This is a genomic window from Corynebacterium sp. 212_CJEI (assembly GCF_001055915.1).
GTDB lineage: Bacteria > Actinomycetota > Actinomycetes > Mycobacteriales > Mycobacteriaceae > Corynebacterium > Corynebacterium jeikeium_D.
The window spans coordinates 1-57,671 of the sequence record NZ_JVPT01000048.1; the positions used below are offsets into that span (position 1 = coordinate 1).

50 protein-coding genes and 2 tRNA genes (1 of these 52 running past the window's edge) are annotated in these 57,671 nt (G+C 59.3%); 23 read left to right on the forward strand and 29 right to left on the reverse strand.

The window, feature by feature from the left end; translation table 11 throughout:
• Positions 1–47: 47 nt before the first annotated feature.
• Positions 48–139, reverse strand: a tRNA-Ser gene (locus ADB02_RS04540).
• A gap of 211 nt (positions 140–350) precedes the next feature.
• Between ADB02_RS04540 and ADB02_RS04545 the strand changes: the two genes are divergently transcribed.
• Positions 351–1,490 (forward strand): histidinol-phosphate transaminase, encoded by a 1,140-nt coding sequence (locus ADB02_RS04545; protein ID WP_049189771.1) that lies wholly within the window; start codon positions 351–353, stop codon positions 1,488–1,490.
• Between the two features lie 14 nt (positions 1,491–1,504).
• Here ADB02_RS04545 and ADB02_RS04550 read toward each other — a convergent pair whose 3' ends face one another.
• From ADB02_RS04550 to ADB02_RS04570, 5 genes are all read right to left on the reverse strand, one after another.
• Positions 1,505–2,398, reverse strand: coding sequence for a hypothetical protein (locus ADB02_RS04550; RefSeq protein WP_224784068.1), 894 nt, complete (start codon positions 2,396–2,398; stop codon positions 1,505–1,507).
• The gene (locus tag ADB02_RS04555; RefSeq protein WP_049189773.1) at positions 2,391–3,134 is read right to left on the reverse strand and encodes a hypothetical protein; all 744 of its coding nucleotides are present in this window, start codon (positions 3,132–3,134) and stop codon (positions 2,391–2,393) included. Before ADB02_RS04555 ends, ADB02_RS04550 begins: the two co-directional genes overlap by 8 nt.
• A 286-nt stretch (positions 3,135–3,420) precedes the next feature.
• Positions 3,421–4,149, reverse strand: coding sequence for a hypothetical protein (locus ADB02_RS04560; protein WP_049189774.1), 729 nt, complete (start codon positions 4,147–4,149; stop codon positions 3,421–3,423).
• 62 nt (positions 4,150–4,211) lie between these two features.
• Complete coding sequence (locus tag ADB02_RS04565) at positions 4,212–4,979, reverse strand: DUF11 domain-containing protein (RefSeq protein ID WP_049189775.1); 768 nt, start codon at positions 4,977–4,979, stop codon at positions 4,212–4,214.
• Between the two features lie 540 nt (positions 4,980–5,519).
• Positions 5,520–5,604: transfer RNA gene (locus tag ADB02_RS04570), tRNA-Ser, on the reverse strand.
• Positions 5,605–5,802: 198 nt separating this feature from the next.
• On the opposite strand from ADB02_RS04570, the gene ADB02_RS04575 reads away from it, so the two are divergent.
• Positions 5,803–6,771 carry an NAD(P)H-quinone oxidoreductase gene (locus tag ADB02_RS04575; protein ID WP_049189776.1) on the forward strand — a complete coding sequence of 323 codons (969 nt, stop codon included), beginning with the start codon at positions 5,803–5,805 and terminating at the stop codon, positions 6,769–6,771.
• A 16-nt stretch (positions 6,772–6,787) separates the two neighbouring features.
• Here the strand turns inward: ADB02_RS04575 and ADB02_RS04580 are convergent, their stop codons facing one another.
• Positions 6,788–8,056 (reverse strand): aminotransferase class V-fold PLP-dependent enzyme, encoded by a 1,269-nt coding sequence (locus ADB02_RS04580; RefSeq protein WP_048732056.1) that lies wholly within the window; start codon positions 8,054–8,056, stop codon positions 6,788–6,790.
• 471 nt (positions 8,057–8,527) lie between these two features.
• Between ADB02_RS04580 and ADB02_RS04585 the strand changes: the two genes are divergently transcribed.
• The 3 genes from ADB02_RS04585 (at position 8,528) to ADB02_RS04595 (ending at position 11,597) form a co-directional block, all read left to right on the forward strand.
• Positions 8,528–9,496, forward strand: coding sequence for an ABC transporter permease (locus ADB02_RS04585; RefSeq protein ID WP_080969573.1), 969 nt, complete (start codon positions 8,528–8,530; stop codon positions 9,494–9,496).
• Positions 9,497–9,542: 46 nt separating this feature from the next.
• Complete coding sequence (locus ADB02_RS04590; RefSeq protein ID WP_005510871.1) at positions 9,543–10,325, forward strand: ABC transporter ATP-binding protein; 783 nt, start codon at positions 9,543–9,545, stop codon at positions 10,323–10,325.
• Between the two features lie 165 nt (positions 10,326–10,490).
• Complete coding sequence (locus ADB02_RS04595) at positions 10,491–11,597, forward strand: glycosyltransferase (protein WP_049189777.1); 1,107 nt, start codon at positions 10,491–10,493, stop codon at positions 11,595–11,597.
• Positions 11,598–12,006: 409 nt separating this feature from the next.
• On the opposite strand, the gene ADB02_RS04600 is transcribed toward ADB02_RS04595, so the two are convergent.
• The 6 genes from ADB02_RS04600 to ADB02_RS04625 all read right to left on the reverse strand — a co-directional run bounded on the left by ADB02_RS04600 (position 12,007) and on the right by ADB02_RS04625 (position 18,931).
• Positions 12,007–13,107 carry a hypothetical protein gene (locus tag ADB02_RS04600; RefSeq protein WP_049189778.1) on the reverse strand — a complete coding sequence of 367 codons (1,101 nt, stop codon included), beginning with the start codon at positions 13,105–13,107 and terminating at the stop codon, positions 12,007–12,009.
• Between the two features lie 206 nt (positions 13,108–13,313).
• The gene (locus ADB02_RS04605) at positions 13,314–14,543 is read right to left on the reverse strand and encodes a hypothetical protein (RefSeq protein ID WP_049189779.1); all 1,230 of its coding nucleotides are present in this window, start codon (positions 14,541–14,543) and stop codon (positions 13,314–13,316) included.
• Positions 14,544–14,689: 146 nt separating this feature from the next.
• Positions 14,690–16,612, reverse strand: a complete 1,923-nt coding sequence (locus tag ADB02_RS04610) for a glycosyltransferase (protein ID WP_049189780.1) — start codon at positions 16,610–16,612, stop codon at positions 14,690–14,692.
• A gap of 18 nt (positions 16,613–16,630) precedes the next feature.
• Positions 16,631–17,164 (reverse strand): GtrA family protein, encoded by a 534-nt coding sequence (locus tag ADB02_RS04615; RefSeq protein WP_053087276.1) that lies wholly within the window; start codon positions 17,162–17,164, stop codon positions 16,631–16,633.
• Positions 17,165–17,242: 78 nt separating this feature from the next.
• Positions 17,243–18,226: a hypothetical protein gene (locus ADB02_RS04620; RefSeq protein WP_049189781.1), complete on the reverse strand. Its 984-nt coding sequence runs from the start codon at positions 18,224–18,226 to the stop codon at positions 17,243–17,245.
• A 51-nt stretch (positions 18,227–18,277) separates the two neighbouring features.
• Complete coding sequence (locus tag ADB02_RS04625; RefSeq protein WP_049189782.1) at positions 18,278–18,931, reverse strand: hypothetical protein; 654 nt, start codon at positions 18,929–18,931, stop codon at positions 18,278–18,280.
• Positions 18,932–18,950: 19 nt separating this feature from the next.
• Here ADB02_RS04625 and ADB02_RS04630 point away from each other — a divergent pair, with 19 nt between their 5' ends.
• The 6 genes from ADB02_RS04630 (at position 18,951) to ADB02_RS04655 (ending at position 28,280) form a co-directional block, all read left to right on the forward strand.
• Positions 18,951–19,178, forward strand: coding sequence for a hypothetical protein (locus ADB02_RS04630; protein ID WP_005510976.1), 228 nt, complete (start codon positions 18,951–18,953; stop codon positions 19,176–19,178).
• Between the two features lie 113 nt (positions 19,179–19,291).
• Positions 19,292–20,761, forward strand: coding sequence for an FAD-binding oxidoreductase (locus ADB02_RS04635; RefSeq protein ID WP_016421825.1), 1,470 nt, complete (start codon positions 19,292–19,294; stop codon positions 20,759–20,761).
• Positions 20,762–20,786: 25 nt separating this feature from the next.
• Positions 20,787–21,548, forward strand: coding sequence for a decaprenylphospho-beta-D-erythro-pentofuranosid-2-ulose 2-reductase (locus tag ADB02_RS04640; protein ID WP_049189783.1), 762 nt, complete (start codon positions 20,787–20,789; stop codon positions 21,546–21,548).
• 110 nt (positions 21,549–21,658) lie between these two features.
• Positions 21,659–23,680 (forward strand): galactan 5-O-arabinofuranosyltransferase, encoded by a 2,022-nt coding sequence (locus ADB02_RS04645; protein ID WP_049189784.1) that lies wholly within the window; start codon positions 21,659–21,661, stop codon positions 23,678–23,680.
• 132 nt (positions 23,681–23,812) lie between these two features.
• Entirely contained in the window at positions 23,813–27,211 is a 3,399-nt protein-coding gene (locus ADB02_RS04650) for an arabinosyltransferase domain-containing protein (protein WP_049189785.1), read from the forward strand.
• Positions 27,212–27,251: 40 nt separating this feature from the next.
• Positions 27,252–28,280: a TIGR00730 family Rossman fold protein gene (locus tag ADB02_RS04655; RefSeq protein ID WP_049189786.1), complete on the forward strand. Its 1,029-nt coding sequence runs from the start codon at positions 27,252–27,254 to the stop codon at positions 28,278–28,280.
• A gap of 27 nt (positions 28,281–28,307) precedes the next feature.
• Here the strand turns inward: ADB02_RS04655 and ADB02_RS04660 are convergent, their stop codons facing one another.
• On the reverse strand, positions 28,308–29,258 hold the full coding sequence (locus ADB02_RS04660) for a glycoside hydrolase family 25 protein (protein WP_049189787.1): 951 nt from the start codon (positions 29,256–29,258) through the stop codon (positions 28,308–28,310).
• Between the two features lie 106 nt (positions 29,259–29,364).
• Between ADB02_RS04660 and ADB02_RS04665 the strand changes: the two genes are divergently transcribed.
• From ADB02_RS04665 to ADB02_RS04675, 3 genes are all read left to right on the forward strand, one after another.
• Positions 29,365–31,398, forward strand: a complete 2,034-nt coding sequence (locus ADB02_RS04665) for a M13 family metallopeptidase (RefSeq protein ID WP_049189788.1) — start codon at positions 29,365–29,367, stop codon at positions 31,396–31,398.
• A gap of 258 nt (positions 31,399–31,656) precedes the next feature.
• The gene (locus ADB02_RS04670; RefSeq protein ID WP_049189854.1) at positions 31,657–32,667 is read left to right on the forward strand and encodes a sugar-binding transcriptional regulator; all 1,011 of its coding nucleotides are present in this window, start codon (positions 31,657–31,659) and stop codon (positions 32,665–32,667) included.
• A 143-nt stretch (positions 32,668–32,810) separates the two neighbouring features.
• Positions 32,811–33,959 carry a YihY/virulence factor BrkB family protein gene (locus ADB02_RS04675; protein ID WP_224784067.1) on the forward strand — a complete coding sequence of 383 codons (1,149 nt, stop codon included), beginning with the start codon at positions 32,811–32,813 and terminating at the stop codon, positions 33,957–33,959.
• A gap of 410 nt (positions 33,960–34,369) precedes the next feature.
• On the opposite strand, the gene ADB02_RS04680 is transcribed toward ADB02_RS04675, so the two are convergent.
• The 4 genes from ADB02_RS04680 to ADB02_RS04695 all read right to left on the reverse strand — a co-directional run bounded on the left by ADB02_RS04680 (position 34,370) and on the right by ADB02_RS04695 (position 38,274).
• Positions 34,370–35,746 (reverse strand): hypothetical protein, encoded by a 1,377-nt coding sequence (locus tag ADB02_RS04680; protein ID WP_049189789.1) that lies wholly within the window; start codon positions 35,744–35,746, stop codon positions 34,370–34,372.
• Entirely contained in the window at positions 35,739–36,398 is a 660-nt protein-coding gene (locus tag ADB02_RS11270; RefSeq protein WP_080969574.1) for an ABC transporter ATP-binding protein, read from the reverse strand. Before ADB02_RS11270 ends, ADB02_RS04680 begins: the two co-directional genes overlap by 8 nt.
• Before the next feature lie 193 nt (positions 36,399–36,591).
• Entirely contained in the window at positions 36,592–37,809 is a 1,218-nt protein-coding gene (locus tag ADB02_RS04690) for a NupC/NupG family nucleoside CNT transporter (protein ID WP_049189791.1), read from the reverse strand.
• Positions 37,810–37,854: 45 nt separating this feature from the next.
• Positions 37,855–38,274: a cytidine deaminase gene (locus tag ADB02_RS04695; protein WP_049189792.1), complete on the reverse strand. Its 420-nt coding sequence runs from the start codon at positions 38,272–38,274 to the stop codon at positions 37,855–37,857.
• A gap of 169 nt (positions 38,275–38,443) precedes the next feature.
• On the opposite strand from ADB02_RS04695, the gene ADB02_RS04700 reads away from it, so the two are divergent.
• From ADB02_RS04700 to ADB02_RS04715, 4 genes are all read left to right on the forward strand, one after another.
• Complete coding sequence (locus ADB02_RS04700; protein ID WP_016421814.1) at positions 38,444–39,730, forward strand: thymidine phosphorylase; 1,287 nt, start codon at positions 38,444–38,446, stop codon at positions 39,728–39,730.
• Positions 39,731–39,835: 105 nt separating this feature from the next.
• Positions 39,836–40,486 (forward strand): deoxyribose-phosphate aldolase, encoded by a 651-nt coding sequence (gene deoC / locus ADB02_RS04705; RefSeq protein WP_016421813.1) that lies wholly within the window; start codon positions 39,836–39,838, stop codon positions 40,484–40,486.
• 10 nt (positions 40,487–40,496) lie between these two features.
• A complete protein-coding gene (locus ADB02_RS04710) occupies positions 40,497–42,260 on the forward strand; it encodes a phospho-sugar mutase (RefSeq protein WP_049189793.1) in 1,764 nt (587 codons plus the stop codon).
• 428 nt (positions 42,261–42,688) lie between these two features.
• Positions 42,689–43,384, forward strand: coding sequence for a hypothetical protein (locus ADB02_RS04715; RefSeq protein WP_241482404.1), 696 nt, complete (start codon positions 42,689–42,691; stop codon positions 43,382–43,384).
• Positions 43,385–43,428: 44 nt separating this feature from the next.
• Here the strand turns inward: ADB02_RS04715 and ADB02_RS04720 are convergent, their stop codons facing one another.
• From ADB02_RS04720 to ADB02_RS04735, 4 genes are read right to left on the reverse strand one after another with little or no spacing between them, the layout of a single operon-like run.
• Entirely contained in the window at positions 43,429–44,115 is a 687-nt protein-coding gene (locus ADB02_RS04720; protein WP_049189795.1) for a heme oxygenase (biliverdin-producing), read from the reverse strand.
• Positions 44,108–44,932 (reverse strand): heme ABC transporter ATP-binding protein, encoded by an 825-nt coding sequence (locus ADB02_RS04725; protein WP_049189796.1) that lies wholly within the window; start codon positions 44,930–44,932, stop codon positions 44,108–44,110. Before ADB02_RS04725 ends, ADB02_RS04720 begins: the two co-directional genes overlap by 8 nt.
• Entirely contained in the window at positions 44,932–46,011 is a 1,080-nt protein-coding gene (locus ADB02_RS04730; RefSeq protein ID WP_049172506.1) for a FecCD family ABC transporter permease, read from the reverse strand. Before ADB02_RS04730 ends, ADB02_RS04725 begins: the two co-directional genes overlap by 1 nt.
• Positions 46,012–46,022: 11 nt before the next feature.
• On the reverse strand, positions 46,023–47,096 hold the full coding sequence (locus tag ADB02_RS04735; RefSeq protein WP_049189797.1) for a heme/hemin ABC transporter substrate-binding protein: 1,074 nt from the start codon (positions 47,094–47,096) through the stop codon (positions 46,023–46,025).
• 203 nt (positions 47,097–47,299) lie between these two features.
• Between ADB02_RS04735 and ADB02_RS04740 the strand changes: the two genes are divergently transcribed.
• The 3 genes from ADB02_RS04740 to ADB02_RS04750 all read left to right on the forward strand — a co-directional run bounded on the left by ADB02_RS04740 (position 47,300) and on the right by ADB02_RS04750 (position 49,587).
• Positions 47,300–47,848, forward strand: coding sequence for a neocarzinostatin apoprotein domain-containing protein (locus ADB02_RS04740; protein ID WP_049189798.1), 549 nt, complete (start codon positions 47,300–47,302; stop codon positions 47,846–47,848).
• Between the two features lie 44 nt (positions 47,849–47,892).
• Positions 47,893–49,077, forward strand: a complete 1,185-nt coding sequence (locus tag ADB02_RS04745) for an isocitrate/isopropylmalate family dehydrogenase (protein ID WP_049189799.1) — start codon at positions 47,893–47,895, stop codon at positions 49,075–49,077.
• A gap of 117 nt (positions 49,078–49,194) precedes the next feature.
• On the forward strand, positions 49,195–49,587 hold the full coding sequence (locus ADB02_RS04750; RefSeq protein ID WP_241482405.1) for a hypothetical protein: 393 nt from the start codon (positions 49,195–49,197) through the stop codon (positions 49,585–49,587).
• A 3-nt stretch (positions 49,588–49,590) separates the two neighbouring features.
• Here ADB02_RS04750 and ADB02_RS04755 read toward each other — a convergent pair whose 3' ends face one another.
• The gene (locus tag ADB02_RS04755) at positions 49,591–50,472 is read right to left on the reverse strand and encodes a VOC family protein (protein WP_049189800.1); all 882 of its coding nucleotides are present in this window, start codon (positions 50,470–50,472) and stop codon (positions 49,591–49,593) included.
• Positions 50,473–50,475: 3 nt separating this feature from the next.
• A complete protein-coding gene (locus tag ADB02_RS04760; protein ID WP_005510922.1) occupies positions 50,476–50,769 on the reverse strand; it encodes an RNA-binding S4 domain-containing protein in 294 nt (97 codons plus the stop codon).
• Between the two features lie 164 nt (positions 50,770–50,933).
• Here ADB02_RS04760 and ADB02_RS04765 point away from each other — a divergent pair, with 164 nt between their 5' ends.
• Positions 50,934–51,461, forward strand: a complete 528-nt coding sequence (locus ADB02_RS04765) for an HPP family protein (protein ID WP_049189801.1) — start codon at positions 50,934–50,936, stop codon at positions 51,459–51,461.
• A gap of 58 nt (positions 51,462–51,519) precedes the next feature.
• Complete coding sequence (locus ADB02_RS04770) at positions 51,520–52,215, forward strand: acetyltransferase (protein WP_049189859.1); 696 nt, start codon at positions 51,520–51,522, stop codon at positions 52,213–52,215.
• Here the strand turns inward: ADB02_RS04770 and ADB02_RS04775 are convergent.
• The 5 genes in view from ADB02_RS04775 to ADB02_RS04795 are tightly spaced (at most 10 nt apart) and all read right to left on the reverse strand, a layout consistent with a single transcriptional unit that may run on beyond the window.
• The gene (locus ADB02_RS04775) at positions 52,199–52,849 is read right to left on the reverse strand and encodes a sugar transferase (RefSeq protein WP_049189802.1); all 651 of its coding nucleotides are present in this window, start codon (positions 52,847–52,849) and stop codon (positions 52,199–52,201) included. The genes ADB02_RS04770 and ADB02_RS04775 overlap by 17 nt on opposite strands.
• 10 nt (positions 52,850–52,859) lie before the next feature.
• Positions 52,860–54,563 (reverse strand): hypothetical protein, encoded by a 1,704-nt coding sequence (locus ADB02_RS04780; RefSeq protein WP_049189803.1) that lies wholly within the window; start codon positions 54,561–54,563, stop codon positions 52,860–52,862.
• Entirely contained in the window at positions 54,560–55,738 is a 1,179-nt protein-coding gene (locus tag ADB02_RS04785; RefSeq protein ID WP_049189804.1) for a DegT/DnrJ/EryC1/StrS family aminotransferase, read from the reverse strand. The genes ADB02_RS04780 and ADB02_RS04785 overlap by 4 nt, the downstream gene beginning before the upstream one ends.
• Entirely contained in the window at positions 55,738–56,928 is a 1,191-nt protein-coding gene (locus tag ADB02_RS04790) for a glycosyltransferase family 4 protein (RefSeq protein ID WP_049189805.1), read from the reverse strand. The genes ADB02_RS04785 and ADB02_RS04790 overlap by 1 nt, the downstream gene beginning before the upstream one ends.
• Positions 56,929–56,931: 3 nt before the next feature.
• Positions 56,932–57,671 carry the 3' portion of a lipopolysaccharide biosynthesis protein gene (locus tag ADB02_RS04795; protein WP_049189806.1) on the reverse strand. 505 nt of this gene lie beyond the right edge of the window, so the window shows 740 of its 1,245 coding nt (coding positions 506–1,245); its start codon lies beyond the right edge, outside the window; its stop codon occupies positions 56,932–56,934.

Consider the following 57,671-nt stretch of genomic DNA (forward strand, 5'->3'; position numbering starts at 1 on the left):
TTCTGATCCGTAGTCAGATGCTCTATCCGTTGAGCTACGGGCGCGTGTGGCGGAGGCGAGAGGATTCGAACCTCCGGCCCGTCGCAAGACAGGCAACTCCTTAGCAGGGAGCCCCATTCGGCCGCTCTGGCACGCCTCCAAAACCACTGGCATCGATCCCGCTTCAGCAAAGCTGTTCGCCATTGCGTGGACGAGACCAAATAACCGCAGCCAATCCTACAGAACACAAGAATTGAAAAGCAAAACACCCGCGGAGCCACCAAATACGGCGCCACAAATAGCGACCACACCTTGGGATTTTGCGGGGATTCTGTACTGCCCAATCCGGGCCATGTTCTACAGTTAGGCCTATGACCAACGATGCATCTTCAGTTCAGCCCAAAACCCGCGCCGACCTCGAGCAGGTTCCGGCCTATGTCCCGGGCAAGGCTGTGCCCGGCGCGCTGAAGATCGCGTCCAATGAAATGACCCAACCGCCACTGCCCTCGGTGGTGGAGGCCATCTCACAGACCATCGCTGACCCAACCACCAGCCCGAACCGCTACCCGGACATGGGCGCGGTTGACCTGCGCATTAAGCTCGGCGAGCACCTGGGTCTGCCCATGGAGCAGGTCGCGGTCGGCTGCGGCTCCTCCGCTCTGTGCCTGCAGCTCGTGCAGGCCACCTGTGAGGATGGGGATGAGGTCGTGTTCCCGTGGCGCAGCTTCGAGGCCTACCCCATTCTCGCTCGCGTCGCCGGGGCTACTCCGGTGCCGGTGCCGCTGGATGCGCAGGGTCGCAATGATCTTTCGGCAATGGCTGCCGCTATCACCGGCCGCACACGCCTGGTTTTCGTCTGTAATCCCAATAACCCGACGGGCACGACCATCACTCTCGCGGCTTTCGCGGAGTTTATGGCGCAGGTTCCGGGCGATGTTGTGGTCGCTCTCGACGAGGCGTACATCGAGCTGGTGGACGAGGCCACTCATGCCGCTACCCCGTTGGCGCATGAGCTGCTGGATACCTACCCCAACCTGGTCGGTTTGCGCACATTCTCCAAGGTCTACGGTTTGGCCGGGCTTCGTGTGGGCTACATGTTCGGCCCGGAGAAGCTTGTGGAGGCCGTGAATAAGGTCGCTATCCCCTTCTCCGTAAACACTCTCGCGCAGATTGCCGCGCTCACCTCGCTCGACGCACAGGAAGAGCTCACCGCCCGCATTGCTGAGGTCCGCGCACAGCGCGTCGCCGTCACAGAGGCCATCAACGCCGCCACCGGCCGCGAGACGGTGCTGCCGAACTCGCAGGCCAACTTCATTTGGATTGACGAGGGGCGGATCGCGAATCTCTCTTTGCTTGACGACGTCTCGGTGGCCACCACCACGGATCTCGGTGACTTCCTGGCGCAGCGCAACATTCTCATCCGCTGCTTTGCCGGCGAAGGTGCTCGCATCACCATCACTACTGAGGAAGAGACCTCGCAGCTGCTGGCTGCGCTAGGAATTGAGCGCTAACAGCTATCGCTCAGCTAGCAGCTACCGGCGCGGCCGGTGGTCGCGCCACCGCTGCGCTCAATCGCCTTTGCGATGCGGTCAAGCATTTGCTGGCCGGTCTCATAGGTGCCGTCGTCAGGCTGGGCTGCTATAGCGACACCAACGAAGGTGCCCGGCTTCTTGCCCGGCAGATAGCCGAACTGCCGCACAAGGTAGACGCCTTCATCATCGGGACCCCAACCGCCCTTGAAGTGGGCGCCGCGGATGCGTCCGAGGCCGTAGGACTGCTCGTCGGCAATCTGTCCCATGAGGTCAGCGACCTTTGGGCCCGCCTCGATGCACTGCAAATTGGCGCCGAAAATAGCCTGGTCGCGCAAATCCCACTGCGTCTGCCCGAAGACGGTGTATTCCGCACGGATGCGGTCAGTGCCCATGACGGTGCGGGTGTCGTGGCCCTCTCGGAGAATCTCGTCGGTGGTCGCGCCCGCGGTCGCGTCATCGCCCAGGGAGTACCACATGGACTCAGCCGCATCGTTATCGGAAACCGTGATTGCGGCTTCGACCAGGGAATCCACGCCCGATTGGCGCACATAAGCCACCGCAATCGGCACCTTGGAGGTCGACCAGGCCGGACCCGTTTTGAAGTCACCCGTGGAAACCACTTCGGAATCCTTATCCGGCGTTGCCAGAGCGGCGCCGGCCAAACCACCGAGTTCCTTTTGCGCGGATTTCACGGCCTCGACAACTTCGCGAGGCATCTCACCGGGCACAACTTTCCCGTCGGAGGATGCGCCGCCGGGGCCGTCGTCAAGCGGATTGGATAGCGTCGGCGACGGCATGCCCGCCGAGTCGGAGCCGATGGTGCAGGCGCTAAGGCCGAGCGTGACGACGGCGGTTGCGGCCAGAGCCGCTCGGAGACGTTTAGACAATGTGCACCGTCGCATTCGTACCGCCGGTACAAGTGACAACCTCACCGTTATCGCGGCAGGTCATGCTGTATGTCTTGCCTGTTGTTGGGCTGCTAGCGGTGACAGTACCGTTGAGCTTCTTCGTAAGTTGGTACTGCTCAACGAAGGAATTGCGGACGTTGGTGGCAAACTGACAGGTCGTCGTGTTACCGCCGACATCTTCTGCATATACCAAGTTCAAATCACCCGGATCGCCCGAGCCGGAGCAGTGACGCCAGTTCGATGGCGGCTGGAACCCTTCAGCGCGACGCTTCTGCTCAGCGGTCGACGAGGTGGAGGAACCCTCAGCACTAGCGGACTGAACCGACTGGGGCGAGTTGCTGCCGGCCGAATTCACTCCCTTCGAATCGGAGAAGTAGAAGTAAGCCATTGCGCCGACGAAGAGAGCGACCGCAACGAGTGCCAGGACAATAACCGCGATGGTCAGCCCCTTGTTGTCATTGCGCGGCGCAGCAGCCGGACCAGCTTGCGGACCTGGAACATAGGGGGCAGGGCGGTATGGTTCAGGCTGCTGGGACTGTGGATACTGCTGCTGCAGATACTGGGTTTGCCCCTCAGGCTGCTCCCACTGTGACCCATCCACAGCGCTCCACGCATTTGCCGGCGTATCAGCGGAGGGTTGATCATCTGACGTGCCCGGATTTATGCTCCACTCACCGAACGAGTCGTCCGAGTGGTTGCTCCGATTCGTTGCCATTGTTCGACCTTTTCCTCAATACCGTCCGCCAGCATGACGCTGGGTTTGTATTACAGCAAGACCGAGCTTACCGGTTTTGGCAATTTGCCCGTATTGTTTCAGGCCACAGTACACGTTGGTCGGAGCAATTAAATTACCTCCGCAAAATTACCTGTGGCAGATTTCGGACACACGAAACCCCCGACCGCATGCGACCGGGGGTTTACGTTCTGTAATTCGCTCTCTATCTGGGGAAGTTTTTACTCATCCCTGGAGAACTGCCGCTAATCGCGACCTAGAACAGTCGTTAGAACGGCCACCACGACGGCTTCGCATTCTTGTTCACGACTACCTTTTCGCCGCCAACGACCCAGTTCGCGGTCGGGTTAAAAGCCGCGCCCAAGTTGGCGTAGCCGCCGTTGTCGAACTCACCTTCGTAGTCCGGAGCCCTGTACGTGAAGTCAACGGAGACAGACTTCGAACTGCTGACAGTCGGGTTGTCCTTGAAGGCACCGAGGAAGCCGCCCTCCGTCCAGGACAGGCGCACCTGACGATTACCGTTGCGCTCGGTGTTGACGTACTCCCCCTCCTTCAGCGTGTAAATACCGCCGCCGAGGATATTGTCCTGCGACTGGCGAGTCACACGAACGAGCTCAAAGTCAGCCGGGATGTTGTGGCCGATTCCCCGCAGTTTGCCTTCGCCATTGACGCCGACGACCTCAATACGGATGGTGACCTCGTCACCCGGTCGGGCCTCCTTACCGCGGATAATCTGCGAGTAAACATCAGCAGACCAAATCGGGCCACCGACAGTGCCGAGCTTCACCTTCGGGGCGCTCGAGCCCGGCAGAGTCAGACCAGGCGAATTAAGTCCTGGCGAGTTCAGACTCGGCGAGGGCAGACCCGGGGACTGCGCCATGGCAGGAGCGCCGAAACCGAAGGTCAAGCCAGCTGCGAGGGTAACTGCGGCAATGGCGGTACGGGAGCGACGTCGCGGACGAGAGGCCTTAGTGGTCTGGGCGTGTGCGTTGTACATGTTGAGAAGCTTTCTGTGAGACCTGAGAACTATCGAGATGAAAGTGCGCAGATGGAAACTACTTAGCGGTTAATGCCCGGCGACGGCAGCCCCGGGGACTGGAAGCCCGGCGACTGCAGGCTCGGGGAGCCCAGCGAGCCACCCGGAACACCCGGAATACCCGGAGCCGGCGCCTCCCGCTTCACAGTGAGCTTCGGCCCCATGTCATGCAGCTTCTCCACCTTGTCGCCTGGGTTGAAGTGGATTTCGGTTCCCGTATTCAACGCACCGTCGGCAATCGCGTCCGTGACGCGGTACTGCCACTTGAAACTCACAGTCGACGTGGTCGGGGAGCCCCATGCCTGAAAGATGGTGCCGGCCTTAAACTCCACCGCACCGTTGTTAACGATTTCCAGCCACTTATCCGACTCGTTCGGATCCGCCCAGTCATCGCTGCCGACCTTGTACGTCGCCGAGTTGGCCACGTACTGCAGGCCGTTCGGAATGACATCGGTCATGCGCTGAATGTAGGACTTAAACAGTTTCGGATTGTTGTCCGTGTAGGTCAGAGTAAAGGTCACGACATCGCCAGGCTTGACGACGGCACCCGCGACACCATTGACCTCAACGGATCGCGTCACATTGGAGTTCTTCCAGCTATGCGTCGCGCTGGAGGAACCAGTACCGGTGACTTCACCAATGGCGTCGGTGACAGTCTGAGTGATGGAATCAACGCTCAGCAGGTCCTGAGCATGTGCAGTATTACCGAATCCCGCAAAGGTCATACCTGCGGCTAGAGAGAGTGCAGCAATGCGAGCAATGCTGCGGTTACGTACGGTGCGAGTTGCCATCTGTCACGGGCTCCTTTTAACGATGCGAAGACTTGTGGTCGGAGTAGGCCAACATGGCGGTTCTCCAGCAGGAATGCACGCGTGATGCATCGGCGTGCGGTTCACTTGGCGATAGTTAATACGACACCTATCGACGGCGGCAACAAGTAGCCATTTTTCGAACATCAACCTAAAAATCGAAAACCATGTCGCCACAGCAGTCACACCAGTCACATGTCCGCACATGCATTACAGGTTTGGGCCGGCTGGAATACTTTTAACTATAGAAATACGCACTGCCCTGAAATGGCTGTTCCTCACCGCTGCCAAAATTGCCCCCATTTTCCATCCCGCGACAAAACACCCCAGCTTGCCCCCTGTAACGCTGTTCAGGGGTATCCAAAGAGCCCAATTACATGCCCGTCCGACCACCCCATAACGGGGTTAACCACGAAAGCCTCCCAAAGGTCCGACTATCCGTCGCTGACCTCAGCACATACGCCAACTTTTAAGAGAAATGAAGAAACCCTCGGTAGAACATCTACCGAGGGTTTCTATCTGCGGAAGCAGGGGGATTTGAACCCCCGGAGGTGTGACCCTCGCTGGTTTTCAAGACCAGTGCATTCGGCCGCTCTGCCATACTTCCAACGCCAACATCATAACCGCATACCGCCGTGAGGCAGCAAACGCCCTCATAACACCCCTTGCCAGCACCTTTCGCTAGCCTTCTCATCCCACACCACACCCCAAGCATCCACCTCTACAGACATAACTATTTTTGCTAATTGCAAAAGAGCTTGAAATACCGCGTGCATAACCAGTTTTTGCATTACCTTTGAAGACTATGAAGGCAATCATTCAGACTGATCTTTCCAACCCCCGCGCCCTGGAATGGGCCGATGCTCCGGAACCGACTCTCGAGGATGGGCAGGTGCTGGTCAAGGTCAAAGCCGCTGGCGTAAACCGCGCTGACCTGCTGCAGGCCGCTGGCCACTACCCGCCACCGAAAGGCGTGACCGACACCCTCGGCCTGGAGTGCGCGGGTGTCATTGAAGAGGTCAAGGGCGACTCTCAGGGCTGGAAAGTCGGCGACGAGGTCTGCTGCCTTCTCTCCGGTGGCGCTTACGCCGAAAAGGTCGCAGTCCCGGCCGGCCAGATTCTCCCACTGCCACATGGCTACTCCTTCACCGAGGCCGCATCTATCGTCGAGGTTGCCTGCACGGTGTTCTCGAATGTCGTGATGATTGCCGGCCTAAAGGAAGGCGATCTACTACTGGTTCACGGTGGCGCGGGGGGCATCGGCACTTTCGCTATTCAGATGGCCAAGCAGCTTGGCGCTCGCGTCGCAGTCACCGCCGGTTCAGCGGAGAAGCTGGCTAAGTGCAAGGAGCTCGGCGCCGACATCCTCATCAATTACAAGGAAGAGGACTTCGAGGAAATCGTCGCAGCTGAGGGCGGCGCCAATGTCATTCTGGACATCATGGGCGCAAAGTACCTCGACCGAAACGTCAAGGCCCTGACGAAGGACGGCCACCTGGTCATCATCGGCATGCAGGGCGGCGTAAAGGGCGAGCTCAACATCGGCCGCCTGCTGAGCAAGCGCGGCTCCATTACCGCCACCGGCCTGCGCTACCGCGATCTAGCTGACAAGGCTCGCATCGTCAACGCCACAGAGGACACCGTTTGGCCAATGCTTGCCGACGGCACCGTCACCCCTCAAATTCATGAGGTCATGGATATGCGTGACGCAGCCAAGGCCCACGAACTGCTCGACAGTGGCGCGGTCAGCGGCAAGATTGTGCTGACCGTCTAGTTAGCTGACCGCCTAGTTAACCGAGCGAGGCAACTGCGCGCACGAGCTGGTCAATATCGTGCGGCGTATTGAACGGCTGGAGGCCAACTCCCACGGCACCTCCAGCCTCATCGATGCCCATGGCCTCCAGCAGTGGCGATTCGTATGCATCAACAATGCTGGTCACCAGGCCATTATCCAGCAGCCTGTCCACGACCACCTTCGCCGACACCCCATCGACGAGGAAGCTAACGCGCGGAATGTGCTGTGCCCGCGACACACTCGCGAAAGAATCATCTTCGGTATCCATGCCGATGATGTACACCCGAGGCAGGGTCATCAACGCTGCAATCAGGCGTTCCGACAACGTCGTCAAGTAGCGAGAAACCTGCGGCATCGCCGTTTCAATGCGATGCCTACGTGACCCCCTCGCCGTGCTATCCAGCGATGCCAGGTGCAGCACCGATTCCGACACTCCGCCGAGCAATGCCGGCGACACCGCGGAAACCTCGATCCGCTCGACGCCGCGCACATTCGGCACATAGCTTAACGACGTCATGCGCTCGAACATCTCGGGATCCTTGAACACCAATGCTGCGACCTCAGGCCCGCCCAGCACGGAGGCATCAACCAGCATGATGTCGGCGCCCAGCTTGCTCATCGACACATCGCGGTAGGCGACAATATCCGAGGCATCAACCAAAACCCAGGCGTTGGAGTGCTCATGCACCCGCCGAGAAATGTCAGCTACCGGGGCAATGGTGCCAATGAACGGATCCGCGGCCGGGACGACAACGAGGCGAGTGTGCTCGTCTACGAGCTCGTCGAACTGCCAGGACGGCAACGTACCCGAGGACAAGTCGGCCTCAGCAATGCGGACTTGAGCTCCGTAGAGATTGGCTGCCCGGCGTAGTGGTGCGTGTACAACTTGCGAACCAATGCGAGAAATCACCAGGTTAGAGCCGAGCGTCAAGCGTCGACTCATTGCGGACGTGAACTGCTCCATGAGCACCTCACGCGAAGATCCCAACACCACGCCGGCGACCGGGCCGCCAGTGAGGTCGGCAAAAGCCCGGCGCGCACTGGCGGTTAGCTCCGCTGCAGCGGGAACGCCCGAGCTGCGCGACTGGCCATGAGCCCCCGCCCCAGTCTCACCAGGAAGGGACTTCTGGGCATTGCGAAATGCAGAAATCATCGCAGCCTGGACACGCTCGGGTACCTGGGTGCGTTGACCCGCATTGAGGTATGTCCACCCGTCGGAAAGCGACGAGTAAGCACCCCTGGTTGTCGGCACATCGAAGGCCATGAAAACCCTTTCCCGGTTTCGAATTCAAGCTGCGATATCTATTTCAGAGTTAACTGTGCAATCACCCACGAATCGAGCGTTCATGCCCCGAACCGTGTATCGCTTGCACATCTTAGTTGGAACCAATTCTATCGAAGCAACCCCATATAGGATAATCTTTATCCCTTTTTAGCAGTTGCTTAAAATTGGCCGAACTTTTCCTGCCTGTATCCATGCGCAAGCACTCCCGATGCGTGAACCATATGCACCAGCTGCATGCCATAAAGCAGTTACAGCGGCGATTGTATGTAAGTTTTCCAGGGTCACATAACCAGTCACATAACCAACCGTGGAAACAGCCTCAGAAGCACCACGTCACCACCAATGACGACCACCCCACGCGACGGTTGTTCGCCGTCACGACGTGGAATAATGGCTCGCCCGGTGCCGTCGGTATTCAATCTAAACCGCCCTAGCTAGTATTTTGGAGACGTGACTAACGCAGAAAATGATCGCCAATCCGCAGCTGCAGCCGACCAGCCGGCCAATACTGTGCGCAATGGCTCCGCTATCCGCACGGAGGAAACTCTCCGTCGCGACATTGCGCGCATAACTGACGCAACGGGTGAGGCACCGGCTTTCAAGTCGCGTTCCCGCACCATGGGCGCTGCCTGGCAGGATCTGGTTACCGGCTTCGGCCAGCGCGAGCTGTGGCTGCAGCTGGGCTGGCAGGACATCAAGCAGCGCTACCGCCGCTCCACGCTTGGCCCACTGTGGATCACCATTGCCACCGGCGCCATGGCCCTCGCTCTCGGCCTGCTGTACTCGCTGCTGTTCCAGCAGGAGCTGGCGTTCTTCCTGCCACACGTGACCGTTGGCCTGATCATCTGGGGATTCATCTCCGGCTGCGTGCGCGAGGGCGCAACCGTCTTCATTGAAAACGAAGGCCTGATCAAACAGTTGCCCAGCGCGCTGAGCGTTCACGTCTACAGGCTGGTATGGCGGCAGCTGCTCTTCCTGGCCCACAACATGGTGATCTGGCTGATCCTCGTGCTGGTCTTCCGGCCGGATTTGGGCTGGAACTTCTTCCTGGTCATCCCCGCGATGGCGCTGCTGGTGGTCAACGGTGTGTGGGTGACGATGTTCTTCGGCATCATCGCTACGCGCTACCGCGACGTGGCACCACTGCTGGATTCCCTAATTCAGCTGGTGTTTTACATGACTCCGATTGTGTGGACCACCAAGACGCTGGAGGAACAGGGCGGTGCCGTCGCCGAACGCGCACGCATCGCAGAGATCAACCCGCTGTTCCACTACCTGGAAATCATCCGTGCCCCGCTAACCGGCGAGCCGGTGGATACCTACCACTGGTGGATTGTCCTCGCCTGCACCGCAGTCGGCCTGCTGCTGGCACTCGGGGCTATGCGCCTGTGGCGCTCCCGCGTGAGCTACTGGGTTTAGGCCGCAAGGGCCGTCGTAAAGCGAATAGAACTAGTAAGGGATAAGCATGGTCAGCATTGATACTTACAACGCGTGCGTTGACTTCCCCATTTTCGACGCCAAATCGCGGTCGATGAAGAAGGCGTTCCTCGGCGCCGCGGGTGGTGCGATTGGCCGCAATGACTCCAACGTCGTGGTTATTGAGGCGCTGAAGGACATCAACATCCACCTGCGTGAGGGCGACCGCGTCGGCCTGGTAGGTCACAACGGCGCGGGTAAGTCCACGCTGCTGCGACTGCTGTCGGGCATCTATGAGCCCACGCGCGGTGCCGCCGATGTGCGCGGCCGTGTGGCTCCGGTGTTCGACCTCGGTGTCGGCATGGACCCGGAGATCTCAGGCCTGGAAAACATCATCATCCGCGGTCTGTTCCTGGGGCAGACGCGCAAGCAGATGAAATCCAAGCTCGACGAAATCGCAGAATTCACCGAACTCGGCGACTACCTGCACATGCCACTGCGCACCTACTCCACCGGTATGCGCGTGCGACTGGCGCTCGGCGTGGTCACGTCCATTGAGCCGGAGATTTTGCTTCTCGACGAAGGCATCGGAGCCGTCGACGCCGCATTCATGGCGAAGGCCCGGACGAAGTTGACCGAATTGGTCGACCGCTCCGGTCTGCTGGTGTTTGCGTCGCACTCAAATGAGTTCCTGGCGCAGCTGTGCGACACGGCGCTGTGGATTGATCACGGTACGGTTCGACAGGCAGGGCTTGTCGACGAAGTGGTCGAAGCCTACGAAGGTAAAGAGGCCGCCGACCAGGTGCGCCGCGTGCTCGCGCAGCGACGGTAGCAGCTTCGCCGGGAGTCCGGGCGCAGTTCCCCATCGTGGCCGAGCGGGCGGCTGGCGAGCGGCTGGCGGGCGGCTGGCGGGCGGCACGGATGCTTGGAATTGCTCACCCGGAGCAACATGGCAAGATAGACAGCAATAAAAACAGTAATAAACGGTACGTCCCCGATGGAGAACGAAGTGAGCGAAAACTCGGCTGACCACCCAAATCACGATGAGGCAGCAACGGCCGCAATCGTGGTGACTCACAACCGCATCGAGGACCTGCGTCAATCGCTTCCCATCGTTGCCAGCCAGACCCACATGCCGAAGTGGCTCATCATCGTCGACAACGGCAACGACCCGAAGGTCAAGGAACTCGCCGAGCAGGTGGCGGCGCAGCAGTCGTCGGAAAGCGGATCGGCGCCGGAGATTCACTACGTCGGTTCCAAGACGAACCTGGGCGGCGCTGGTGGTTTCGCACTGGGTATGCTGACTGCGCTGTCGCTGGGCGCGGAGTGGATTTGGTGCGCCGATGATGACGGGCGCCCGGAGGACTCCTACGTGCTGAAGGCGCTGCACAGCTGCGCGCGACGTCACCAGCTCGACGCTGTCTCGCCGGTGGTCTGCGACATTAAGGCCCCGAACAAGCTGGCATTCCCCCTGCGCCGCGGGCTGGTGTGGCGCCGTCATCGCGAGGAGCTTTTCGAAAGCGGCATCAACCCCAAACTCCCGGAAGTACGCGACTCCGAGGGCACGAAGTGGTTCACCAATTTCGCAGATCAGAAGGCTGCTACCGGGCTCGAACTGCCTAGCGACCTCGAGACCATCGACGGCAACCACGATCTCCTGCCCGGCATCGCATCCCTGTTCAACGGCGCGCTGTTTAGCGCCCGCTCGCTGGAACAGCTCGGCGTTCCCGACTACCGCCTATTCATCCGCGGCGACGAGGTCGAATTCCACCGCCGCCTGGTCCGCTCCGGCCTCCGGTTCGGCACATGCTTGACGACGGCCTACCTGCACCCCTCCGGTTCGGGTGAATTTGTGCCCATTCTCGGCGGCAAGATGCACACGCAGTACCCGACCAACGACTTCAAGCGCTACTTCACCTACCGCAACCGCGGCTACCTGATGAGCCAGCCCGGCATGCGCAAGCTCATGCCACAGGAGTTCCTGCGCTTCGGCTGGTTCTTCCTGGTCCAGCGCCGCGATGTCCGCGGCTTCTACCGCTGGTTCAAGCTACTGAAGCAGGGGCGCGCGGAGAACTTCGAGCGCTTCGATCCAAAGTCGAAGTAGTTCGGGCTGGCGTTGCGGCGCTGGCATTGGGGCTGAGGCTGTGGCACTGGCCTGGAGCGCAGACGTTGCGGCTGGTGGGGCTGAGGCTGTGGCGCTGGCCTGCATATTTGATCTCGCCCGGGTCGTGTAGTCCGCATTTCGAGTGCTCAGTGCGCAAAAGTGTTACCTAACCCCTGGTTCCCTTCTCCTCCACTGACATATCGATGAGGTATTCACTCATCGATGCGCTACAGCCTGCGCATAAGTGAATAGTCCTACGATAAGTGCGCGGGCCAGGCCAACAGCGTGGCCATAAGTCCTGAAAAGTCATCGACAAGTGGCGGAAAGTTGGCCATAAGTCAGCACAATTGCAATAGGTCAGCAGCTGAACTTAGCCTGAGTCGCGCGAGGTCGGCGCATTTTCCAGAAGCTACAAACGCTGCAAACGCTGCTTACGCTGCTGGATTCTGGACTCACGGAGCTGCCGATCTTTATACGGGACAGTGGCTTGACGAAAACGCCCAACTTCGGACGAAAATACCAACCCACCTGCCTGAATACGCTGACTCTGCCGAATAGCGAACTGTCGCAAGACCTCCACGCAGTCCCCACTAATGACCTGTGACCATTGGAAGCGGAGTACATCTAAGTGGAGGTTCCTCAGACGCTTCTCGCGAGCTTGCTCTGCCAGAAGTACAGTCTCCGTAGCCGCTACCCCGCCACCGGAATACTTAGTCAGCCCATCGAACTCAATGATCAAATTCAGATGAGGCACATAAAAATCGACGCGCCCAATGAATCCTTCACTGTCATAGAACTCGACTTGCTGCATGAGCACGCATTTTTCGTCGTAAAGCGTGGCAATTCCTGAGTCGATTATGCATTTCTTTGTGATTGACTCACCGATGGTTTCGCTGTGTTCGCTGGCAGTTCCGAGTAGCTCACGGGCACGACGGGTCCCCGGCGAACGTGGGTAATTTGTGAGGACTGTATGCAATTCTTCGAGGTCACACCACTGTCGTAGTGCGGTGTCAACGACGACTGGCCCGTTTTCGGACTCGGCGGTGCGGCAGATATCGATGACGGTTTTTGGCACATCGGTAACGCAGCGCCCACCAATGCGAACGATGTCTTGTTCGAGGATTTTGCCACCGACATGGCGCAATCCGCCGCCAGGTCGGCGCAGGCCGGAATTGGCAAGCGCGATTGTGGCATTTCGAACAAGCAACGGGATGCCATGCAACGCAGCGGCTGCTTCGCCTGTAATGATTGCCCCGGAACCTGGCTTGACCAGTGCCTTTATCTGCAGTTGAAAACGTTCGAATGCTGACAGCGCATTCCAGCGAGAGCAATCAATGTAGGTGCCATACGCCAGCCTGAGTAGGGATTTATCTCGAATATTTGTGCTTTCGACGTGCCCGTGTAGATCACCTAGCTCTGACTTGGCACTGACATATTCACAAGGATGCTTGATTTGCTTCTGCGCAGCCGCGTGGATGAGGCCATCGGAATCGTAATTCCAGGTAGGCATTGGTTTTCGGCACTCCCTAAGGTTGGTTGCGTTTTGGCTGCAGGTTCGTTGCAGGCTGACTACAGGTATTCACGCATTGGAATTAGTGCCTTCATTTATGGCCGACTCCGTGAAAATTGGCAGCAGAAAAGCCGCCAAATTGCCCGTTTCTGTGGACAATTTGGCGGCTGTGGATAACTAGCTGCGGACACCCAACTGTGGCTTCCTTACCCCTTGGCGCCGTCCTCAACAGCGAGACCGAACGGGATGCCCGTGTCCGACGGCCAGTATGTCTTGTCAGTCGAGAAGCTAATCGTTGCCTTTTCTCCGTCACTGTGGAGATTTGGGTTAATCACGACATGGTCAATAGTGCGTGTTTCAGATTCATTACTTCCTGCGAGCTTGGCTGTCACGTCAGTTGGCTGGTCAAGAACCAAAATCGCAAATTGTCGATCGTCGGAAATATGGGGGTTAGGATCCTCACGCTGCTGATAAGCGAGAACCTCGGCTCGATTCTGGAAAATCTTCACCGTGCCGGTCACCGTCTGCTGGCCACTGGCGCCATTGCTCGACCCCTGCGAACCCGTATCCGAAGCCCCGGACTGCGAACCCGAGCCCGAGTCCGAGTTCGAACCCGAGCCCTCAGCCTGCTGCCCCACCGTCGGGTTCGGGCCACCGTTGGCACCATCAGCGCCATCGGCACCAGAACCATCAGCACCATTCAAGCCCGAGCCAGAGCCCGGCGCGCAGTCATTACCAGCAGCAATGGCCTCGACAATATCCAGGTTGTCCGCTGGAATCCAGTTAAACTGTTCGAACTCCCCGGCACCCGGATTCGCAGGCGTTTCCACCAGCTCATTGCCCTGGCGCGTCACCAGCAAATCTTCCTGATCGCGCCCCATCCTCTCTGCAGAAAACGAGAACATACCCGGCTGACCAGTAGCTCGCTGAAGGGCGCGACGTACACCGCCCGTTGAAGTCACACCATTATGGTAGGAATTCTGAAACTGAATTTCCTGGCCATTTTCGTCGATGCCGTAGACACCAATCGCATCAATTTCGGCGCTCATCGCACTTGTGCCATAGTTCAGCACCAGCTCGGGCACGCACCCATCATCAAGATGCACGAGCGCATATTTCATCGCCCCACCAGGGCTAACTTCTCCGACAAAAGTCTGCAGTGGCGCTGGATTCGCCAGCACCTGCTTGTACACAACGACGGCCTTCTCCGCCTGCACCTGAGCCGGGGACTTCTCCTGTCCCTGCGCATCGCCATTTTCGCTTGACGACGATCCACTGGCCTCAGCAACCGCCGAACCGCCACTTCGGTCCCCGGAAATCTTGGCAATTAGGAACACGGCCATCGCAAGGATAATCAACACCAGCAGCACCAGGATCGTGATGAGCTGTTTGCGTGTTTTGTCGCCTGTGTTATTCGGGGGCATGGGCGTAGTCATACGAGGCGGAACTCCGTTCGAAAATTTATGAACTTTTAAGGTGAGTAAACACTATTAGAGCACGAAACCGGCGGATTTCCTGCTATCCGACGGTTTCTGCACTTTAGGGGTTAACCCCGCCCAGGCTCAGCCCAATCTCAGCAAGACTACTCGCCTTGGAAGAACTTCTCCCAGTTGTCCTCGCTGGTCAAAAATGGCACGGCGGCACGCCACTGCTTCGCCAGGTCGTCCCACTTGGAGGAAAGTTCGCGCATGAGGCTGATGGTCTCGGCACGCATGGACTTTTCCTTTTCCAGGTCGCGGACCAGGTGACGCACACCGTTCTGGGAAGCATCGGTGACCCAGACATCGTCAAAGGTGGAAATGTGCCACCAGAAGGAGTCCTCGAAGGCCACAGCCACCGGACCCGGGCGCTTCTTGCCCATCTGGGTGTACGCAAGCCGCTTTGCCATCGTCTTGTTTTCACTGGAGATTTCGTGTGACGGTGGGCGAACCGGAGTCAGACCACCCGGCATCTCGTGCATCGGCAGCAGCTCGGTCTCCGGGAAGTTCTTTCGACCAGCAGAAATGCGTGCGAAGTCGCCCTGCGATGCGTTCTTCAGCACCTCCGGGCCACGCAGCAGGTCACGAACAGCTTCCATCTGCGTCCAGGCCAGGCCGTAGCGCATAGAGACCAGGTTCGAGAGGATTCGTCGTGAAGCGACGTTGACCATGTCCTTTGCGGTGACATCGCCGTGCATGGTGGCGGCGATGAGGGAGTTGCGCAGGCCGAAGTACTGGGCGGCGTTTTCGATGTCCTTCCAGTAGAAATCGGCGTGCCAGACGGCGGCACCCGGAATGGTGTCAGTCGGGTAGCCGGCCTTGGCGGCGCGGAAGCCGTAGTCGATGTCGTCGTACTGGAAGAACAGCGGCAGCGCCAGGCCAATCTTCTTAATGACCTCGGACGGCACCAGGCAGGTCCACCAGGCGTTGTAGTCAACGCCCAGGCGACGCAGCTGGTGGTACTTGCGCACGTCCACGTCGGCGTAACCGAACTTGGGGTCGTTCTCCTCGACGGTCAGCGCCTTCCAGTTGTAGGTCTCGCCGGTGCGGAAGAGGCTGGTCGGGTTGAACAGGAAGAGCATCTGCGCGCCGAGCAGCATCGGCTTTTCCGCGCATACGGCCAGGGCGGATAGGCGCAGGGTGGTTTCGGGCTCGGGGCGGATGTCGTCGTCGGTAAGCAGAACCATGCAGTCGCCCGCAGCGGTGGCGTCGCGCATGCCGCGGGAGAAACCGCCGGCGCCGCCGAGGTTTGGCTGGTGGACAACGTTCAGGCGCTCGCCGAGGATCTCCTTGGCCTGGATGAAGTCGGCTTCGTCAGCCGGGTGCTGTTCGCCCTGGTCAACGACGCGGATGGTGCGAACGCGCTCAAGGGCTGGCAAATCCTCAGCCAGCGTAGCGACGGTTCGAGCACAGTCAACCGGTCGGTTATAAGAACAAATGACCAGGTCAGTCGGAATATCGCGCTTGATAGCCGACTTGGGCACAACATAGCGGACATCGGAAATCTTTGCGCCTGCGTCCTCGGTGTCGAAGCGCAGGTGAATGGCACCGCCATCGGCGAAGCGGTCCAGCGGGACGGTCAGGCGAACCTCTTCATTGGCAGAACCCGACATCGGCGAGTGCTCACCGGTCCAGTTGCCGTCGGCATCCGAGCCACCCGCTGCCCAGGAGTCCTCCAATCGGAGGTGGCCCCCAATATCCTCGGTGTAGGCCAGCACACGCGCGGAACCGACCACGCGCGCACGGATTTCGACCTGCTTAATTGAGGTCCAGCGCTGCCAGTAAGAAGCTCGGAAGCGCCCGAAGTAGGTGTCAGTGCGCACTACGGTGTGGCGACCGAGCGTGATCGAGTTACGGGTGGCCTGCACCGAGCTGTCGTAGGCGCCAACGCCTTCGACTCGGTAGTACAAATCCGGCTCCACCCAGTCTGCGGGCGGAGCAAACAGCACGCGCTGAATAGTCAGCATGTCAACATCGGTTTCGGCGGTCAGCTGAGTGGATTCCTTATTAGAAGCAGTCGAAGTCACGTCCCCCAGCGTATCGCGCTATTTCACACGGAAGATGAATACACGCTGAATGATGAAGTTAATTACCGTCGCAACGCCCTGTGCGACGACGAATGCGCCGAACTGTGCCCACTGCGCGTTCCAGTCCCAGGATTCGACGAGCCAGGGCTGCAACACGTTGAAGATGCCGACCTGGGTGGCGTAGGTAATCAGGTACAGCACCGCAACTGCCAGCACCTTCTTCGCCGAGGACTTCGACTTGAAGGTCCAGCGGCTGTTAATGATGTACGCCGTAATCGTGCCGAAAACCCAGCCGACCGTCTTGCCCCAGAAGTTGGTCGCCCCGAAGGCGTTGAGCATGATGAACGTCAGGCCGAAGTCCACCACCGCCGCGATGACGCCGGAGATGATAAAGCGCATCATCTGCACTTTCAGTCCGTGCTCGTCCTTGGTCTCCGTCGCCATTGGCACTGCGGCCGAGTCCTCTACGACAAAACCGTTTTCGTGGGAGCCGTTTCCGAGCTTGCCGTTGTCGCGGTTCGGGTTTTCATTTGCTGTTTCATTCGCTGACACGCCTAGGAATTCTAGGCCACCGGCCAGCTAACAAACAGCCAGCGCGAACATAAACAGGCAATAAAGAGGAGAAAAGAACTAACGCCGCAGCGCCTCACGCAGCAGATCCAGCCGCTCCACCGGCGAGAGCGCATCCTCCCCAGCTAGCCCCAACGCGCTCATCTCCGCCCAGCTAGCCGCCGCCAATTCCTCAACGTCCTCGCCGGATAGCGGGATGCCCTCGTCGCTCTCCCAGCCGAGGCGCTCCATGACATGCGCCGCCACATCATGCCGTAGCTCATCCGAGGTCAGCGCCGCCAAGCACAGCAGCTCCACCAATGCCGCATCGTGCCCGGCTGGGTCTTTCTCGGCGTCCTCTATAGGCAATGCGCGCAATCGCTTAACGACGCTCTCCCCCGCCTCCCCGGTCAATTCCAGCGCGGTTGCTTCCGACCTCTGCAGGTCCAGAGCCTGTAACAGGGGCACGAATTCAAACACCCCCGACCTCTCGATGATGTCCACGATATCGGCACGAGCGGTGGCCAGCGTATTTTGAATAGAGTCCCGTCCGGTCAATTCCCTATTGATTGCGGCAATATCTACCGGCTCCTCCGCGTCCACATCCCCCAGTGCGCGGATTGAACCCGAGCCACCGATGCACAGGGCATCCGGGGTGGCCTCATCGCGGGCAAAAGCTTCTCTGACCTGCAAGGTATGTTCCCACAGGCCCCACTGCCAGATAAGGGTATCGCCGGGACTTTGCAGCACCTCGGCAACTGTGGTGGACAGGGGAACATCGACGACTCCGACCGCTGCGGGTCTGCCGCCAGTCACCAGCTGCGCCGCAGACTCCACCGCAGAGCCGGGCAAATGGAACTTCGTCGGCACGCTTTCCTCGCCCCACCCAAAGATGACTGCTAACACGCGGGACAGGCTTCGCAGATCCATCTGGTCATTGACCCCGAAGACGCGGTGGGCACTGCACGGTTCTTCCTCTAAAGAGGCACCGATAATGAGCGTGGCCGGTTCCGTGGCCACGCGAACGCCTGGGAAGGCGACTACGTTATCGGTCTGTGCTGCCATACCTCACAGCGTACGCAGGAAAAACAATGTGGCCTGGATGGCAAAAACTCGCTACAATGCGCGCGTTTTTACCAGCGGAATCTGGCGCGGCTCCGCACCCCACGGCTCTACCAAGTACTTGCGACGCAGGCGCTGCGACTCCACCGCGGTCCACTGCGCCACCAGCTCTTCTACCCCGCGGGCAAGCCCCAGCACCGGCCCTGCGACTTCTTCGCCTACATGCGGAAAATCAATAACCTCTACGTCGTTGACCTTGGGGAACCGCGGCTCCGTCAGATTTCCCTTGCCGGGCTTGGCCTTCTCTTCCTTCGCGGCAGCACGCAGCTGTCCGATGTGGTCACGAATGCCGGCCACGGATGCCGTCAGGTCAATCACCGTGGCCCCTGCCTGTTCAATCGCATGCGATAGCAGGTCCGCCCCCTCAGCGCTCTCTGCACTCTCTGCCGCAGCGTCACCGTCACCATCGCCCGCGGTCACAGACGCAACAAAGCAACCGGTGAGCAGATTGGTGGCGGTCTCCAGGGCTCCGTCGTCAAGCGGATCCACCAGCCATGCACCCGACAACCTCTCGCCTGCAAAGGACGGCGAGAGCTCCACATGCCAAATGACAACGGGCGATGTGGAACTACATACGGCAAGGGTCTGCGGAGCAGCAGCAGGCGTGGAAGTCATGAGGTTGATGGTATCGCGAGTGACGGATCCCACGCGGGGTAGCCTTTATCGCATGTTCGACTTTTTCAAAAAGAAGCCGCGTGAAACCATCAACATGGCCGCCGAGTACACCAACACCCCGCTGTCGAACCAGATGGTCATGCTGTTCGCCGAGGAACTGCCCATCCTCGACAGCAAGGAACGCGCACAGGTCTACCGCGCACTCGAGGCATACGACGGCCCGCAGATCACCTCGCAGGAAATGCTGCCGGAAGAGATCCGAAAAATTATGGATCTATAGCCTCTCCGTACATTTCGCTTGCTTTCCGACGGCCCGTGCGCGGCCTCAAGCGTGACCAACACCTCGGAGCGTCACGGGCGACGGAGCCGGTGCAAAGGGGTAGCCTAGCCTTGATGTCCACTAACACTAACGGCAAGTCCAGCACCGATGCTTCGAACGGTGCCTACGGAGCCGTACACACAGAAGCCAGGACCCTGACCGGTTGGGGTCGTACCGCCCCCGCTAAGTCCCAGGTGCTGTCGACGCCGGACTTGGATGAAATCGTTAACGCCGTCAAGGCTGTCGCAGACCAGAACTCCGACAAGCCTGCCCACCTGCGCCGCGGTGTAATTGCCCGCGGTATGGGCCGCTCTTACGGCGACCCCGCCCAGAACTCGGGCGGTCTGGTCATCGACATGCAGAAGCTCAACAAGATCCACTCCATTGACCAGGAGTCGGCGATTGTTGATGTCGACGGCGGTGTCACGCTGGACCAGCTGATGAAGGCCGCACTGCCCTACGGCCTGTGGGTGCCGGTGCTGCCGGGAACTCGCCAGGTCACTATCGGTGGTGCCATTGGTCCGGATATTCACGGTAAGAACCACCACTCCGCAGGTTCCTTCGGCAACCACGTGCTGTCGATGGAGCTGCTGGTCGCTGACGGCCGTATCCTGCACCTTGAGCCGGAGGGCTCTGCAGACGACCCGGACGGCAAGCTGTTCTGGGCAACCGTCGGCGGCATGGGCCTGACCGGCATTATTGTCCGCGCTCGGATCAAGATGACCAAGACCGAGACAGCCTACTTCATCGCCGACGGCGACATGACCCACACTCTGGACGAGACCATCGAGTTCCACTCCGATGGCTCCGAGGAGAACTTCACCTACTCTTCCGCGTGGTTCGACGCCATCTCACCGGAGCCGAAGCTGGGACGCGCCGCAATTTCCCGCGGTTCGCTGGCAACCTTGGCTCAGCTGGAGGAATACGCCCCGAAGCTGGCCAAAGATCCGCTGAAGTTCAACGCTCCGCAGCTGGTGACTGTGCCGGATATCTTCCCGTCCTTCACCATGAACAAGCTGACCATGATCAGCATTGGTGAGCTGTGGTGGCTGAAGTCCGGTACCTACCGCAACCAGGTGCAAAACCTCACGCAGTTCTACCAGCCGCTGGATCTCATCGGCGAGTGGAACCGCGGATATGGTTCCAAGGGCTTCCTGCAGTACCAGTTCGTTGTTCCGCGCGAGGCCGTCGAGCCGTTCAAGGAGATTGTCCGCGATATCCAGCGCTCCGGCCACTACTCGGCACTGAACGTATTCAAGCTGTTCGGCGAGGGTAACCGCGCTCCGCTGTCCTACCCGATGCCGGGTTGGAACGTCTGCGTGGACTTCCCGATCAAACCGGGTCTCGGCGCCTTCCTCGATGATTTGGATAAGCGCGTCATGGAGTTCGGCGGCCGCCTCTACCTGGCCAAGGAGTCACGCACTTCCGCCGCTAACTTCCACCAGATGTACCCCGAGATGCAGAGCTGGCTGGACACCCGCAATGAGATTGACCCACACGGTGTCTTCGCCTCTGACATGTCTCGTCGACTGGAACTGCACTAAGACAACCGAGAGGATTTAAGCCCCAATGATTAATGCTGTAGGCGCTGCCCAGTCCATCCTGCTGCTCGGCGGCACTAGTGAAATCGGTCTGGCCATTACCGCCGAGTTCCTGAAGAAGGGCCCGGCCAAGGTCATCCTGGCTTCCCTGCCGAACGATCCGCTGCGCGAGGCCTCCGCTGAAAAGATGAAGGCCGCCGGCGCTTCCGAGGTGGTCACCCTCGACTTCGACGCAACGGACTTCGACTCCCACCCGGAGGTCGTCGATAAGGCATTTGCCGACGGCGACGTGGACATCTGCATCGTCGCGTTCGGCATGCTTGGCGACGCCGAGGAGCTCTGGCAGAACCAGCGCAAGGCCGTCCTGGCTGCGAACATCAACTACACCGGCGCGATGTCGATGGGTGTTCTGGTTGGTCAGAAGTTCAAGGCGCAGGGTCATGGCCAGTTCATTGCCATGTCCTCCGTCGCTGGTGAACGCGTGCGCCGCTCCAACTTTGTCTACGGTTCCACTAAGGCCGGCCTGGATGGTTTCTACCTGAACCTGGGCGAGGCCCTGGAGGAGTACGGCGTCAAGACCCTGGTTATCCGCCCTGGTCAGGTCCGTACCCGTATGTCCGCTGACGTGGACGAGGCCCCGCTGACTGTGAACAAGGAAGATGTCGCCAAGCTCGCGGTGAAGTCCGTCGAGGCCGGTAAGACACTGGTCTGGGCTCCGCCGGCATTCCAGCTGGTGATGATGGTGCTGAAGCACATTCCGCGCCCGATCTTCAAGAAGCTGCCGATTTAAGAGCGGGTTTCGAAGGACTCGATAGAACTCAGCGGGGCTTGACGGGCTGACGTACCCACCTTTAGCTCCGCCGTTCGTCGGAGTCCGGTTCCTGTGCAAAACTTGAGGGCATGGTAGACAAGCAGGCCGAAACCTCGAGCGCTGACACCACGGGTGCCGACAACACTAGCGCCAACACAACGGGCGCACGATCCTACAGTGAGCTGGTTGACGAAGATCGCTACGAAATCTTCAACGATGACCAGCTCTCCCTCAAGGCTGCTCTGACCTACCTGTTCGCAGCGCTTGTGGGCGGTTCGGTTATCGCTCTAGCGTCCTGGTTTGTGTTCCACCGCCTGTCGCTGCCGGCCTTTGGCGGCTCGCAGCTGACCAGGGCAGTCGCAACAGCGCTGATTGTCATCACGCTGACGCTCACCACCGTCCTGCTGTATTTCTTCGCCACCAAGGGCAAAGATAATCGCCCCCGGTGGCTAACGTGGTTGACGTATCTGATGGCTTACATGTCACCGGCCATTTTGGTGGTCTCTGCCGTCGGCCTACCGATGGGCTCGACCAGGCTGTGGTTGGACGGTCTGTCCGTCGACCAGGAGTTCCGCACTGAATACCTCACCAGGATGGCCTCGGAGCCTGGCCTGCATGACATGTCGTACATCGACATCCCGTCTTTCTACCCCGCTGGTTGGTTTTTCCTGGGCGGACGCCTGGCCAATATCCTGGGCATTGCCGGCTGGGAGGTCTTCCAGCCCTGGGCATTGATTACACTCGCTGCCGCTGGCTGTGTTTTGGTCCCGGTGTGGCAACGCCTGAGTGGCTCCCTGCCCGTGGCCACTGGCATTGCGCTGACAACCACGGCGGTCGCCCTGGCGACTGTCGCCGATGAGCCCTACGCCGCAGTCGTTGCTATGGGTCTTCCGGCGATGACCGTGATGGCCTGGCGCGGTCTCACCGGCGCTTGGTCCGCCATGTTTGGCGTGCTCGTCTTCCTGGGTATTTCTGCGACTTTCTACACTCTTTACACTGCCGTAGGCGCGCTTATTGTGGTCGTGTTGGCCGTGGTCGCGTGGACGTCGTCAAGCTCTTGGATGCCCGTAGTGCGCCTGATCATTATGGGCGTGGGATCGATGCTGATTGCGGCGACGGTGTGGGGGCCGTACATGCTGGCGGTTGCGACGGGGGCACCGCGCTCGGGCGCGACAGCGACGCACTACCTGCCCCCGGAGGGCGCGCAGCTGCCTTTGCCGATGCTCGCCGCCAGCGTAATCGGTGTGCTGTGTTTCATCGGTGTCGTGCGCATGCTGGTCAGCGCCACGGAGCCGGATGCCCGCGCGCTCGGCCTGGGCACGCTGGTGCTCTATGGCTGGGTAGTGGCCTCGATGGTGGCGACGCTGCTCGGACGCACGCTGCTGGGGTTCCGCCTCACCGCACCGATTACGTTCATGCTGATCGCGGCTGGTGTGGTCGCGCTTGCCGACGCCCGTCTCAACGGCATCGAGAAGTATTGGCCGCAGGCGGCACCAGCTCACATTGCCAAGCGTGTCTCCGCGGTAATGGCGGCAGTCTTGCTGCTGGCGGGCATTGGCTACGCGCAGTCGATTCCGAATAAGTTGCATGGTGCCATCGACTTGGCGCATACCGACACCGACGGTAACGGCGAGCGCGCGGACCGCTTCCCACCGAATGCCGGGGCGTGGTACTCAGCGGTGGACCAAACGCTGAAGGAGGCCGGGCTCGATCCGGCCCAGACAGTGGTGCTGACGGATGAGAAGAATTTCCAAGCACTCTATCCCTGGTACGGATTCCAGGCGCTGACCAGCCACTACGCTAACCCTCTGGGTGAGTTCGACCGCCGTAATCAGGCATTGGAGGAATGGTCGGAGATTCGCGACCCCGATGAGCTCGTGCAGGCCATGGATGAAACGCCGTGGCGCGGACCGGATGCCATTGTGCTGCGGGGCGAGGTTGAGACACCTGATGGCGAGGATGCCGCTCCACTGACGTTGGACATCGCGGATGATATCTATCCGAACAATCCGAATGTGGTCTTCCGGAGCCTGAATTTTGCCCGCTCTGCATTTGAGAAGCACTGGGAGCTAAACCAGGTCGGCCCGTTCGTAGTGGCGGTTCGCAAGTAGGTATTGGCAAGTAGGTATTGGGCGGCTATCCCCTGCTATAAACGTGATTCCTGTTACTAATGTGGAAACTGTGATGTAACTTTCGCGTTGCAAACTCAAAGAAAAACGCCAATTACCGTAGTATCTTTCCTTGTGACTGCCGAAACTAAAGAAATCAAAGAAAGTGTCGACGGCTCACCCGAAGTGACCATCGACCGCGTGGAGAGACCGCCTATGGACGGCCCCTCTCCTACGACACTGACTCGTTGGACAGCGATTATCGCTGGAATCGTCGGTTTCATTTGCTTTGTCATCACACCGTTCCTCCCGGTCGTGAATACTCAGTCCTCCGTGTCTTGGCCTCAGCGCGACACACTGAACTCAGTGGATGCACCGCTTATGGCGCAGGCACCGTTGGATCTGAGCGTCGATCTGCCTCTGTCCCTGACGGATGAACTTTCCGACAAGCGGACAACCCTGTTGTCGACTATCCCCCCGACCGCGGATAAGCCGACCAAACGGGGTCTGATGGTGCGTTCGGGCAAGGACGGCCTCGACGTCATTCTGCGCGACAGCGTGGTGATGAGCCTGGATAAGAAGGAGCTTGCCGCAAACAAGGGCAGGATCCTGGAAATCCGTTCCACCGAGCACAAAACCACCGTCAACATCGACGGCGCCAAGAACTCAGATGGTGAGAAGCTCACCGCCACCACACAGGGCGATTACCGTCCGCAGGTCACCGGTATCTACACTGACCTGCCCGCTGACGGCGACGCGGCCAAGGCCGTAGCCGATGGACTCGATGTCCACATGAACATCGACTCCCGCTACACCTCACATCCGACAGTGGTGAAGTACATCGTCATGTACTTGGGTCTGCTTCTGACACTGGCGTCCCTGGTCGCGCTGGCTCGCATTGACCGTATCGACGGTTCCTCCTTCACTCCGCTGTTCAAGCGCGGTGCGTTGAAGCCGACTCCGCTGGACATCCTGGTCGGCACGATTTTGGTTGTTTGGCACTTCATCGGTGGCAACACCTCCGATGACGGTTACATCTTCACCATGGCGCGCGTCTCCGACGAGTCGGGCTACATGGCGAACTACTACCGTTGGTTCGGCGCGCCTGAGTCACCGTTCGGCAGCCCTTACTACGACCTGCTGTCGCTGATGGTGAAGGTGTCCACCTCGTCACTGTGGATGCGACTACCGGCGCTGCTGTCCGCACTGCTGGTGTGGTTCATTATTTCCCGAATGGTTATCCCACGCCTCGGCGAGAAGATTGCCCAGCGCCGGGTGGCCTACTGGTCTGCTGCTGGTGTGCTATTGGCCTTCTGGCTGCCGTACAGCAACGGACTGCGCCCGGAGCCGGTCATTGCTCTGGGATCCCTGCTGACCTGGGTATTCATTGAGCGCGCAATTCTGACTCGACGCCTGCTGCCAGCTGCAGTCGCAGTGGTTATCGCCACGCTGGCACTGGGCTCGGGCCCAACGGGCCTAATGGCAGTTGCTGCCCTGCTCGCAGGCATCCCGATGCTGGTGCGCATTGTCGTTGAGCGCCATAAGGCTCTCGGTGGTGGTTGGCAGGCCCCACTGATGCAGATTGCGCCGTTCCTGGCTGCGGGCACCGCAATCTTGGTCGGTGTCTTCGGCGACCAGACTTTGGCCACGGTCCGCGAGTCCATTCGCGTCCGCAGCATCATCGGCCCGTCGGAGCCTTGGTACAACGAGTACGTCCGCTACTACTGGCTGGTGCTGCAGTCGGTCGACGGCGCCTTCCCGCGTCGTTTCCCAGTTCTGATTGCACTGGCGTGCTTGACCATCACGATTGCCGCGCTGCTTCGTCACCGCACCGTTCCGGGGGCCCTGGCCGGCCCGTCGGCACGCCTGGTGTTCATGTTCATCGGCACCATGTTCTTCCTGACCTTCACGCCGACAAAGTGGACGCACCACTTCGGCGTGTACGCGGGCATCGCGGCTTCCCTGGCAGCACTTGCCGCTATGGCCATTAGCCATTGGGTAGCAGGTAACCCGCGCAACCAGCTGTTCTTTGCCGGTGGTATCACCTTCATCCTCGCTTTCTCGCTGATGGGCATTAACGGCTGGTGGTATGTGTCGTCCTACGGTGTGCCGTGGTTCGACAAGACTATTCAGTTGCGCGGCCACCAGCTGGGTTCAGCAGTATTGGCTCTAGCCTTGCTACTGCTGCTGGCTGGTGCCGTAATGAACTTCGTCCAGGAGTTCCGCACCAAGCCGAAGTCGCAGGAAAAGTCGGCACGCGCGCGCCGCATCAATGCAGTTGCATCGTCCCCGATTGCAGTGACGACGCTGCTGGTGACGATGTTCATGGTGGCTTCACTGGGCAAGGGCGCAGTATCGCAGTACCCGGCATACTCGGTCGCCGCTGGTAATATCCGCTCCTTGGCTGGTCAGACATGTAATATGGCGAGCGATGTGCTGATGGAAACCGATCCGAACGATGGCTTCCTGAATACCGTCGATGGCAAGCCGCTAGCGGAATCGTTGCGCGGTGGCGGCAAGAACCGTGGCTTCGACCCGAACGGCGTCCCGTCAAATATGAAGGCCGAAGCTGTGGACACCAGCCAGAGCCAGGCAAGTACTGCCGACACTGATGATCAATCTACTGATCCGGAAGCCACAGTTGAGGGCGGTTCCGCGTCGGGCACCGACGGCGGCAAGCGCGCCGACAAGGGTGTCAACGGCTCGCAGGTCGAGCTGCCATTTGGCTTGGATCCGGATAAGGTGCCGGTGCTTGGCTCCTACTCCGAGGACATTCAGCGTCCTGCAAGCCTGGAAACTTCCTGGTTCCAGCTGCCTGAGATTGACGAGGACCACCCGCTACTCGTCGTATCGGCGGCTGGCCGTATCTTCCACCACGACATCAACGGTGTGGCTCAGCAGGGTCGCAAGCTGGTGGCACAGTACGGTCGCAAGGGCGGCGACGAGGATGGCTTCGAGGTCCTCTCCGAGTCGGAGCCGATTGATATCGGCCCTGCTCCGACCTGGCGTAACCTGCGCTTCCTGACCGAGGAGATCCCAGAGGGAGCGACCGCTGTGCGACTGGTCGCGGAGGACAATGACGTCTCCGAGGATCAGTGGCTGGCACTGACCCCGCCGCGCCTGGCCGAGCTGCAGTCGATGACTGATGTCATTTCGCCGGAAACTGCGACTATCCCGGACTGGCCGGTTGCCTTCCAGTTCCCGTGCCAGCGTCCGTTCGACCACTACGCAGGTGTCGCAGAGCTTCCGGAGTACCGCATCACTCCGGACCGTGGCCTGAAGGTCGTCGGTCCAGATGTCTGGCAGTCGGTCGATGGCGGTGGTCCGCTCGGATTCTCCGACGCTGTGAATGAGGCTACGTCCGTACCGACTTACCTCAAGAACGACTGGCGCCGCGACTGGGGTTCCGTCGAGAAGCTCTCGCCGCGTCCGAATAAGGACAAGGTCAAGCCGGATGTCGCCGAAATTGAGTATGAAGATATCACTCGCTCGGGTCTATACTCGCCCGGGAAGATGATTGTGAAGGATCCCTAGGCGAAAGAGCCTCGGTGCCTCCTTCACCTAAGGAGACCGAGTGACTGCACAAACCCGTTCCATCGTTGTCGCCGCAATGGTTGTGACTGACCCGGTGGGGCGGGTTTTGTGCGTTCGTAAGCGGGGCACGGATACGTTCATGCTGCCCGGCGGCAAGTTCGAGCCGGGTGAGTCCGTCGATCACCCGGAGGTCACCGCCGCGCGCGAAGTCTCCGAGGAGCTCGGCGTGGACATCGAGCTATCGCAGCTGCGTCCGTGGAATATCGCCCGTGCGGCCGCCGCCAACGAGGCGGGCTTCGAGGTCGTCGGCCACCATGTGCGCTATGTCGGCGAGTTCACCGATGAGCTGGCGAACGTTCAGCCCCACGCCGAAATTGAAGAGGTCCGCTGGCTCGACCCCTGGCTACCGACCGGGAAAATCGCCCCTATGCTGGTCGAAACCACTCTGCCGAAGCTCCGCGAAGAGCTGCCCCAGCTTGCCGCTGGCCGTGAGCAGCCACAGCGCGCACTGTCGTCACTGACTGTCTTCTGCGGCTCCGGCTTCGGCAACGATCCCGCCTGGCGCGTCACCGCCGAACGCCTCGGCCAGACACTCGCGGAAAATCGGGTGGAGCTCGTCTACGGGGGCGCGGCGATTGGTCTTATGGGCACGGTTGCTAACGCGTCGCTTGACGACGGCGGCAGTGTCACCGGTGTCATCCCCGAGGTCCTGGTCAAGAAGGAAATTGCCCATCCGCGGCTGACTCACCTGGAAACTGTTGCGACTATGGCCGACCGCAAGTCGCGCATGTATGAGCTTGGCGATGCTTTTGTTGCGCTCCCCGGCGGCGCGGGCACGCTGGAGGAGTTCTTCGAAGTGTGGACCCAGCAGCACCTGGGGATTCATGCCAAGCCAGTGGCGTTGCTGGGTCCTTCGGGCTTTTGGGAGCCGCTGTTGGCTCTGCTCCGCAACGTTGTGGATGCGGGTTTTGTGCGGCCGGAGCTTCTCGATGCGCTTATTGTCGTCGACGACGTCGACAAGCTCCTGCCTGCGTTGCTTGCGTGGCGTGCGGGGCGGACGAAGTTTTAGCCCGACCCCAGACCCCACAACATCCTGCTAGTGAGCAGCAGCCAGCTGCTGCAGCTCAGTTTCGGTGCCGTTGAAGACGTCCTCGTCCACGTTGGTCGGGATGCCATCGACGCGGCCGGTGGAGGAACGCTGCCAGAAGGCCATACTCTCCCAACCGCCCGGCAGTGAGGTCGGAGCGCTGTCTTCGTAGGCGGCGAGCCACAGCGGGTAGTCGGTGAAGTCGGTCGAGTTACCCATCGGGTTCTGCCAGAACCAACGGTAGGTGTAAATCATCGGGGTTTCGCCGGTCTTTTCCTCTACGCGCTCGAGGAAGTCCTTGGTCCACTTCTGCAGCTGGGTCGGGTTGAGGCCATTATCCAGCTCGATGTCCAGCACCGGCGGCAGTGTCTTGTCTGTGGAGATTTGCTCATCGCGCTGCTGCAGTGCTTCTACGTACTGGTCAGCCTGCGCAATTGCGGAGCGATCCGGATGTGCCTTGTGGTAGCTGCCCACATACAGACCGGCCTTCGCTGCGGCGATGGAGTCCTCGAGGAAGTACTTCTGGTCACCTTCGACACCGTCGGTGGCCTTGATGAAAGCGAACTTCTGGCCGCTGGCTGCGACCTCGTCCCATTTCAGCGCGACGCCACCCGGGCGCTGCCACTTGGAGACGTCCACGCCGGTCGGCCCCATGTGGAAGCCGGTGCGCGCCGAGTTAGACGATGCATTCTCGGTGGATTGAGACTCAGCGCTCGACTCAGAGTTAGTGGACGAACCGTTGGCATCAGAGCCCTGCGACTCCTGAACAGTCAAAAAGTCGAGCGACCCCTTGGAATCAGCAGCGGACTGGTTGGAGTGTGCAGATGCGTCCTGTGTTTGTGCGTCTGCCGGTGCAATAACACCCAAGGTCAGCGGCGCAACGGCCACGATACTTGCCAAAGTGGCGCGTCCCGGGCGTCGCTTCAACACCGCGTTCGCGGAAAGTGGAAGAAATTTCATGGTTTGCACCTTACCCCCTAAACCACTTCAGCCCCATTCGTAAGCCTAAACTTATTCCACCCCTCCAGTCACAGCTTCAATCCGCCCTTGCCCCTAGACTGGCGGCATGACAAATAGCACTAATACTGAGACCCAGTCCGCAACGTCCCAATTCTCAACAACTCCTCGCCCGCAGGACGACCTCTACTTGGCCACCAACGGTGGGTGGATTAGCAATCACGTCATCCCGGCTGACCGCCCCATCGATGGCGCCTTTTACAAGCTGCGGGATGAGGCGGAGGAAAACGTCCGCGAGCTCATCACCACTGCCGCCGATGCGGATCCGAATTCCCGCGTCGCTCGCTTGTACAACTCTTTTATGGACGAAGCCGCTATTAATAACGCCGGCGCAGCTCCTCTCGCGCAGGATCTAGAAATGATTGCCTCCGCCGAGAACGCGCATGAGCTGGCGTTGGCGCTCGGCCGCCTCGACCGCCTCGGTGTCGGTGGTGCGCTCGGGTACTGGGTAGAGAAGGATTCCGGCTCGGACCTGGATGCTCTCTATCTGTTGCAGTCGGGCCTCGGCCTCCCGGATGAGGCTTACTACCGCGAGCCTGGTCACGCCGACACCCTCGCTGCCTATGAGCAGCATGTTGCCGCTATGTTGAAGCTTCTCTCCTCGCATGACGACGGCGCGGGGAACCTCTCCACCGCGCTTGCTGCATTCGAGTTGGTGGACCCGGCCGCTGCGGCGGCGCGCATCGTGGCTTTTGAAAAGCGTATTGCCGCTGGTCACTGGAATGTGGTCGATACCCGCGATGCACTGAAGACCTATAACAAGACGGCCATTTCTGACCTCCCCACCGGCTTCCCGGTCGCGGAGTGGCTCGCGGCCACCGGTGTCAATGAGACGAACCAGACTGCCATCGACACCATCGTGGTGATGATGCCGTCGTACTTCGAGCACTTGAGCAAGTTGTGGCAGGACACTGACCTGGCAGATCTGCGCCTGTGGGCACTGTGGCGCGTCCTCCACCAGCGCGCCGCCTACCTGTCGGATGACTTCTCTGCGGAGAGCTTTAACTTCTACGGCCGCACCCTGCAGGGTTCGACCGAGCAGCGTGCACGCTGGAAGCGTGGTGTTGCCTTTGCGGACGGGGCGGTTGGACATGACGTCGGCAAGCTGTATGCGGAAAAGCACTTCCCTCCGGAGTACAAGGAGCAGGTCCTGGAACTGGTGGACTACCTGCTGGCGGCGTACCGGGAGCGAATTTCGAAGCTGCCGTGGATGACGAAGGCGACACAGGAGCGGGCGCTGGAGAAGCTGTCGCTGTTTAAGGCCAAGATTGGCTACCCGGAGCGTTGGCGTGATTACTCGGCGATGGAGCTCGGGGATTCACTGATGGACAATGCTCGCGCTGCCAGCGCTTTTGCGCATGATTATGAGGTGGCAAAGCTGGGAACCCCGGCCAATCGTGATGAGTGGCATGGCACTCCGCAGACGGTCAATGCCTTCTACAATCCGGTGGTCAATGACATCACGTTCCCGGCTGCGATTTTGCAGTCGCCGTTCTTCTCACCGGACGCTTCCCCGGCGGAGAACTTCGGTGGCATCGGTGCGGTTATTGGTCACGAGATTGGTCATGGTTTTGATGACCAGGGCTCGCAGTATGACGGTCACGGCAACCTTCACCAGTGGTGGACCGATGAGGATCGCGCAGCTTTTGAGAACCTGACCGCCGCACTGGTGGATCAGTACGAGGGACTGGTGCCGCAGGCTCTGCGCGAGCAGGCAGAGGAAGGCGCTGACCTGCCCGGTGTCAACGGTCGCTTCACCCTGGGCGAGAACATCGGTGACTTGGGCGGGCTCGGCATTGCCGTCGTCGCTTTCCGTCGTTTCCTCGCTGCCCGCGGTGAAGAACTTGGACTGGAGGACGCCCCAGAGACCTACCGTGACCTGTTCAAGCAGTGGGCACTGGTCTGGCGTTCTAAGATTCGCCCGGAGTTTGCACGCCAGCTGCTTGCGATTGACCCGCACTCACCAGCGGAGTTCCGCTGCAACGTCATTGCCAGCAACATCGATGAGTTCCATGAGGCCTTCGGCACTTCAGCGGGCGACGGCATGTGGCGTGAGCCGAATGAGCGCGTGAATATCTGGTAATTCTGCGGGAACCCAACCTGCGCTGCGTTCCCCTCCGGCGCCTTCGGGGCCTCCGATGCCCTCCGACACCCTCCGGGAAAGCCAACGCCTCACCGTTTACTACAAATGCAAAAGCTGACTTTTTGTTTTTGCAAACATGGAACTAAAATCACAGGTGAGGCGCACGCTTTCCCGATGATCAAGTCGGGCAGGGCCACAATCAAGCGAGGTTCCTGTTACAAGTGCGCTTGCTAAGTGCTCTTGTTGGAGGAGGCCGCTGTGGACAGTCGCGACATCCAGGCACTCACCGCCGTCAAACTCTATTACGGCGAGGGGCTCACACAGTCTCAGGTTGCAACCGAACTCGGGGTTTCCCGTCCAACGGTCTCTAAACTGCTCAACCTTGGCCGTGAGCGCGGTTACGTGCGCATTGAGATCCATGATCCGCGCGAGGAAGCCTCAGAGACCGCTACGCAGATGCGGGATCGCTACAAGTTGAACGATGTGCGCCTGGCGCAACCGGCACGCGCTGGCAATGCAGTCTTGCTCCGCGAGTTGGGGCGCGTGGGCGCCGAGCTTCTCGACGAGCTGGTGGTCGACGGTACCCTTCTCGGTGTTTCGTGGGGTAAGACCATGTACTCCGTATCCACGCAGCTGAAGTCCAAGGATGTCTCAGGCGTGGAAATTGTGCAGCTCAAGGGAGGAATGAGCCACTCCGATAAGTCCACGAACGACATCCGCACTATTGGCGCTTTCTGCCACGCTTTCCACGCCTACGCCCGAACACTGCCGCTGCCGGTGATTTTCGATTCGGTCGAGACCAAGCGCATCGTGGAACAGGATCGGTTCATTGCCAGCGTTTTGGCTCTTGGCCGGACGGTGGACATTGCCGTTTTCACCGTCGGCGCCGTCGACCATGATTCGCTGGCCTTGAACTTGGGACAGCTGTCGGCAACCGAAAAGGACTTGCTCGTGGAGCGCGCAGTGGGCGATGCCTGCTCACGCTTCTACCGCGCTGACGGTGGCATTGCGCTGCCAGAGGTCGATGCCCGCACGGTAGGTATCAGCCTCTCTGACCTGCGCCGGATCCCCACTCGGGTACTTGTGGCCGGTGGCGCACACAAGGCCGCGGCCATCGACGTGGCCCTTCGAACAAATTTGGCTACTCACCTGGTCATCGACGATGCCACCGCTGAACGCCTGCTTGCGCTGGACTCACCGGCTGCACCGGCTTCACCGAGCTCACCGGGCTCCCCCGATAGCTCCACCCCTCTTACTGCCACGGAATAACCGTCCCGGAACGCATCAGTACAAAGAACTGACACCCGGGCCCGAGAAGCGTCTTTGTCCTCTTCGACCGATAGACTTAAGCGAGCGCACATGTCCGCATATATGTTGCAGCCGCTGTCCGGTCGGAGAGGACGATTCTTTAGGTGTCACCAGCACAGCAAATCAAGCACACACTCCAGGCCTACGAGTCGGCGGACGCATCATTTGCCCAGTCCGCGAAGAAGTTGCCACCCGTGGGGTGGAAAGGAGCGCTCTACGCCCTCAAGCGTGCGGGTATCGAATTTTTCTTGGAGCTCGGTTTCGACGCTGCCGCGAAGTTGACCTACTACACGGTGTTGACCTTCGCGCCCGCACTGCTTGCGATTTATTCGATTGCCACGCTGATGCTGGCCGGCTATACAGAAGACCTCAACCGACTGACCGAAGATTTCATCCGCAGCTACATTCCGGCTGAGTATGCCGAACCGATCCGCAACGTCATTTCAACGATTATCGGCTCCGCCACGGGCGGTCTTGTCGCACTGACTATCGGTATTGTCTTTGCACTGATTTCGTCCTCGGCCTACACGCGCGCTTTTTCGCGCACGGCTAACTCCATCTATGGCGTTTCCGAAGGTCGCACGCTAATTCGCTACCACCTGCTCATGGTCGCCATTACGCTGCTGCTGTTGATCGGCACTGTGGTGCTACTTATTGCGATTATTGTCAATGACCAGCTAGTTATCACCATTGTCGAACCGGTTGCCCGCCCATTGGGTATTGAATCGACCACGCGACAGGTCATTGACTTCTGCATCTCCGTCTGGAGTTGGCTGCGCTGGCCGGTGATTATCGTCATGTCGATGATTCTGATTGGCTCGCTGTACTACTTCACGCCGAACGTGCGCATGCGCAAATTCCGCTGGCTCAGCACAGGTTCGGCACTGGCAATTATTAGCTCGCTGATCATCGGCAAGGCACTCCAGCTGTACTTATTCAACTTTGCGGCTTCGAATCCCTATGGCGCCATGGGTGCGGTTATCGCGCTGATGACCGCACTCTGGAGCATTAATGTGGTCGTGGTCTTCGGCTTCAAACTGGATGCCGAGGTTGAGCGGATGCGCCAACTGCACGCCGGCCTGCCAGCTGAGCGCTACATCCAGCTGCCACCTCGAGCCACTACTGCCGCCGAGGGCGAGCAGCAGATTCACCGCAATCTCGAAAACCAGGCGCACCAATTTTGGGAAGCCGCGCGGGATGAGAGTAGTAGCGCTGACGCTAGCCCTAAAAGGGCTAATTTCGAGGAGGCCTGAAGTTTCGGTTTGAACGGTCCGCAGACTACAACATCTGGAGGCCATAACCGCGGAAAGGCATACAACTTCTGATTTTCATGTTTGAGCGCGAGCACACCCCAGGCAGCATAAGCGTGGGACTGCTCCCGAGCCACGCGCAATCGAGCTCGTCTACACAATTGAAATGACGAACACTTAGGCTGTTCCTTCACTCAACGAAGGGACTAGCAGGCAACCAATCAGGTAAGGCTGGGGGTCTCTCTACACCATTTACTACTGAGAAAATCGTGTATTTGAACAAGTGCATCGAACACCGTGCTCGCAATCTCCCCCCCCGGGGTAGACTGAGCATTCCTCGTAAGAAATCGTACTCTTGATATCCACCTAAAGCGTCAATTTAGGCAATCAGTTGCAACACGCCGTAGTTCAATTTAGCCACAATTGGCGTATAGCAAACTACTCATGGTGCGACGAAACTTCCACGCTAAGAAGACTAGTCCGCACAGAAGGAAGGCTAGGTAGATGGCTCCAGCTAATGCTAGGGAGACCATTAATGATAGCCCCTCAATCGCGAATCTGGCCGGCACATCAAGAATCATTACATGAACCATCGAGCCGCCCAGTGCGAATACAGCTGCAATTCCAAGGCTCACACATATAAACAAAAATGGTAAACCGGCAAATCTTACCAAGTACAGTACGGGGGCTGGAAACCCAACTTTGTTAAGTCGATCGGCTGTAATCACGACTTGATCTACAGCCATTAGGAATGACGTGAGTGACAATATTCCTACGAAAAATAGAGGTAGCCCTAGCATGACTAGGAAATCCCAGTTCTGGATTCCGCCGCCCGCTTGTTTCATCGCGTAAGCCTCAGTGTGTGAAACCGAGAGAACAATAGCTGGAATGCCCAATACGTAAGCCAATGGCAAGACGATTGACTTGGTCGCAGTATGGAGTTCTGCGGAGAAAGCACCTAGCGCAGCTGCCCCTGGAAAGGAACCAGCCAATCGGGCAAGAGCTCTCTCGATTGCTCTGATGATGTGCAGAATAAATCGACTACACAGCCAAAACAACGCGGATAACATAGCTAAAATCACAAATAGTCCTGCCTGAGCACCGGATTGGACCGCTATTACAAGGAAAATCATTGACAGCGCAGCGACTAAGTCTCCCCACTGCAGTTTATTGGCTCCATCAATCGAAACTCGCACTGGTTTCGCTCCTGCACTCTGAGCCTTCTGCTTCAGGGCGTATCCCATGAACACGACAATGCCACTGATGATGACGCTTATGCTGATTATGAATGTGGCCATCAGAATTGAGTTCAGCGATATGGGTTCGAAATACTGACCGGGATATAGAAGGTCATCGGAGTCTCGACGCGATATCAGCATCACTACCTGTTGAAAAAGTACCGCTACAGGATAGGATATTGCGATAGCCAAGGCCTCAATCGATAAAAGCTGTAAGACAAGCAGAAGAAAGTAACGTCGAGCAGGCCATCCCACAACTTGTAGGCAGCTAATAAAATAATCGAGTTTGGTAAACGCTCGACTCACAATCTGCGGAATACAGAAAATCGAAGCTATTGCCCAAGATATGGAAACATTAGTAGCCAGATTCACGGTGACTGCCTCACCTACTGCTGTGCCTTCCGTCGCTTGTCGGGTGTTAAGAACGGCCGCCAGTATGCCGATAGTAAAACCGATAGCTAAAGCAGCGGCAATGTTTGGGCCGATTGATGCTCGTAGATACGATGCCGCGATTTTGAGTGTGATTGATTCTTCACGAGTGCGCTTAGCCATTGATTGTCCCGCCGTCTAAACGAACAATACGATCACATAGCTTTGCAATGGATGAATCATGAGTCACGACGAGCCCGTGTCCGTCATGCGAACGACACCATGTTGTGATTTGGTCAAAAGCACGATGCGCGTTCTGTTCGTCCAAGCTTCCCGTCGGTTCGTCTGCCAACAATAGTTTCGGGCCGCTAGCCAGAGCTCGAGCAATTGCTGCACGTTGTGCTTGCCCGCCCGAAACTGCTTCGGGTAAAGAGTCTCTTTCGTTTCCAATACCCAAGTTATCTAATACGATATTTGGTGATATCTCTTTCGGATTACCCGCTAAGGACCAAGTCAGCTCCACGTTTTCCAGCAAACTTAACCCTGGAATTAGGAGATGATATTGGAAAATTATTGATACAGATTCCCTTAAGTGCTTACGCACTTTTCGTTTTGGCACACCTGATATTTGAACCCCATCAAGTTCACTCCGACCTTCGGATAAGCGTCTGATACCACCCAATCCATGCAATAAAGTGGTTTTTCCCGCCCCCGACGGCCCCATAAGAGCCACCACTTCGCCATTTGCAATCGAAAAGTCCACATCGCGGAATAGCCACTCTCCCCCCCCATCTCCCTTCTTGAACCGATATCCTGCTCCAATAACTTCGAACATGTGTCAGCCCTTCGCTATAGAAATAAAACTCCGCAAAAATACAGCCCTAATAGAGTCCTTTAGACAATCCACAAGAAAACCCAATTAGGAGCTCTCACACGCACTCTATAAGACCATGGATTTAATGCCGTCGCATCAGCAACCTATATGCCATTGGATTTCTACACGACTCTCAAACATTCCTTTAGAGCAGCTATAGCGCAATCACACCCACAATTGCAGCGTTGAGCAGGTTGGTGCACAGACCCGCGATTAGCGCCAGTGGACCGTTCTTGGCAATCTCACCGCGGCGCTCCGGCGATAGCGCACCGAAGGAACCGATCTGAATCGCAATGGACGACAGGTTAGCGAAGCCGGCCAGGGCGAAGGTCGCCAGCATGATGGACTTCGGATCCAGCGAGTCGACGTGCTCAGAGAACGAGGTGTAGCCGACGAACTCGTTCAGAATCGTCTTCTCGCCAATAAAGCTACCGACCAGCCCTGCGTTCTCCCACGGCACACCAATCAGCCATGCAATTGGCGCAAAGATCAGGCCGAACAGTCCTTCCAGAGACCAGTTATCCTGACCGAACCAGCCGCCAATGCCGCCGATCATCGCCGACAGCATCGCAATCACAGCGATGAACGCAATCAACAGACATGCCACAACCACAGCGATACGACCGCCGGCCAGCGCACCCGATCCAAGCGCATCAATGACGTTCTTCGACTCGGTATCGCGGACATCCTTCACCGACGCATCCAGATCGGATTCCTCTGTCTCCGGCCAGAAAGTCTTCGCAATCAGCAGCGAGCCCGGCGCGTTCATCACCGATGCCGCCAGCAGGTACTCCAGCGGCGCACCGAGCAGGGAGTACCCGATCAAGGTCGATCCGGCCACCGACGCAAAACCGCCCGACATACATGCGAACAGCTCCGACTTGGTCAGTTTCGGAATATACGGCTTAACGACGAGCGGAGCCTCCGACTGCCCGAGGAAAATCACCGTGGAAGCGAAGACGGACTCCACCTTCGAGGTACCCATAATGAACTTCAGTGCGGAACCGACATATTCAACGAAGTACTGCACTACCCGCAGGTAGTAGAGGGCACCGAGGACTGCGCCCAGGAAGATGATCACTGGCAGCACGTTGAGCACGAAGACGAAGTTTTTACCCGTGTCGTCGAAAAGATTACCGAAGACAAACGAGGTGCCCTCATTTGTAAAATCGATCATCTTCTCAATGGCGCCGGCGACGCTCTTCAGCGCATTAAAACCAGGTTCCCACTTCAGCACTACCAGCGCGAATACCGCTTGCAGCAGCAGGCCAACGCCGAGTGTGCGCCAGTTAATGGCTTTCCTGTTCTTTGAGATAGCAATGGCAAATCCGATGACGAGGATGATGCCCAGTAAGCCTTGCAGTCTATCCATGACTAAGGTCTTCTTTCTTGATAAAAGAGGCTGTGGTGATGATGCCTACAGGTCCTCGGGACCAAAGGCGTAAGGGAGAATTTTTTCGAAGTCAATGCTGGCCGGAGCGCCTAAACCACCATTTTCCGGGCGCTCGGACTCCACTATGACGCGCTTGCACCCAAATTCGTGCAGGACCTGCCGACAGGCGCCACAGGGGTGGCACGGTGCCGCCTTTCGTCCGACGATGGCGCAGGCCGCAATCTTATGGTTGCCGCCGTGCTCCGCGACCATGCGGAATACGGCTGTGCGCTCTGCGCAGTTGGTCAACCCATAGGACGCATTTTCCACGTTGCAGCCTGTGACCACCGTGCCGTCGTCAAGCAGAAGTGCGGCACCGACCGGAAAACCTGAATAGGGGACGTACGAGTTTTCTGTGGCTGCGTAGGCCTTAGCCAGCAGTTCTTCGTCTGAGATGTGGGACATTGGGCCCTCCCTCCCCGAGCTTGTTCGAGGTATTTATGCAAACATACTTATGTGGGTACAAATGGAAAGTTAACTATTGACATTTGTTCTAATGCTGATGATAATCGGAATCAGCAGAGTTCACAAGACCAATATCGCTAAGCACAATCGCCTATAAAAGGAGCGAACAATGGCTGAAAAGTTCGATGTAGTTGACGTCATCAAGGTAAAGCGTGATGGCGGTGAGCTCAGTCCGGAAGAGATTTCCTGGGTCATTGACGCCTACACTCGTGGCGTCGTGGGCGATGAGCAGATGGCGGCGCTGAACATGGCCATCTTCATCCGCGGCATGAACCGCCGCGAGATTGTGGATTGGACTCAGGCGATGATTGACTCGGGCGAGACCATGAGCTTCGCCTCGCTGAGCAAGCCCACCACGGACAAGCACTCCACCGGCGGTGTCGGTGACAAAATCACGCTGCCGCTGGGTCCACTGGTGTCCTCCTACGGCGTGGCCGTCCCACAGCTGTCCGGTCGCGGCCTCGGCCACACCGGCGGCACCCTGGACAAGCTGGAATCCATTCCAGGCTGGCAGGCTGATGTTCCGAATGACCGCCTGATGCAAATCCTGGAAGATTCCGGCGCGGTCGTCGCAGCAGCCGGTGCGGGCCTGGCACCTGCGGATAAGAAGATTTACGCGCTGCGTGACATCACCTCGACGGTGGACTGCATTCCGCTGATTGCCTCGTCAATCATGTCCAAGAAGATTGCGGAGGGCACCTCCAGCTTGGTGCTGGATGTCAAGGTCGGTTCGGGCGCCTTCATGAAGGATCTGAATCAGGCCCGCGAATTGGCTCGCACCATGGTTGACCTGGGCAACGACGCGGGCGTGAACACCCGCGCGCTACTGACGGACATGTCCACTCCGCTAGGCCTGACCATCGGCAATGCCCTCGAGGTCCGCGAATCGGTGGAAGTTCTCGCAGGTGGTGGCCCCGCAGATGTCGTGGAGCTGACCTGTGAGCTGGCCCGAAACATGCTGGAGCTGGCTGGTGTGCACGATGCCGACGTGGAGCAGGCTCTGAAGGACGGCCGCGCAATGGATTCGTGGAAGAAGATGATCCGCGCTCAGGGCGGCGATCCGGATGCCGCGTTGCCGGTGGCACCTCACACGCACGATGTGGTTGCGCAGGCTGACGGTTACCTGACCAAGCTGGATGCACTGGCCCTCGGCGTTGGTTCCTGGCGCTTGGGCGCAGGACGTGCTCGTAAGGATGATCCGGTGCAGGCCACTGCCGGTATTGAGATTTTCGCCAAGCCGGGAGACAAGGTGGTCAAGGGTCAGAAGCTGCTCACGCTGCACACTGAAACTCCGGATAAGTTCGAGCGCGCTCTCGAGTCCATCGAGCCGGGCATTGAAATCGGCGACACCGCGCCGACAGCCGAGCGCGAGATTATCCTCGATCGCGTGTCCTAGAAAATTTCTGACGGGCTCGCGCCGGCGCCACTTCCCCGCCCCGAGCCCGCCATCTCCCTACTTTGACGCTCTCTCCCAAATTTCCGAAAGGACTTGATTTCTCCCATGACTTCCCGCGCTGATGTTGCCAAGATGATTGACCACACCCTGCTCAAGCCAGAAGCCACCTCTGACCAGGTCAAGGCTCTTATCGCCGAGGCCGCCAAGCTCGGCACCTACTCCATCTGCATCTCCCCCTCGCAGCTCCCAGTCGAGGTGCCTGAGGGCCTGCACATCGCCACTGTCGTAGGCTTCCCCTCCGGTGCGGTGAAGGCCGAGGTCAAAGCCACCGAGGCCGCCCGCGCCGTGGTCGATGGTGCCGAAGAGATTGACATGGTCATCAACATCGCCTTCGCCAAGGAGCACCGCTTCGACGACCTTGAGGCCGAAATCAAGACTGTTCGCGATGCCATTCCGGGCAAGGTTCTGAAGGTCATCATCGAGTCGGCCGCCCTGACCGATGAGGAAATCATCGCAGCTTGCAAGGCCTCCGAGTCCGCAGGCGCAGACTTCGTCAAGACCTCCACAGGTTTCCACCCAGCTGGCGGCGCTTCCGCTCACGCCGTGAAACTCATGCGCGAAACCGTGGGCGACCGCCTTGGAGTCAAAGCCTCTGGCGGTATCCGCGATGCCGCTGCCGCTGAGGAAATGATCGCCGCTGGCGCCTCTCGCCTGGGCCTTTCTTCCTCCGCCGCTGTCCTCGACGGTCTGAAGTAGGCTAACCCCGATGCTCTCCGAACAGCTACAAGCCACCATCACCGATTGGATCGCCCACGATCCGGACTCGGCCACCGCCGCTGAGCTCTCCTCGCTTTACGACGAAGCCAAGGCCGCCAACCCCGATGCGATTGCCGAGCTGGAAAGCCGTTTCGCCGGGCCACTCGAATTCGGCACTGCAGGTCTTCGCGGTGTCGTTGCCGCTGGTCAGTCTCGCATGAACCGTGCCACGGTCATCCGTGCCACCGCTGGCCTGGTTGCGCATCTGAAGAACATTGTCGGCGATGACTTCACCGTGGTCATTGGTTGCGATGCCCGCCACGGCTCCGCTGATTTTCACCGCGATGCCGCCGCGGTTGTCGCCGCAGCCGGTGGCAAGGCCCTGGCCCTGCCGCAGCAGCTGCCCACACCGGTGACCGCCTTTGCCGTACGCCACCTCAATGCCGATGCCGGCATTATGGTCACAGCCAGCCACAATCCGCCGAAGGACAACGGTTACAAGGTTTACCTCGGTGGCCGCGCGGTGGAGTCTGATTCCCGCCGAGGCGTCCAGATTATCGCGCCCCATGACAAGCAAATTGCGGACGCCATTGCCGCTGCTCCACCAGCTGATGAGGTTCCGCGTGACTTCGATGCCGTCGAGCAGGTTGGTCCTGAACTACTGGACGCCTATGTGAAACGGGCGGCTGCGCTCGCAACGACGTCGTCAAGCGAAGAGAAGCAGGCAGCGAAGATTGTTCTCACCCCGATGCATGGCGTCGGCGGCGAGACCATCGTGCGCACGCTGAACGCGGCAGGTTTCTCGAATGTCAGCGTGGTCGAGAAGCAGTTCGCGCCAGATCCGGAGTTCCCGACGGTATCGTTCCCGAACCCGGAGGAAGCCGGTGCTTTGGATCTTGCGTTTGAGCTGGCTCGTGCCGAAGACGCGGATGTCATCATCGCGGCTGACCCGGATGCGGACCGTTGCTCGGTGGCTATTCCGGATAGCAGCGTCGACGGTGGCTGGCGACAGCTCTCCGGCGATGACATCGGTGCGTTTCTAGGTGAAGTCATCGGTGCGGATGCCGAGGCTCGTGGGATTGCGACCGTGACCAATGATGAGGGCGCAGAGTTTCCGGCCACAATGGCTAACTCGATTGTGTCCTCGCGCCTGCTGGGCAAGATTGCCGCAGGTCACGGACTGAATTATCGCGCTACACTGACCGGCTTTAAGTGGATTGCTGGTGTGGACGGGCTCGTCTTCGGCTACGAGGAGGCCATTGGCTACTGCACTGACCCGGCAGTCGTGCGAGACAAGGACGGCGTATCTGCGGCGGTGCGTGTCGCCGACGCGGTGGCGCGACTGAAGGGCCAGGGGCTGGGCATTCAGGACCTGCTGGATGAGGTCGCCTGCGCCCACGGCCTCTACAAGACCGCCCCGTTGACCTTCCGAGTCGAGGACCGCTCGCTGATTACCAAGGGCATGGACACTCTGCGCGCCAACCCGCCTGCACAGCTGGCCGGATCGAAGGTCACGCAGGTCACGGACATGAATGACGGCCTAGACATGGTCGATGCCAAGGGCGAGAGCTATCACATCCCGCCTACCGACGGCATTCTCATTCTCACCGAGGCCAACGACCGCGTCATTGCCCGGCCTTCCGGCACGGAGCCGAAGCTGAAGTGCTACTTGGAGGTCGTGCTGCCGGCCGCGCCGGCCGCGATTCCGCACGTGGCTGCGGCCGAGCGGCTCGACCAGATTAAGGCCGAGCTCAAGGAAATCCTGGGGATGTAGCCACTAAGCAGCTACTAGCTACTAACTACCAGCTACGCCTCGCAACAAACTGGGGTGCGCATGAACAAAACGGCCGAAAAATGGCCGTGGGGTTTCACGCGCACCCCAGTTTCGCATGTGCAGCCCGGTGTCTTGGGCCGGCTCACAAGTTACTGACTAGGTTTATGACAAAAACAAGCAGAAATTAGTGCCGAAACTGACATAAACTTAGGCAGTTTCTCGATGGCCGCGCCCTCATTTGAGGCTCACCACCTCATTTCGGGTCTAGCTAAACCCGTTCTGGCCGCATTTTGCGGACGACATGCGTCTCCTAACATGCTTTACAGTTTTCCCAGTAATACAATAAAAGCCGTTAACCGTGTCCCCAGGGGATGGAGCACCATTCGCTACGCGGGTTGGGCTCATCACAGGGGGAACACTTCCTCCTCGTGATTGGTACGTCCAGCATGTCGCATAACGAGTTCCCCAGCTCAGACCCCAACTACAATTCGAATCCTTCCACCGGTTCTTTCGGCCCCGTGTACCCGAACCAGGCACCTCAACCCCAACCACAACCACAGCCCCAGCCCCAATTCGCTGCGCAGCCGGCACCAACTTTCGCTTACGCAGCCCCGGCGTATCCGCAGCAAAGATCAGGTACTTCCGGCGCAATGATTGCGCTCATTTCAGTGCTGGTCGTGGTCCTGCTGGGCCTGGTTGGCGCGGTACTTTATGTCACCCTGAGTAAAGATGACTCGGTAACTGCGGCCGACACACAGACGGCTGCCACTACACAGGCCGCTGCCGATGCTTCGAGCCAGCCCAACCCACCGGTCACACAGACTGAGACCGTGGTTGTTCAAGATTCGAGTGGCTCATCCGGTAATTCGGGCTCGTCTCGCTCATCGGGCCTGGCTGGCGGCAACCTCTCCAGCGCATGGAAGGGCACGTCCTCAACGAGCGATCCGTTCGTTCGAAATGTACACAGCGCCTACGTCCGCTATCGCAATTCCACTGGTGCGGAATCCGGCACCATCACGGCCTACAGCCCAACGACTGGCCTGACCTACAACATGTGGTGCCGCCCATCTGGTAGCAACATCAAGTGCACGGGCGGCCGTAACGCAGTGGTGTACATCGGCTAACGCATACCGCCCACCGCCACGGTCACAGCACTCCAGTCCGCGACCTACGCCACTGCGTCGTCTAGGCCGCCAGCTAGGTCGTGGAAAATGGCCCGGTTGAGACGAAATGCCTTTTTCGCCTCGTCAACCACGGCATCTTTGTCGGCATCCGAAATGCCCAGCTCAGACAGACTCTGTCGGTAGCCGTCGCGGTAGGGCTTAATTTTTCCGATCGCGGAGAAGTCATAGAATCGGGTTCCCTCCGCACCGATGCCGTAATGCTTGGCCAGCATGGACGCAATCACCTGACCACCAGAAAGATCGCCCAGGTAGCGAACGTAATGGTGTGCCAATGCGGCGTTGGCGTTGCCGTTGCTTTCGATTTCACGAAGCTCGGCCACGTAGTTCTTTGTCGCCTCCACTGGCGAGATCTTTTCCCGCCAGTCAGGCCCCACCAAATGTTCAAGGTCGGCTGCCAGCGCTTCCAGGCGCTCCAGCTGCGCATCGTAGACCGCGCTGACCTGCGGCGACTCCGCAGTGGACCGCACTGCCTGCTCCAACGCTTCGTAAACAAAGTAGAGCTGACCAGTTAAATCGATGGCCGCCTGCGCGTCCAGTTCACCCGCCAGCAGTCTCGACATGAAGTCGGAGTTTTCCGCTTCACTGTGGACACCCGCAGTCTCCACTTTGAGTCGCTCTGCCAGGGGCTGAGCAGCCAGCTTGTCATCCTTTTTAATCGTGTTTTCAACCATGATTTTCTTCTTTCTCTGCGAGGTTCGGAGACTGGGGTGAGAGATTGTGGCCCGCACGCTGAGGCACCAGCACGGGGTTGCCCGCGGAGTCCTGAAGCACTTCCACACCGATGCCGTAGACTTCGCTGACGGTCTGTGCATCCAGGGTTTCCGCAGGCGGGCCTTGCTTTACGACGCGCCCCTGCGCCACCACCACAACGTGATCGGCATACGCCGCTGCGGCGGACAAATCGTGCAGGACCACGACCACGGCTTTGCCCGCCGCCGCGCGGGCGCGCATCATTCCCATGATTTTTTCGGCGTGGTGGAGGTCCAGGGCCGCGGTCGGTTCGTCGAGAAGCACGACAGGAGTGTCCTGGTAGAACACGCGGGCGCTGTGGACGCGGGCGCGCTCGCCGCCGGAGAGGGTCGGGACTTCCCGGTCAAGGAGGTGCGCGACGTCGCATTCAGTGATCACTTCCGCGAGCAGCTCCTCGTTCGGGCAGCCCCAGGGGTTGCGTCCGAAGTCGATGACTTCACGGCTGGTGAATGGCACGGACAGTTCTTGGCTCTGTACCAGGACGGCGCGGTAGCGGGCCAGGTCGGCGATGGAGAGCTCGGCAATGGAGTGCTCGCCAATCCGGACGTTGCCGCCGCTGAGCTCATGGTCGCCAGAAAGCGCTGCGAGCAGTGTCGACTTTCCAGCACCATTCGGGCCGACCAGCGCGGTGACTTTTCCGGGCTCGGCGACCACGGAAATATCGTTGAGGATGCGGTGACCACCCAGGGTGATGCTGACATTTTCGGCAGAAATACCCAGGCCAGAGTGAATTTCCATTAGTGCACCGCCCTCTTCGAACGCAGGAGCAGCCAGAAGAACAGTGGGCCACCGACAATCGAGGTGAGCATTCCCAGCGGCAGGTCCGCACCGGTGATCATGGTGCGGGCCGCGAGGTCGGCCAGCGTTGTGGCCAGCGCGCCGCCGAGGATGCATGCGGGAATCAGCGTGCGATGCGCTGGTCCCAGCAGCAGTCGTGCAGCGTGCGGCACGACCAGGCCGATGAAGACGATGATGCCGGAAAATGCCACTCCAGCCGCCACGACCAGGGACGTGCCAAAAATGATGGCGCGACGCAGCGTGACGACGTTAATACCCAGGTGGCGGGCTTGCGCTTCACCAAGACTCAGAATGTCCAGCTTGCGGTAGCTGACCCACATGGCAATCACGGCCGGAACTGTCACCAACGTAATAATGACAACCTGCGTCCAGGTGGCACTGGCAAACGAGCCCATCTGCCAGAACACAATGCGGTCGCGGGCAGCCGTGGAGGCTACGAATGTCAGGAGCGAAACCAGACCACCACAGATGGAGTTCACAGCCACACCGACCAGAATGATTCGAGCGATATCGCGGCCACCGTGCGCATTGGCGGCCACAATAGCCGTGGCTACCGCGCCACCAATAAAAGCTGAGACCGCAATGGCCCAGCTGCTGGCGAAGACACTCAACACTCCGCCGAGCACTCCGGAAAGCCCGGCGGCGGTGCCCAAAACTGTGGCGGTGGCAGCGCCGACCGCGGCGCCGGAGGAAACGCCGATGAGGCCGGGTTCGGCAAGCGGGTTGCCGAACACCGCTTGCAGCGCCACACCTGCGAGGGCGAGCCCCGCGCCAACGAGGCAGGCCAGCGCGATGCGCGGCAGTCGCACTTGCCACAGCACGGTGTCGATGGGCTCTGGCGCGTCACCGAGACCGCCATTGAACACTAGCCTCACCATTGAGCTCAGTGATTCGCCGATGGTAGCGCCGAACTGCCCCACGGAGGCCGACCAACCTATTGCCAGCACCAGCGCTAGGGCGAGTCCAATGAAAACGGCCACCTGTCTGAACGGACTAGTTTTGTTCGCGGTTGTCTGCATTGCTCAGCCAGTCACTTTCCCGCAGTCTTGTCAGCGCCATCACCAGCACCGCCACCGTAGAGAGCATCCGCAATGGCGCGAATCGCACGCGGCGACTGCGAGTCAAAGGACAGCAGCTGCGAATCGGGCACGTCCACAACGGACTCATTCTGGCCCGCCGGGGTCTGTGCGATGCCCGGGATCTCCTTCAGACCTTCAATCCCGCCGACGGACTCCAGGCCACCGGTCATCACCAGGATGGTGTCTGGAGCCGCAGCGATGAGCGACTCTGGCGTAATCGGCGTGAACGCACCCTCAATACCCACGCCCTCACCGGCATCGACACCGCCGAGACGAGTGATCAGAGAACGCCCACCAGAATCCGGTCCCGCAATCATGGCCACACCGGTTCCGCGCACGTAGAGAATCATCATCTTGCGGCCATCGGCCTTGGCCTGCGCGTACTCGGTCGCAGCCGCCAGCTCCTTGTCCAGGTGCTCCTTCACCGGGCCAACTTGGTCAGCCAGGCCGACTGCGCCCGCAACTTCGTCGATAAGCGTGTTGATGGTCTCGGGAGTGCGCTCGTCCGACACATGGACGACGGTGATCCCCGCTTTTTCAAACGTGTCGAACACGCGGCTGGGGCCGATCGAGCCATCGGTAATGATGAGCTCCGGCTTCAGCTTCATCACCGACTCAGCATTGACCGCATGCCCGCCGATGGTGAGGTTCGGCAGATCCTTTACCGCCGGGAAATCGGAGGTGGCGTCGCGCCCCACCAGACGGCCTCCGAGACCAAGCGTGTAGACCGCACGACTGAGTGCTCCCGCCCGGTCAAGCGTGAGAATACGCTGGTAGTCCTTGTCCGCCGCCGGTTTCGGGTCTTTCAGCAGCACTTCGGGGTTTTCCGAAGGCAGGTTCGCATGCGCGGCACCGTGAGCGGAAATGTTGTCGGCGCGCGGAACCGTCGTCACGCCAGCGCTTGACGACGATGCCCCCTCCCTCGCGGCATCATCGGAACCACAGGCGACTAGTCCTGCGACTAGGACAACACTCAGCAGTGTTCCGGCAAGACTGCGAACGTGACAGGCAGGCACGGTGAACATATTCCCCCTCTGTGAGCTGACGCTGCACGGAGATAGACGACAAAAAGAATGACTAAATAACGACTAACACTAGTAACAAAGAGCTTAGAAAGGACTTTGCTCTACTCACCCAAAGAATCTTAGGCTATCTTTTAGTTCTAGGTTAGCCTACCCTTAAATAAAGATAGTAATCTCTACAGTTTTTCGGAAGGACGTTACCTCCTATGACTACTCGTACACTCCAGCGTCGCGCGGCTTTCCTGGCTGTTCCGGCCGTCGCCGCACTTCCACTTCTCGCCGCCTGTGGCACAGATGACGCGTCCGATGCCGCGCAGGATGCTACCAACGCCTCGGAAACCACCAGCTCGGCTGCAGATCAAGAAACCGACGCCAGCGCCGGCGAAGTAACCATGGAGGCCGAGCCGGTCAACGACCTCTCCGAGGGCGATGTCATCTCCGTCGACCTGTCTGGTCTCGACCCCGACTACGGCTACTACGCCGCACTCTGCGCCGCCGAGAAGGCTCCAGGCAACCCCGTCCCGGACTGCACCGGTGACCGCAGTGCCGGCACCCAGTCGCAGCAGTGGATTACCAAGAAGTCCGGCGGCACCACCACCATCGCCGACGACAACACCGCACACTTCGAGCTCAGCGTTGTGCCCACCGGCGAGGCCGTGGACTGCACCCAGCAGGACTGCGTGCTGAAGCTCTTCGGTGACCACAGCGAGGGCTTCGAGGACATCACCGAGATCCCGGTTACTTTCGCAAAGTAGCCAAACCGCACACGCGCAGGCGTCGCAGTCCTAGGCTAAGAGCCATGGAAACCGACCAGCCTGCGACTGCTTTAGAAGCGGCACCGCGCCGCATCACACTCCTGCCCGGCGACGGCATCGGCCCTGAAATCACCGATGCCTGCCGAGGACTCATCGCCGATGTCTTCCCGCACTGGGAGCTGACAGAGGCACAAATTGGCTGGTCCCAGTGGTGCGCGCACGGCAATCCCGTCCCGCAGGAAACTTGGGAAACACTCGGACGCAGCGACGCCGCTCTGCTCGCGGCGATTACCTCCAAGCCCGCTCGCGAGGCTGAGGAAGAACTAGCACCGCATCTGCGCGATACCGGCCTGACCTACCGCTCCCCTGTTCTCCAGCTGCGCCAGCGCCTCGATCTCTTCACCAACATCCGCCCGGTCACCCTGCCCGGCGCGACTGCCGACTTCACCATCGTTCGCGAAAACACCGAGGGCCTCTACAGCCACGACTATCTCCTTCCGCCTCACGACGCCCCGGCCGACTCCCCGCACCACCACCTGTGGGCAGAGGTGGCAGAGGACTCGACGGTGGCCCGCGCCGTCGATAAGCGTGGCGACGTTGCGGTTTCTTTGCGCGTGACGACGTCCTTTGCGTGGCACCGCCTTGCGCGACAGGCGGCCAAGTTGGCTCTCGCGCGGCAGGCGGCAAACCTCGATTCGGAGGCCACGCCGACGGTGACGGTGGCGGACAAACCGAATATCCTGCGGGACTCTGCGCGTGTGATTCGCGGGGCAGTTGAGCAGGTGGCTGAGGAGTATTCGCAGGTCACATTCGATTTTGCCAATGCGGATGCCGTGGCAATGCAGCTAGTGACCGACCCAGCGCGCTTTGATGTCATCATCGCGGAGAACCTCATCGGTGACATCCTCAGTGACATCGGCGCAGGCCTGATTGGCGGGCTGGGGCTGGCGGCATCGGCGAATGTGGGCGACAACTTCGCGGTGTTCGAGCCGGTGCACGGTTCGGCACCTGACATTGCGGGGCATGGCATTGCCAACCCGGCTGCGTTTTTGCTCTCTACGGCTATGTGCGCGGAGCACCTTGGGGCACCGACCTCAGAACTTGCGCCCGCTGCCAAGCTGCGCGAGGCCGTCTACGCCGCGACGCGCACTGCACCGACGCCAGACCTCGGCGGCACTGCGACTACCAGCGAGTTTGTGGCTGCGGTGCGAGCGGAGCTGGGGTTGTAGGCATTGACTCGATTACGAAGCGCAATTAAAGTGGTTGCTATCAATCCCAGCCGTTGACCCTCCGCCGATAAGGAGAGCGCCGATGACTGGGATTACTCATAGGGGGGGCCAAGAAATATGAGTAGAAACAGATATAGTGCTGCGCGAGCTGTGCCTTTACGCGAGATCACTACAGCAGTGCTTGTTGATGGTGGCTTTTACCGCAAACGTGCGGCAACACTGTTTGGTCATAAGACCGCAGAAGATCGCGCTGATGAACTGGTCAAGTACTGCCATCGCCATATACGTGAATCGCGCGCTGGACTGTACCGAATCTTTTACTACGACTGCCCACCGTCACAGCGGGTTGTTTATCACCCATTGCTCCAGCAGCAAGTCAACCTTGGTAAAAGTGAACTTTTTACCTGGACCAATGACTTCTTCGCTGCATTGGCTAAAAACGAAGACAATCCTTTACACGTTAACTACACCGGAAAACAGGACCCTGAGGACGACGAAGAAGAGCTCTAGCTCCTACTGGAACTGGCTGAGGTCAATGCCTTCCAGCGGGTCCGACTCGCGGATGTCGTCCTCCGGTGGCAGCGGCACCTCGCAGAGTACAACCGCCGCACCACACGGGTCCTGCACGGTTGCCAGCGGGCCGAACTCGGTGGCCTGCGGGGCAACGAGCACGGAACCGCCCAGTTCCTCAGCCTTGGCGACAGCAGCGTCGATGTTCTCCACGCCAAGGTAGGCCAGCCAGCCAACGAAGCTCTTATCTGCCGCATCGGTCTGTGCAGCAACCGAGCTGGCTACCAAGCCAGCGAACGGCGCCCCGTCTTCCATCGCAACTGCGAAAGTGCCGTGCTCATTCTTGTTGCGCACTGCGATTTCCCAGCCAAAGAAGTTGTGGTAGAAGTCCGCGACCTGCTCAAAGGTCTCCTCCGGGCCTGCGACCAGCTCGAACCACACCGGGGTGCCGGGCTCGCCCGCTGCAATGAAGGCCTGCTCACCCGGCTGTTCCAAAAGTCCAATGAGGCCACCGGCGGGGTCGGAAACGACGGCCATCGTGGATCCGTCGACAAGCGGGGTCGGTTCCTGGAAGACCTCAGCGCCAAGCTCGCGCGCCTTCTCGACGGCACCAGTGGCGGAGTCGACATGGAAGTTCACGCGCCACTGGTTGACGAAGGCATCCTCAGCGTCCTTATCGGCCTCAAGCAGCACCGACACCGGCATTCCGGACAGCATGGCAACGCGGCGACCAGCGGATGCCTCGCGGGCATCCTCATGGATTGGCGCGGTATTGCGATAAGCCCACCCGAGAACGCCGCGGTAGAAGCGCTCGGTCTTACGCGGTGCGGCGGAGAGCAGGTCTACGCGCAGGGGCATGCCAAATTCGGCGGGAAATGCGGGCATGAGTTACAAGTTCCTCCACTTTTCAGGATCAAAGTCATCGTCGGCGGTGGCCTCATCAAAGTAGTCATCATCGACTTCATCGGCGGTGGCCACGCGTGCCGACATACCGGCAACAGAGACGACGTCCCCTGGACGCAGCACCTTGCCGCGGCGAGTGTCGACCTCACCGTTCACGCTGACCTGTCCCTCAGCGATTAGTTCCTTGGCCAGACCGCCCGTTTCCACCAGGTTTGCCAACTTCAGGAATTGCCCGAGACGGATGGACTCATCCCGGATTGCGACATCGATAGGCTCCATGCCCTTAAGTGTGTCATATCCGGTGAAAATGGTCGGGGGTTGGTTCGGGTCTGGTTCGGCTTTGGAGGCTTGGGAGACCTGGGAGCCACCCCATTTAAACTTCTATTTCGATAAAAACCTCGAACCGCGACGCGGATGAGGCAGCACACCCTAACATCGTTCTCATGTCTAATTCACGGTCTCCGAAGTGGCCCCGGATCGCCAGCGAAGCGCCACCTCGCCCTCCGCTACGCCATGTTATCGCCGCCTCGGTAGCCGTGAGCCTGCCGCTGATGACCCTGGCACTCATCTCAACTTCTGTCTCTGACCTGCTATTTCTGCCTCCTATTGGCGCTGCCATGGCGCTTATTGTCGGTGCGCCCAACTTGCCTCTGGCTCAGCCACGAAATGTCGTGGTCGGACACCTCATCGGCTGCACGACTGGCATCGCAATTCTGCACATGTTGGGTTCGACCATCATTGCTGCAGCGGTTGCCGCCGGCGTCGCCTTCGCGCTCATGCTTCTTGCTCGCGCGGCGCACTCCCCTGCCACCGCTACCGCTATGGTCACTGTGCTGATGCCACACGGTCATGGGCTCGCCAACGATTTCCGCTTCATAGGCTTCATTTTCGCTTCGTCGATCATGATCGTGATGCTTGGCATCCTCGCAAATCGACTGCGCGGCCTCCGCTATCCCACATACTGGTGGTAGGTGGATTCGGGGTCACGCACTCCGGCTAAATACGGCTATCAGTGGGATAATGACACTCATGCCAAAGCAGTGGATTAACAACACGACGACCGAAAAGATTGTCATCATCGGTGCCGGTGGATTCGGCCGAAACGTGGTCAGCTTCATCAAGGACATCAACGACTACGCAGCAGCCAACGGCCTACCACCGCAGTGGGAAATCCTAGGCATTATTGATGATGGCACCCCAGATATGACCTTTTTCCACAAAATGGGCGTGCAACTCTTGGGCAAAACCAAAATCCTCGCGGACTTGCCCGAGGGGGTCTACTACACAGTCGCAATCGGCAACGGCGCTGCTCGACGTTCGATTGCACAGCATGCAGATTCCAAGGGGCTCGTGCCTGCGACTCTGGTCCACCCAGACACCAGCATTGGCGCGCTGGTCTCGCTCGGAGAGGGCACGGTCATCTGCCCCGGAGCGCGCCTGACCTGCAATATTGAGGTAGGCAAGCACGCCCAAATCAATATGAATGTCACGATTGGCCACGATGCGGTGCTGCGGGACTACTGCACAATCTTCCCGCTCAATGCCGTGTCGGGCTTTGTCACGCTTGGCGAAGCCTGCACCCTAGGCGCCAACTCCGTAATCAACCCCGGCCTCACCGTTGGCGAGGGAGCGTACATCGGATCCGGAGCCGCAGTTACTAGCGATGTCGATGACTACACCGTTGTCGCCGGTGTTCCTGCAAGTGTGATTAAGAACCTGCGTTAGCCGAATCGTCCTCATCCGACGAACCGGTGAACTCGGTCATGGTCACTTGCCCTTCTTCCGAGATCCCTTCACGCTTGAGCACCACCAAGATAGTGTCGAGCAGAATCTTTGCATCGAGCAGTAGCGACCAATTATCCACGTACTGCACGTCGTACTCGAAACGTTCTTCCCAGGTGATGCCATTGCGGCCCGAGACCTGAGCAAGCCCTGTAATTCCCGGTGGCACCTCATGGCGGCGTGCTTGGCGCGGCGAATAGCGCTCGAGGTACTTCATGCGCAGCGGGCGCGGGCCAACGAGGCTCATGTCACCACGCAGAACGTTAAAGAGCTCCGGGAGCTCATCCAAGCTTGTGGACCGAAGGAATTTTCCCACCTCGGTGAGGCGGGACGCATCGTCGACAAGCCCCTTTGCCGGATTGACGTGGTGCATCGTCCGAAACTTGAGGATATTAAACGGCTCACCATCCTGGCCCGGGCGTTCCTGGCGGAATAGGACTGGCTTTCCCATGGAAAGTCGCACTGCCAGAGCCGTAGCGCCCATAACTGGCGACAGCACAATCAAGCCCGCTGCAGATGCCGCGATGTCGACGCCACGCTTAATTACCCGTTGCGCGCGGATGCTCAGTGAATCCATTGGTCATCTCCTACTTTTCGTTGAACATTTCGCGCAGAAGCTTTTCGGCACGCGCATCGACTTCCGCATTGGAACGGTTCCTGACCAGCCAACCAACCGCACCCACTACACCGGCCGCGGCAAACGACGCTGCCGCAACGCGCAGCTTCCTGTTGTCATTCTTGTTGTCAGGCGCACTTTGCTTGACGACGGCCACCGCTGGCTCCGGCTCCGGCACAACCGGCCCCGCGGTATCGGTGACCATGACTGGTTCGGGATCGGCTGCGGGTTCTGGTTGCGGCTGCTCATCCAGCTCAAGTGCTGGTCCATCAGCGGTTTGCCCGATGGGACTTGGCTTTTGCACTGCCTCAGAAGCAAGATTGCCTTCCGCGCCACTTTCGGTCGACTTAGTTTTGTCGCCGCGGAACAAGGAAACAATTCCAACCACGAAGGCAACGAAAAATGCGATTGCAATTTCAAGGCCAATTCGCGGCAGGGTCCGGAACCAGTAAATATGCAGGCCGCCCCAAATAAGGTCACCCAGACCAGCCGCGAAAGTCACTGCAGTAATAAACAATGCTGGCGCCCACCAGCGCGTCTGCAGTGCAGCATGTCCGCGAGTAACTCCCCAGTTAAACAGGGCAATGCCGAGTCCGAGTACTAATCCGCCGATGACGACACCAATGCTGCCCCACATCCAGTACCACTCACCGGTAGCGTTAGCGGCCACCGAATACCAGTCGTACTTCGGGATTGCCTTCTCTGGCTTCCAATACTTAACCAACTCGTACCCCACTGCACGAGGCAAATCCCAGCTCTCCGGCGCAATCGGCGTTAGCGGAGTCAGCAGGTTTTTTCCGCCTTGAAATTCAAAGCGTCCCTGCTCATGCAGGTCGACCAGATTTGCGAAGGTAACAAATGGATCAGTCAAAGATTCCAGACCAGTGCGGTTAGCTGAATTACCCTTATTGATGCTCTCCTGGTGAGCTTTACGCAGCGTTGCAAACACCATCAACGCACCAGGGCCCATAACAATGGCCAGAAGCTTGATCCAAAAACCCCGCACACGAATCGCGAACAACACCAAGAGCCCAAGCCCCACAGCTGCGATACGCAAGCGGCCTTGTCCACTATGAATATCTAGGACGTACACCGCCGACATGCCTAGCACTACTGGCAATGACAAAACCAGGAGAATCACCGATCGCGACCACCAGGCACCAAAGGAAACCAGCAGGATTCCCACAATTGCCGGGCTTTCAATAATGATGCCAGGCAGTAGATTAGAGGCGCGGAATTGGTACGAAAACGCGTACAGCGCAAGGCCGATGAGGATGAAAAGCCACCGGCCAGGAAGCACCTTTTTATCGAAACGAATTTCTCGACCAAAGCGCCAAGAAATCATGGTCACGAGAAAGGTCAGCAAGTAGGTGAGGCCAACGGCCGTGCGCAACGCTTCGGTTGAAACTCTTGTGTCATCCCACGCTTCGTAAGCAGGAAAAGCTGCCGTAAACAGGGTCACAAGCGCAAATACGCCCAACGGTGTGATTGTCCGACCGCCGTTGCCCAAGAAAGTACGCAGGCAGAAAAAAGCCAACAAAATGGTACCGATCTGCGCCCCCTGCAGCGGATCCGTCCACGATGTCACTACGACGACTGAGAACAGCCACAGAACCGCCTCGATAGCTGTCAGTTGCGATATCCGGGCTATTCCCGTGTCGATAGCTTTGGTCATCCCAGCACTTCCTTCAGAACACCAATCACCCGCGCGACGTCGTCATCGTCCAGCGCCGGACCACTAGGAAGAGTAATGCCGCGGGAGAAAAGATTCTCAGCGGTACCGTTGATGGTCGCTCGCGCGCCCTCATACACCGGCTGCAGGTGCATCGGCTTCCACAGGTGACGAGCCTCGATGTTGGCCTCGCCCAGCGCCGCAATCACGCTGTCCGGGCTCAGCACGCCCTTATCGACGGCATCCTGTGGCAGCACAATCGAGGTCAGCCAGCAGTTCTCGGTGAACCGCTCGTCGGAGTCAGAGAGCAAGCGGGTACCTTTACCAGGGGCATCGTCGTCAAGCGAGGCGAGCAAATCTAGGTACGCGTCGCGAATCTGGCGACGGCGAGCAATCATGTCGTCCAGACGCGAATGCTGCGCCCGCCCCAGCGCGGCAAGCAGATTGGAAAGACGGTAGTTGTAGCCGATTTCGGTGTGTTCGTACCAAGCGACGGGCTGACGCGCCTGCGTGGACAGGTAGCGCGCGCGGGCGATGAGATCAGCATCGTTGGACAGCAGCATGCCACCGCCGGAGGTGGTCATGATTTTGTTGCCGTTGAAAGACAGCGCGGCGGCACGGCCAAAGCTGCCGGCCGGCTGATCATCGACGCTGGCACCGAGCGCCTCGGCGGCGTCCTCGATGAGCGCGATGCCGAGTTCTTCCAGGCGTGGCGCGAAGGCCGGGTAATCGGCGCAGCGGCCAAAGAGGTCCACAATCATCACGGCGGGAACGCTCTTGCCCTCGGCAAGCAGTTCATCGACGGTGCGGAGCAGCAGCTCAGGGTCGATGTTGCCGTCCTCTGCGGCATCGACAAACACCGGCGTAGCGCCGACGTAAGCGATGGCGTTGGTCGTGGCCGCGAAGGTCATGGTGGAAACCGGGATGTAGTCACCTTCACCAATCCCCAGCGCGAGCAGCGCCAAGTGCAGGCCAGCAGTTCCAGACGACAGCGCGAGCGCGTGCTCAACACCGCAGCGCTTGGCAATCTCCGCTTCAAACGCGTCTACCTCGGGACCCAACGGAGCCACCCAACCAGAGTGGAGTGCACGAACGACGGCCTGTTCTTCTGCTTCGGTGACTGTCGCGAGCGAAAGAAAGATCCGCTCATTGGGCTTGTTAGTGTCGGCGTTAGTCATTACTTCTGAACCTTTCGAACGCGGTTGAGTACCTCGATGAGCTGGTTGTACAGGCTGTCACGAGCAAAACGCTTCTCACCCAGTTCGCGGTTTCGCTGTCCCGCTGCGCGCATCTCATCGCGGTCGGAGATGATCTCAGCGAATCGCTTGGCCGCAGTCGGAATATCGCGCGAGAGACGCCAGCCGGCATCGTGCTCGGTTGCGGCTTCCTCCAGCCAGCCACCGTGGTTGAATACCACCGGACGCGATGCGGCCATGGCATCGAAGACCTTGTTCAGGGAGTTGCCTTCCAGGCAGGGGTCATCACGCAGCGGTGATAGCGCGATATCGGCGGCAGACACGTACTTGGCGACATCTTCCTTCGGCTGACGGCCGAGGAACATCGCATCGGCATCGAGGCCAGCGTTCTCGGCGCGCTGGTACAACGCATCCGAGTCGCTTCCCTGCCCCAGCAGGACAAAGCGCACATTCTCCACGCCATCACGACGCAGCTGCGCCGCCAAATCCACAAGCCACTCCAGCTGGTAGGACATGCCAAAACCACCGGCGTAGACCGCCACCACGTCATCGCCCCAGCCCTGCTCCTTGCGGAAAGCTGCACGCTGCTCGGCCGGGACATCAAAACGCTCAAAGTCCGACGCATTCGGAATGACGGTCACGCGCTTCTTCGGAGCGACCTCTTTGACGCCATCGGCCATCGACGGCGACAGCGCCACGACCTCGCTCGATGCCGCATAAAATGCCTTCTCCAGTTGCTTGGCCAGGAAAATCGCCACCGGATTATTGAGGTAGCCCAACTTGATTGGCACCTCTGGCCACAGGTCACGAATCTCCGCCACCAACGACGCACGCTGGGTAAACTTCGCCACAATTCCCGGAACCGCCACAGTCAGCGGAGTCGAGGACGCGTAAATCACGTCGGCAGGCACACGGGCAGCAACCGCGGAGGCGCGCACCAGGAAGTTGAAGAAACTGACGATGCGCTCGCGCTTCGACATTTCATTGCGGTACGGAATCGCTAAACGACGCACGTGGATGCCATCGACCGTTTTATCCATGGCCTCATCGCGACCACAGATCATTGTCACCTCGTGGCCTGCAGCGGCCATTCGGCGGGCAAACTCGTAGGGTCGGGAACCACCCGGCTCACCGGGGAGAACAAAGTGCTGGTGGATATAAGTGATTCGCATTGTTTAGCTTTCCTCGATTACGTCGACGGGAAGTTCTTCGTTGGTGGTTGATGGATTTTTCGGGCCTCTGCTCGGCTGCATCAACGCCACTGCGGCAACAACGGCTGCTGCAAAGTAGACAACTGCGCTGGTCCACGCGAGACCGAGGGCGTCTCCGAGAAGAATGCCAATCGGGTAACAAATGACAGCGATAACGGCGGAAATGAGCTCCACTCGGCCAATTCGACGGGGATTGTCGCTGCCGAGAATTTCACCGCACAGGTGTCGGTAGCAGCCGAGCACCACGGCCGCGATAGTCAGTGGCAGCACCAACTCCCGAGCAGGCTCAAACTCATGGCCGAATACCGGCACGATGAGGAAGTAGAGTGCCATACCACCGAGCGCACCAAGCGCGCCGTACGCTGCAGTGACTATGCCAAGGTGTCGGAGCACACGAGACGGGGTGAGTTCGCGACCCCTCTGGTCGCTGGTGCGCTGATCGGCGACTGACTGCGCGACCCAGTACAGCGGCTCTGTCGCCGTCGCCACGACCACGAAAAGGCCTAACGACGCCGGCGAGGCCAGCGCCGGCAGTAAAACGCGCCCCAAGCGTGTGGTCGTCAGCGGTCCGAGACCCGATGCGATGAACGGAGCATTTGTACGAGCCGTCTCTACCACTCCGCCGACACGGGAATCGGTATGCTCGCGTGACTTCGCCAGCGACCAGATTGCCAGGGGCAGCGCCGGGAAGATGTAGGCCGCAG

Excerpts from the sequence above, each read along its gene's own strand:
- ADB02_RS04790 (WP_049189805.1), bottom strand. The coding sequence starts at position 56,928 with ATGCGAATCACTTATATCCACCAGCACTTTGTTCTCCCCGGTGAGCCG.
- ADB02_RS04575 (WP_049189776.1), top strand. The coding sequence starts at position 5,803 with ATGAAGGCAATCATTCAGACTGATCTTTCCAACCCCCGCGCCCTGGAA.
- ADB02_RS04680 (WP_049189789.1), bottom strand. The coding sequence starts at position 35,746 with ATGGCTAAGCGCACTCGTGAAGAATCAATCACACTCAAAATCGCGGCA.
- ADB02_RS04770 (WP_049189859.1), top strand. The coding sequence starts at position 51,520 with ATGCCAAAGCAGTGGATTAACAACACGACGACCGAAAAGATTGTCATC.
- ADB02_RS04765 (WP_049189801.1), top strand. The coding sequence starts at position 50,934 with ATGTCTAATTCACGGTCTCCGAAGTGGCCCCGGATCGCCAGCGAAGCG.
- ADB02_RS04605 (WP_049189779.1), bottom strand. The coding sequence starts at position 14,543 with ATGACTACGCCCATGCCCCCGAATAACACAGGCGACAAAACACGCAAA.
- ADB02_RS04695 (WP_049189792.1), bottom strand. The coding sequence starts at position 38,274 with ATGTCCCACATCTCAGACGAAGAACTGCTGGCTAAGGCCTACGCAGCC.
- ADB02_RS04710 (WP_049189793.1), top strand. The coding sequence starts at position 40,497 with ATGCTCTCCGAACAGCTACAAGCCACCATCACCGATTGGATCGCCCAC.
- ADB02_RS04595 (WP_049189777.1), top strand. The coding sequence starts at position 10,491 with ATGGAGAACGAAGTGAGCGAAAACTCGGCTGACCACCCAAATCACGAT.
- ADB02_RS04555 (WP_049189773.1), bottom strand. The coding sequence starts at position 3,134 with ATGGCAACGAATCGGAGCAACCACTCGGACGACTCGTTCGGTGAGTGG.
- ADB02_RS04560 (WP_049189774.1), bottom strand. The coding sequence starts at position 4,149 with ATGTACAACGCACACGCCCAGACCACTAAGGCCTCTCGTCCGCGACGT.
- ADB02_RS04730 (WP_049172506.1), bottom strand. The coding sequence starts at position 46,011 with ATGCAGACAACCGCGAACAAAACTAGTCCGTTCAGACAGGTGGCCGTT.
- ADB02_RS04690 (WP_049189791.1), bottom strand. The coding sequence starts at position 37,809 with ATGGATAGACTGCAAGGCTTACTGGGCATCATCCTCGTCATCGGATTT.
- ADB02_RS04785 (WP_049189804.1), bottom strand. The coding sequence starts at position 55,738 with ATGACTAACGCCGACACTAACAAGCCCAATGAGCGGATCTTTCTTTCG.
- ADB02_RS04545 (WP_049189771.1), top strand. The coding sequence starts at position 351 with ATGACCAACGATGCATCTTCAGTTCAGCCCAAAACCCGCGCCGACCTC.
- ADB02_RS04635 (WP_016421825.1), top strand. The coding sequence starts at position 19,292 with ATGTCCACTAACACTAACGGCAAGTCCAGCACCGATGCTTCGAACGGT.
- ADB02_RS04760 (WP_005510922.1), bottom strand. The coding sequence starts at position 50,769 with ATGGAGCCTATCGATGTCGCAATCCGGGATGAGTCCATCCGTCTCGGG.
- ADB02_RS04745 (WP_049189799.1), top strand. The coding sequence starts at position 47,893 with ATGGAAACCGACCAGCCTGCGACTGCTTTAGAAGCGGCACCGCGCCGC.
- ADB02_RS04775 (WP_049189802.1), bottom strand. The coding sequence starts at position 52,849 with ATGGATTCACTGAGCATCCGCGCGCAACGGGTAATTAAGCGTGGCGTC.
- ADB02_RS04720 (WP_049189795.1), bottom strand. The coding sequence starts at position 44,115 with ATGGTTGAAAACACGATTAAAAAGGATGACAAGCTGGCTGCTCAGCCC.
- ADB02_RS04750 (WP_241482405.1), top strand. The coding sequence starts at position 49,195 with ATGAGTAGAAACAGATATAGTGCTGCGCGAGCTGTGCCTTTACGCGAG.
- ADB02_RS04700 (WP_016421814.1), top strand. The coding sequence starts at position 38,444 with ATGGCTGAAAAGTTCGATGTAGTTGACGTCATCAAGGTAAAGCGTGAT.
- ADB02_RS04590 (WP_005510871.1), top strand. The coding sequence starts at position 9,543 with ATGGTCAGCATTGATACTTACAACGCGTGCGTTGACTTCCCCATTTTC.
- ADB02_RS04580 (WP_048732056.1), bottom strand. The coding sequence starts at position 8,056 with ATGGCCTTCGATGTGCCGACAACCAGGGGTGCTTACTCGTCGCTTTCC.
- ADB02_RS04740 (WP_049189798.1), top strand. The coding sequence starts at position 47,300 with ATGACTACTCGTACACTCCAGCGTCGCGCGGCTTTCCTGGCTGTTCCG.
- ADB02_RS04565 (WP_049189775.1), bottom strand. The coding sequence starts at position 4,979 with ATGGCAACTCGCACCGTACGTAACCGCAGCATTGCTCGCATTGCTGCA.
- ADB02_RS04780 (WP_049189803.1), bottom strand. The coding sequence starts at position 54,563 with ATGACCAAAGCTATCGACACGGGAATAGCCCGGATATCGCAACTGACA.
- ADB02_RS04660 (WP_049189787.1), bottom strand. The coding sequence starts at position 29,258 with ATGAAATTTCTTCCACTTTCCGCGAACGCGGTGTTGAAGCGACGCCCG.
- ADB02_RS04665 (WP_049189788.1), top strand. The coding sequence starts at position 29,365 with ATGACAAATAGCACTAATACTGAGACCCAGTCCGCAACGTCCCAATTC.
- ADB02_RS04755 (WP_049189800.1), bottom strand. The coding sequence starts at position 50,472 with ATGCCCGCATTTCCCGCCGAATTTGGCATGCCCCTGCGCGTAGACCTG.
- ADB02_RS04640 (WP_049189783.1), top strand. The coding sequence starts at position 20,787 with ATGATTAATGCTGTAGGCGCTGCCCAGTCCATCCTGCTGCTCGGCGGC.
- ADB02_RS04620 (WP_049189781.1), bottom strand. The coding sequence starts at position 18,226 with ATGGCAGCACAGACCGATAACGTAGTCGCCTTCCCAGGCGTTCGCGTG.
- ADB02_RS11270 (WP_080969574.1), bottom strand. The coding sequence starts at position 36,398 with ATGTTCGAAGTTATTGGAGCAGGATATCGGTTCAAGAAGGGAGATGGG.
- ADB02_RS04725 (WP_049189796.1), bottom strand. The coding sequence starts at position 44,932 with ATGGAAATTCACTCTGGCCTGGGTATTTCTGCCGAAAATGTCAGCATC.
- deoC (WP_016421813.1), top strand. The coding sequence starts at position 39,836 with ATGACTTCCCGCGCTGATGTTGCCAAGATGATTGACCACACCCTGCTC.
- ADB02_RS04630 (WP_005510976.1), top strand. The coding sequence starts at position 18,951 with ATGTTCGACTTTTTCAAAAAGAAGCCGCGTGAAACCATCAACATGGCC.
- ADB02_RS04735 (WP_049189797.1), bottom strand. The coding sequence starts at position 47,096 with ATGTTCACCGTGCCTGCCTGTCACGTTCGCAGTCTTGCCGGAACACTG.
- ADB02_RS04645 (WP_049189784.1), top strand. The coding sequence starts at position 21,659 with ATGGTAGACAAGCAGGCCGAAACCTCGAGCGCTGACACCACGGGTGCC.
- ADB02_RS04600 (WP_049189778.1), bottom strand. The coding sequence starts at position 13,107 with ATGCCTACCTGGAATTACGATTCCGATGGCCTCATCCACGCGGCTGCG.